Source organism: Xaviernesmea rhizosphaerae, from assembly GCF_001938945.1.
GTDB lineage: Bacteria > Pseudomonadota > Alphaproteobacteria > Rhizobiales > Rhizobiaceae > Xaviernesmea > Xaviernesmea rhizosphaerae.
This window is the reverse complement of the sequence record NZ_MKIO01000019.1, coordinates 111,868-166,818: the sequence shown is the minus strand read 5'-3', so window position 1 is coordinate 166,818 and position 54,951 is coordinate 111,868. Positions and strand designations below refer to the sequence as shown.

The 54,951-nt window shown below is 64.2% G+C and carries 51 protein-coding genes (1 of these 51 only partly in view); 25 read left to right on the top strand and 26 right to left on the bottom strand.

The window, feature by feature from the left end; genetic code table 11:
• Positions 1-300 precede the first annotated feature (300 nt).
• From BJF92_RS24910 to mnmC2, 3 genes are all read right to left on the bottom strand, one after another.
• Positions 301-876, bottom strand: coding sequence for a hypothetical protein (locus BJF92_RS24910; protein ID WP_143523867.1), 576 nt, complete (start codon positions 874-876; stop codon positions 301-303).
• Positions 877-1,178: 302 nt separating this feature from the next.
• Positions 1,179-2,714: a DEAD/DEAH box helicase gene (locus BJF92_RS03010; protein WP_075633290.1), complete on the bottom strand. Its 1,536-nt coding sequence runs from the start codon at positions 2,712-2,714 to the stop codon at positions 1,179-1,181.
• A 328-nt stretch (positions 2,715-3,042) separates the two neighbouring features.
• Positions 3,043-3,762, bottom strand: coding sequence for a tRNA (5-methylaminomethyl-2-thiouridine)(34)-methyltransferase MnmC2 (gene mnmC2, locus BJF92_RS03005; protein WP_075633306.1), 720 nt, complete (start codon positions 3,760-3,762; stop codon positions 3,043-3,045).
• A 297-nt stretch (positions 3,763-4,059) separates the two neighbouring features.
• Between mnmC2 and BJF92_RS03000 the strand changes: the two genes are divergently transcribed.
• A complete protein-coding gene (locus tag BJF92_RS03000) occupies positions 4,060-5,211 on the top strand; it encodes an NAD(P)/FAD-dependent oxidoreductase (RefSeq protein ID WP_075633289.1) in 1,152 nt (383 codons plus the stop codon).
• A gap of 102 nt (positions 5,212-5,313) precedes the next feature.
• Here BJF92_RS03000 and BJF92_RS02995 read toward each other — a convergent pair whose 3' ends face one another.
• Positions 5,314-5,763, bottom strand: a complete 450-nt coding sequence (locus BJF92_RS02995) for a PRC-barrel domain-containing protein (RefSeq protein ID WP_078057811.1) — start codon at positions 5,761-5,763, stop codon at positions 5,314-5,316.
• A gap of 160 nt (positions 5,764-5,923) precedes the next feature.
• Between BJF92_RS02995 and BJF92_RS02990 the strand changes: the two genes are divergently transcribed.
• The 8 genes from BJF92_RS02990 (at position 5,924) to BJF92_RS02955 (ending at position 10,931) form a co-directional block, all read left to right on the top strand.
• Positions 5,924-6,727, top strand: a complete 804-nt coding sequence (locus tag BJF92_RS02990; RefSeq protein WP_075633288.1) for a DUF1045 domain-containing protein — start codon at positions 5,924-5,926, stop codon at positions 6,725-6,727.
• Positions 6,728-6,868: 141 nt separating this feature from the next.
• On the top strand, positions 6,869-7,789 hold the full coding sequence (gene puuE / locus BJF92_RS02985) for an allantoinase PuuE (protein ID WP_075633287.1): 921 nt from the start codon (positions 6,869-6,871) through the stop codon (positions 7,787-7,789).
• A 125-nt stretch (positions 7,790-7,914) separates the two neighbouring features.
• Positions 7,915-8,400 carry a 2-oxo-4-hydroxy-4-carboxy-5-ureidoimidazoline decarboxylase gene (uraD, locus tag BJF92_RS02980; RefSeq protein WP_075633286.1) on the top strand — a complete coding sequence of 162 codons (486 nt, stop codon included), beginning with the start codon at positions 7,915-7,917 and terminating at the stop codon, positions 8,398-8,400.
• Positions 8,401-8,410: 10 nt separating this feature from the next.
• Positions 8,411-9,445 (top strand): allantoicase, encoded by a 1,035-nt coding sequence (alc, locus tag BJF92_RS02975; protein ID WP_075633285.1) that lies wholly within the window; start codon positions 8,411-8,413, stop codon positions 9,443-9,445.
• Positions 9,445-9,954 (top strand): ureidoglycolate lyase, encoded by a 510-nt coding sequence (locus BJF92_RS02970; RefSeq protein WP_075633284.1) that lies wholly within the window; start codon positions 9,445-9,447, stop codon positions 9,952-9,954. The genes alc and BJF92_RS02970 overlap by 1 nt, the downstream gene beginning before the upstream one ends.
• Before the next feature lie 4 nt (positions 9,955-9,958).
• Positions 9,959-10,318, top strand: a complete 360-nt coding sequence (gene uraH / locus BJF92_RS02965) for a hydroxyisourate hydrolase (protein ID WP_075633283.1) — start codon at positions 9,959-9,961, stop codon at positions 10,316-10,318.
• An 81-nt stretch (positions 10,319-10,399) separates the two neighbouring features.
• Positions 10,400-10,660: a type II toxin-antitoxin system Phd/YefM family antitoxin gene (locus BJF92_RS02960; RefSeq protein WP_075633282.1), complete on the top strand. Its 261-nt coding sequence runs from the start codon at positions 10,400-10,402 to the stop codon at positions 10,658-10,660.
• A gap of 4 nt (positions 10,661-10,664) precedes the next feature.
• Entirely contained in the window at positions 10,665-10,931 is a 267-nt protein-coding gene (locus tag BJF92_RS02955) for a Txe/YoeB family addiction module toxin (protein ID WP_075633281.1), read from the top strand.
• Positions 10,932-10,959: 28 nt separating this feature from the next.
• On the opposite strand, the gene guaD is transcribed toward BJF92_RS02955, so the two are convergent.
• Complete coding sequence (gene guaD, locus BJF92_RS02950; protein ID WP_075633280.1) at positions 10,960-12,279, bottom strand: guanine deaminase; 1,320 nt, start codon at positions 12,277-12,279, stop codon at positions 10,960-10,962.
• Positions 12,280-12,281: 2 nt separating this feature from the next.
• Positions 12,282-13,514: a urate hydroxylase PuuD gene (locus tag BJF92_RS02945; RefSeq protein ID WP_075633279.1), complete on the bottom strand. Its 1,233-nt coding sequence runs from the start codon at positions 13,512-13,514 to the stop codon at positions 12,282-12,284.
• A 339-nt stretch (positions 13,515-13,853) separates the two neighbouring features.
• On the opposite strand from BJF92_RS02945, the gene BJF92_RS02940 reads away from it, so the two are divergent.
• A complete protein-coding gene (locus tag BJF92_RS02940) occupies positions 13,854-14,483 on the top strand; it encodes a LysE family translocator (RefSeq protein ID WP_075633304.1) in 630 nt (209 codons plus the stop codon).
• Between the two features lie 60 nt (positions 14,484-14,543).
• Here BJF92_RS02940 and BJF92_RS02935 read toward each other — a convergent pair whose 3' ends face one another.
• Positions 14,544-15,449 carry a LysR substrate-binding domain-containing protein gene (locus tag BJF92_RS02935; protein ID WP_075633278.1) on the bottom strand — a complete coding sequence of 302 codons (906 nt, stop codon included), beginning with the start codon at positions 15,447-15,449 and terminating at the stop codon, positions 14,544-14,546.
• Between the two features lie 50 nt (positions 15,450-15,499).
• Between BJF92_RS02935 and BJF92_RS02930 the strand changes: the two genes are divergently transcribed.
• Positions 15,500-15,748 carry a hypothetical protein gene (locus tag BJF92_RS02930; RefSeq protein ID WP_075633277.1) on the top strand — a complete coding sequence of 83 codons (249 nt, stop codon included), beginning with the start codon at positions 15,500-15,502 and terminating at the stop codon, positions 15,746-15,748.
• A 31-nt stretch (positions 15,749-15,779) separates the two neighbouring features.
• Here the strand turns inward: BJF92_RS02930 and xdhC are convergent, their stop codons facing one another.
• From xdhC to xdhA, 3 genes are all read right to left on the bottom strand, one after another.
• Positions 15,780-16,604 carry a xanthine dehydrogenase accessory protein XdhC gene (xdhC, locus tag BJF92_RS02925; protein WP_075633276.1) on the bottom strand — a complete coding sequence of 275 codons (825 nt, stop codon included), beginning with the start codon at positions 16,602-16,604 and terminating at the stop codon, positions 15,780-15,782.
• A gap of 1 nt (position 16,605) precedes the next feature.
• A complete protein-coding gene (gene xdhB, locus BJF92_RS02920) occupies positions 16,606-18,948 on the bottom strand; it encodes a xanthine dehydrogenase molybdopterin binding subunit (protein ID WP_075633275.1) in 2,343 nt (780 codons plus the stop codon).
• 96 nt (positions 18,949-19,044) lie between these two features.
• On the bottom strand, positions 19,045-20,517 hold the full coding sequence (gene xdhA, locus BJF92_RS02915; protein WP_075633274.1) for a xanthine dehydrogenase small subunit: 1,473 nt from the start codon (positions 20,515-20,517) through the stop codon (positions 19,045-19,047).
• Between the two features lie 217 nt (positions 20,518-20,734).
• Between xdhA and BJF92_RS02910 the strand changes: the two genes are divergently transcribed.
• The 4 genes from BJF92_RS02910 to sbmA all read left to right on the top strand — a co-directional run bounded on the left by BJF92_RS02910 (position 20,735) and on the right by sbmA (position 25,332).
• On the top strand, positions 20,735-21,784 hold the full coding sequence (locus BJF92_RS02910; RefSeq protein WP_075633273.1) for an LLM class flavin-dependent oxidoreductase: 1,050 nt from the start codon (positions 20,735-20,737) through the stop codon (positions 21,782-21,784).
• Between the two features lie 118 nt (positions 21,785-21,902).
• Positions 21,903-22,661 carry a type I methionyl aminopeptidase gene (gene map / locus BJF92_RS02905; RefSeq protein WP_075633272.1) on the top strand — a complete coding sequence of 253 codons (759 nt, stop codon included), beginning with the start codon at positions 21,903-21,905 and terminating at the stop codon, positions 22,659-22,661.
• A gap of 22 nt (positions 22,662-22,683) precedes the next feature.
• Positions 22,684-23,901 carry a YbfB/YjiJ family MFS transporter gene (locus BJF92_RS02900; protein ID WP_075633271.1) on the top strand — a complete coding sequence of 406 codons (1,218 nt, stop codon included), beginning with the start codon at positions 22,684-22,686 and terminating at the stop codon, positions 23,899-23,901.
• 159 nt (positions 23,902-24,060) lie between these two features.
• Positions 24,061-25,332: a peptide antibiotic transporter SbmA gene (gene sbmA, locus BJF92_RS02895; RefSeq protein ID WP_075633303.1), complete on the top strand. Its 1,272-nt coding sequence runs from the start codon at positions 24,061-24,063 to the stop codon at positions 25,330-25,332.
• 72 nt (positions 25,333-25,404) lie between these two features.
• Here the strand turns inward: sbmA and BJF92_RS02890 are convergent, their stop codons facing one another.
• Complete coding sequence (locus BJF92_RS02890; protein WP_425356443.1) at positions 25,405-26,409, bottom strand: polysaccharide deacetylase family protein; 1,005 nt, start codon at positions 26,407-26,409, stop codon at positions 25,405-25,407.
• A 411-nt stretch (positions 26,410-26,820) separates the two neighbouring features.
• Between BJF92_RS02890 and BJF92_RS02885 the strand changes: the two genes are divergently transcribed.
• The 3 genes from BJF92_RS02885 to der all read left to right on the top strand — a co-directional run bounded on the left by BJF92_RS02885 (position 26,821) and on the right by der (position 29,666).
• Positions 26,821-27,408: an NnrU family protein gene (locus BJF92_RS02885; protein ID WP_075633270.1), complete on the top strand. Its 588-nt coding sequence runs from the start codon at positions 26,821-26,823 to the stop codon at positions 27,406-27,408.
• A gap of 140 nt (positions 27,409-27,548) precedes the next feature.
• The gene (locus BJF92_RS02880; RefSeq protein ID WP_075633269.1) at positions 27,549-28,229 is read left to right on the top strand and encodes a tetratricopeptide repeat protein; all 681 of its coding nucleotides are present in this window, start codon (positions 27,549-27,551) and stop codon (positions 28,227-28,229) included.
• 15 nt (positions 28,230-28,244) lie between these two features.
• Positions 28,245-29,666, top strand: a complete 1,422-nt coding sequence (der, locus tag BJF92_RS02875) for a ribosome biogenesis GTPase Der (RefSeq protein WP_075633268.1) — start codon at positions 28,245-28,247, stop codon at positions 29,664-29,666.
• A gap of 350 nt (positions 29,667-30,016) precedes the next feature.
• On the opposite strand, the gene BJF92_RS02870 is transcribed toward der, so the two are convergent.
• Positions 30,017-31,687 carry an FAD-dependent oxidoreductase gene (locus tag BJF92_RS02870; protein ID WP_075633267.1) on the bottom strand — a complete coding sequence of 557 codons (1,671 nt, stop codon included), beginning with the start codon at positions 31,685-31,687 and terminating at the stop codon, positions 30,017-30,019.
• Between the two features lie 56 nt (positions 31,688-31,743).
• Positions 31,744-32,655 (bottom strand): sugar kinase, encoded by a 912-nt coding sequence (locus BJF92_RS02865; protein ID WP_075633266.1) that lies wholly within the window; start codon positions 32,653-32,655, stop codon positions 31,744-31,746.
• Between the two features lie 235 nt (positions 32,656-32,890).
• On the opposite strand from BJF92_RS02865, the gene aac(6') reads away from it, so the two are divergent.
• Positions 32,891-33,358 (top strand): aminoglycoside 6'-N-acetyltransferase, encoded by a 468-nt coding sequence (aac(6'), locus tag BJF92_RS02860; RefSeq protein ID WP_245294647.1) that lies wholly within the window; start codon positions 32,891-32,893, stop codon positions 33,356-33,358.
• A gap of 132 nt (positions 33,359-33,490) precedes the next feature.
• Here aac(6') and ade read toward each other — a convergent pair whose 3' ends face one another.
• Positions 33,491-35,191 carry an adenine deaminase gene (gene ade, locus BJF92_RS02855; protein WP_075633265.1) on the bottom strand — a complete coding sequence of 567 codons (1,701 nt, stop codon included), beginning with the start codon at positions 35,189-35,191 and terminating at the stop codon, positions 33,491-33,493.
• A 190-nt stretch (positions 35,192-35,381) separates the two neighbouring features.
• Complete coding sequence (locus tag BJF92_RS02850; protein ID WP_075633264.1) at positions 35,382-36,383, bottom strand: AraC family transcriptional regulator; 1,002 nt, start codon at positions 36,381-36,383, stop codon at positions 35,382-35,384.
• A gap of 214 nt (positions 36,384-36,597) precedes the next feature.
• On the opposite strand from BJF92_RS02850, the gene acmB reads away from it, so the two are divergent.
• On the top strand, positions 36,598-37,794 hold the full coding sequence (gene acmB / locus BJF92_RS02845; protein ID WP_075633263.1) for a methyl acetate hydrolase AcmB: 1,197 nt from the start codon (positions 36,598-36,600) through the stop codon (positions 37,792-37,794).
• A 217-nt stretch (positions 37,795-38,011) separates the two neighbouring features.
• Here the strand turns inward: acmB and BJF92_RS24905 are convergent, their stop codons facing one another.
• The 3 genes from BJF92_RS24905 to BJF92_RS02835 are packed head-to-tail and all read right to left on the bottom strand — an operon-like array spanning position 38,012 to position 39,968.
• Positions 38,012-38,287 carry a hypothetical protein gene (locus tag BJF92_RS24905; protein ID WP_143523866.1) on the bottom strand — a complete coding sequence of 92 codons (276 nt, stop codon included), beginning with the start codon at positions 38,285-38,287 and terminating at the stop codon, positions 38,012-38,014.
• Positions 38,284-39,009 (bottom strand): esterase family protein, encoded by a 726-nt coding sequence (locus tag BJF92_RS02840; RefSeq protein ID WP_075633262.1) that lies wholly within the window; start codon positions 39,007-39,009, stop codon positions 38,284-38,286. The genes BJF92_RS24905 and BJF92_RS02840 overlap by 4 nt, the downstream gene beginning before the upstream one ends.
• The gene (locus tag BJF92_RS02835) at positions 39,006-39,968 is read right to left on the bottom strand and encodes an acetylxylan esterase (RefSeq protein ID WP_075633261.1); all 963 of its coding nucleotides are present in this window, start codon (positions 39,966-39,968) and stop codon (positions 39,006-39,008) included. Before BJF92_RS02835 ends, BJF92_RS02840 begins: the two co-directional genes overlap by 4 nt.
• A gap of 360 nt (positions 39,969-40,328) precedes the next feature.
• Between BJF92_RS02835 and corA the strand changes: the two genes are divergently transcribed.
• Entirely contained in the window at positions 40,329-41,351 is a 1,023-nt protein-coding gene (corA, locus tag BJF92_RS02830) for a magnesium/cobalt transporter CorA (protein WP_075633260.1), read from the top strand.
• Positions 41,352-41,496: 145 nt separating this feature from the next.
• Here the strand turns inward: corA and rpsU are convergent, their stop codons facing one another.
• Both rpsU and BJF92_RS02820 read right to left on the bottom strand, forming a co-directional pair.
• Positions 41,497-41,727 carry a 30S ribosomal protein S21 gene (gene rpsU / locus BJF92_RS02825; RefSeq protein ID WP_075633259.1) on the bottom strand — a complete coding sequence of 77 codons (231 nt, stop codon included), beginning with the start codon at positions 41,725-41,727 and terminating at the stop codon, positions 41,497-41,499.
• Positions 41,728-42,179: 452 nt separating this feature from the next.
• Positions 42,180-42,389 carry a cold-shock protein gene (locus BJF92_RS02820; protein WP_075633258.1) on the bottom strand — a complete coding sequence of 70 codons (210 nt, stop codon included), beginning with the start codon at positions 42,387-42,389 and terminating at the stop codon, positions 42,180-42,182.
• Positions 42,390-42,773: 384 nt separating this feature from the next.
• Here BJF92_RS02820 and BJF92_RS02815 point away from each other — a divergent pair, with 384 nt between their 5' ends.
• Together BJF92_RS02815 and BJF92_RS02810 are read left to right on the top strand one after the other, a co-directional pair.
• Entirely contained in the window at positions 42,774-45,035 is a 2,262-nt protein-coding gene (locus BJF92_RS02815) for a glycoside hydrolase family 9 protein (protein ID WP_075633257.1), read from the top strand.
• 12 nt (positions 45,036-45,047) lie between these two features.
• Positions 45,048-46,205 carry a Gfo/Idh/MocA family protein gene (locus BJF92_RS02810; RefSeq protein WP_075633256.1) on the top strand — a complete coding sequence of 386 codons (1,158 nt, stop codon included), beginning with the start codon at positions 45,048-45,050 and terminating at the stop codon, positions 46,203-46,205.
• 89 nt (positions 46,206-46,294) lie between these two features.
• On the opposite strand, the gene BJF92_RS02805 is transcribed toward BJF92_RS02810, so the two are convergent.
• The 6 genes from BJF92_RS02805 to choX all read right to left on the bottom strand — a co-directional run bounded on the left by BJF92_RS02805 (position 46,295) and on the right by choX (position 52,788).
• A complete protein-coding gene (locus tag BJF92_RS02805) occupies positions 46,295-47,359 on the bottom strand; it encodes a Gfo/Idh/MocA family protein (protein WP_075633255.1) in 1,065 nt (354 codons plus the stop codon).
• Between the two features lie 794 nt (positions 47,360-48,153).
• Complete coding sequence (locus BJF92_RS02800; protein WP_075633254.1) at positions 48,154-48,501, bottom strand: ArsR/SmtB family transcription factor; 348 nt, start codon at positions 48,499-48,501, stop codon at positions 48,154-48,156.
• Positions 48,502-48,886: 385 nt separating this feature from the next.
• The gene (locus BJF92_RS02795) at positions 48,887-49,399 is read right to left on the bottom strand and encodes a HugZ family pyridoxamine 5'-phosphate oxidase (protein WP_075633253.1); all 513 of its coding nucleotides are present in this window, start codon (positions 49,397-49,399) and stop codon (positions 48,887-48,889) included.
• Entirely contained in the window at positions 49,396-50,451 is a 1,056-nt protein-coding gene (gene choV, locus BJF92_RS02790) for a choline ABC transporter ATP-binding protein (protein ID WP_075633252.1), read from the bottom strand. Before choV ends, BJF92_RS02795 begins: the two co-directional genes overlap by 4 nt.
• Positions 50,451-51,293: a choline ABC transporter permease subunit gene (gene choW / locus BJF92_RS02785; protein WP_075633251.1), complete on the bottom strand. Its 843-nt coding sequence runs from the start codon at positions 51,291-51,293 to the stop codon at positions 50,451-50,453. Before choW ends, choV begins: the two co-directional genes overlap by 1 nt.
• A 538-nt stretch (positions 51,294-51,831) precedes the next feature.
• Entirely contained in the window at positions 51,832-52,788 is a 957-nt protein-coding gene (choX, locus tag BJF92_RS02780; protein ID WP_075633250.1) for a choline ABC transporter substrate-binding protein, read from the bottom strand.
• 262 nt (positions 52,789-53,050) lie between these two features.
• Between choX and BJF92_RS02775 the strand changes: the two genes are divergently transcribed.
• Together BJF92_RS02775 and BJF92_RS02770 are read left to right on the top strand one after the other, a co-directional pair.
• Positions 53,051-54,424, top strand: a complete 1,374-nt coding sequence (locus tag BJF92_RS02775; protein WP_075633249.1) for an APC family permease — start codon at positions 53,051-53,053, stop codon at positions 54,422-54,424.
• Between the two features lie 333 nt (positions 54,425-54,757).
• On the top strand, positions 54,758-54,951 hold the start of the coding sequence (locus BJF92_RS02770; RefSeq protein ID WP_075633248.1) for an anthranilate synthase. The gene runs 1,996 nt beyond the window's last position; only the first 194 of its 2,190 coding nucleotides appear in the window; the start codon lies at positions 54,758-54,760; its stop codon lies off the right edge, out of view.

Here is a 54,951-nt window from a genome sequence, read left to right as displayed (position 1 = left end):
CAAGACGGACGTCAGCTTCATGGCCTGGATCTTCCTGCGCGCGGCACACCTTCGGCTCAAATGAATGTCAACGCGCCTTAGTGGATCATTTTACGTCAGTGGGCATCTTGCAATCAAAATTGCAGTTTTATGTTTGTGTATGAAAAAAAATCAGAATTAACACACCTTGTAAAATTCGCGATTTTTGAATCACTGAGAATTCAGTAATTATTTTATGTATTTAATTGTAAATCCAGCGTTTTGAGTAGAATTTATTGGTTCTTGTGTAAGATTTTATTAAATCATTTCTCAAGCAAGAATTTATTTTTGATAATCTATCAATTCTAGTATTGCCTCAATAAGATCGATTATGAATATAGATATTCTCCATACCGTTTTTCCTTGTTCCCCCTCAAGTTCCAAGGTGCCGTCCATTCCCCATCTAGCCTTGGGGTCATCTCTATCATCGTCGGTGTCATAAACGGGCCGAACGTCATCTGCGTGTATTATCTTATTACAGCATTCTCGTATTGTATTAGTTTGGCCATCTTTGCCTTCAAATGTGACGCCAAAACCGTTATTGCGTTCTTCTATCTCCTTCTTGTATGACGAATATTCATCCGCCACATCTGATCTAAGTAACGTATCGTCGAATGTCCTCACTAGAAGCGCCAGCCGTAAGAGCTTTTTTGATAGTTCAGCTTCTGCCATTTCATACATCAAACGCTCAATAAATGAAAAGCCGGGCTTCTCCTCGCCTTCTTCCAGCACCTCACCGCTGCCCTGCTGGCTTGCGCTCGCTGTAACGATATTATTTATATCGAAGCATAAGATTTTTAACTCTGCCTTATCGACAAGATGAGGCTTATAATCTTCGTGCCAATATGGGTTTTCCATGATGAAACTTCACAATTTTGCGTTGAACGGCGGCTAAGGTTTCAAGGTTTTTACATAAAATTGGACAGAATGGTTTGTACTTGTTTAAAAATCAAGATTTCTGATCCGAAGACATAAGCTCGCCAAAGCAAGCGCTTATGCTAACATAAGTCATTAGAAAAATAGGCGTCGCAGACGGCTGCGTCTCACGCTGTTTTCAACAGAGCCGTCTGAACTGATCCCCAAACGCCAAACGGCCGAGCTCTCGCCCGGCCGTCCGAATGTCATTCAACCCACAGCCTGTAGCGGTGCGCCGCTAAGCCTTACGCTTCCTCGCGACGCGCGCCACCGTCGCGGCGCTGGCCCTGGGGAGCGCCGTTGGACGGTGCGCCGCCCATGGAGGGGCGGGCGCGGCGGCGGCTGCCGTTGTTGTTGCGCTTGGCCTGCTGGGCCTGATGGGCGGCCTGGGCGGCCGGGCCCTGGCCCTTGCGGTGTTCCTTCTTGCGCGGGGCTTCATCGAGAAGCTCGTCGCCGGCAAAGGGGCTCGGGGCGCGGGCGGCCTGGGGGCGGCCTGCGCCGCCCTGGCTGCGGCGTTCGCCGCCATTGGCGTGATCGCCCCGATCACCATGACCCCGACCGCCTTCACCACGACCTTGACCGCCACGGCCCTGGCCGCCACGCGGCTGGCCACGGCCACCACGGGCAGGAGCTGCCGGCAGCGCGCCGACATGCGGCTGGCCGCTGGCAACCGTGATGGAAATGCCCATCAGCTTCTCGATGTCGCGCAGCAGGCGGGCTTCATCCGGGGCGCAGAAGGCGATGGCGATGCCGTCGCGGCCAGCGCGGGCCGTGCGGCCGATGCGGTGGACATAGGCGTCGGGCACTTCCGGCAGGTCGTAATTATAGACATGGGTGACGGCCGGAATGTCGATGCCGCGCGCGGCCACGTCGGTAGCGACCAGCACCTTGATCTCGCCGTCGCGGAAGCCCTTGAGAGCGCGTTCGCGCTGGCCTTGGCTCTTGTTGCCATGGATCGAGGCGACCGAATAGCCGACGGCTTCCAGATGCTTGGCGAGCTTTTCTGCGCCATGCTTGGTGCGCGAGAAGACGATGGCGCGGCCATCTGGGTTCTCGTTAAGCGTCTGCTTGAGGATCGTCGTCTTCTGGTCCTTGCCGGGAACGAAGTGGACATACTGTTCCACCTTGTCGGCGGCCTTGCCCGGAGGCGTCACTTCGACCTTCTTCGGATCGGTCAGATAATCGCCGGCCAGTTCCGCGATCGACTTCGGCATGGTGGCCGAGAAGAGAAGGGTCTGGCGGTTCTTCGGCACCAGCTTGGAGATCCGGCGCAGGTCGTGAATGAAGCCGAGGTCCAGCATCTGGTCGGCTTCGTCGAGCACGAGGTAGCGCGCCTGGGTCAGCGTTACGGCCTTGCGGTTGATCAGGTCGAGCAGACGGCCCGGCGTGGCGACGAGGATTTCGACGCCGCGCTCCAGCTGCTGCGCCTGACGGTTGACCGAGGCGCCGCCGACGACGACGCCGATGCGCAGCGGCTGCTTCTTGACGAAGAGCTTCAGATTGGCGGCGATCTGGTTCACCAGCTCGCGGGTGGGGGCAAGGATCAGGGCGCGGATGTTGCGCGGATCGGCGCGCTTGCCGTCGGCGGCCATGCGCTCGATCATCGGCAGACCAAAAGCGGCGGTCTTGCCGGTGCCGGTCTGGGCGAGACCGATCAGGTCATGGCCGGCCAGAACCAGCGGGATTGCTTCGGCCTGGATCGGGGTGGGGGTCGCGAAACCCTGGGCGCTCAGGTGAGCAACCATATCCTGGGAGAGGCCGAGATCGGAAAACGTGGTCAAAGGAATACCTTTCGGGGGCGCCAGGGATCAGCGTCGCCCCGCCTCCTCGAATCGAGGAGCAGCGGCGATCGGATCCGGCGTCAAGAACCCCGCGTGACATGGGAACTTGTGGGTTGATGATGTCTGCGTCTTGCGCTGGCGGAGGCCGGGAGACAGCCCCTTCAAAAGGTTATGAACAGCGCCTGCCCCCTCATGCAGATCTTTCCTGGCTGCAAGGCACGCTCACGCGGACGGCCGAGGGGAACACAGCGCTCATGTCGGCCTTTTCCGGGCGAAAGTCAAGAGCGTGCTGAAATTCCCTCAAGCCGGCGGCCGCTCCCCGGCGCTGTCAGCGCCGCTCCCCGCAGAGCATTTCGCGCTTGCCGGCAAAGCCCGGCCGCCGCTCGACATGAAAGCCGGCCGCCGCCAGATTGCGCCGCACGAAGCCGGCCGCGGCATAGGTGGCGAAGCGCCCGCCGGGCTGTGTGTGGCCATGGACAGCGGCCATCAGCTCCGCCGACCACATGTCCGGATTGCGCGACGGGGCGAAGCCGTCGAGATACCAGGCATCGAACAGGGTCTCCTGCGCCGCGAGACTGTCGAGCGCTGCGCCGCAGATGACGGTGAGCTGGACATCGGGGGCGAGATCGCGCGTCACGATGCCTTCCGGCCGCTCGGGCCAGGCGGCCACAAGGGCCTGGCGCTCGGCGTCGAGTTCGCTCCAGCGCGCCAGTGCCCGGTCGATGGCGGCAGCCGGCATGGGGAAGCGCTCGAAGGAGGTGAAAGTGAGGCGGGCGCCGGCAGGCGCTGTCGCCTTCCACTGCCGCCAGGTCTCCATCGCGTTCAACCCGGTGCCGAAGCCCAGCTCGGCAATGGCGAAGCTCTCGCCCGGGCGCAGCGCCGTCCAGCGCTCCGGCAGGCCGTTGCCGGCCAGGAAGACATGGCCACATTCCAGCCGGCCATCGTCGCGGCAATAGAAGTGATCGCCGAATTCGCGGGAATAGGGCATGTCGCCATCGAACCAGTCGAGTGTCTGGCTGTCGGGCGTCTGGCTGTCGGGCGCGGGCATCTGGGAAGGCGCTTCGGCGTCGGTCGGGTGGGGCGCGCGGGTCGTCATCGTCAAATGCTCTCTGAAACGGGAAGGGAAGGGGCCTGCCGGGCCGCAATCGGCCGAATCGTCTTCATCACTGTCGAAATTTCCTTGTCCCGGTCACGACTTGTCGCCGGTTCTGCCGAAAATGAGTCCGCTTTCGCGGCAAAAGGCCTGTTTGCGCGTCGACGGGGCAGAGGCTGCCGGTTAAAGCCGCATGTGAAGCGCTTCGCAAGATGATTCAAGAACAGCGGCCAAGTCCGCGGAAAGGCTGTCATGGCGCCGCATTCCTCGTCCCCCGGTCCTTCGGCTGACCTGCTGGTGGTCGGCGGCGGCGTCATGGGGCTTTGGGCCGCCGTCATGGCGCTCCGGGCCGGCCTCAGCGTCTGCCTGGTCGAAGCGGCGCGGATCGGCGCGGGGGCAAGCGGCGGCCTGCTCGGGGCGCTGATGCCGCATATGCCGGACCGGTGGAACGAGAAGAAGGCGCTGCAGCGCGATGCGCTGATCAGCCTTGAAGCGGGGGTGGCGCGGCTGGAGGCGGAAACCGGCCTTTCCTGCGGCTATCGGCGTTGCGGCCGGGTGATGCCGCTGATACGGCCGGCGCTGGTGGAGCGGGCGCTGAAGCATCAGGCCGATGCCGCGCAACATTGGCCGGCCGCCTATTCCTGGCGCCATCTGCCGCAAGCAGCCCATCCCGGCTGGCCAGCGCCGAGCCAAGCGCCGGATGGTGTGGCCGTGGAGACGCTCGCCGCGCGCATCGCCCCACGCGCGCTGCTGGCTGCCCTCGCGGCGCGTCTGCGCGCCGATCCGCGCTGCAGCGTGATAGAGGCGGACGGGGTGGCGGCACTCGATCCGGCCGGAGGAAAGGCGGTGACGGCCTCCGGCTTGCGCATTGGCTTTTCGGCCTGTGTTCTGGCTGCGGGCGTGGAAAGCTTTCCTCTGCTCGCACCCTTCCTGCCGGTGCCGGCCGCAGCTCTCGGCCAGGCGGTGAAGGGGCAGGCGGCGCTGCTCGATGCCCATATCAATCCCGAGCGGCCGATCCTGTTTGCCGACGGGCTCTACATCGTGCCGCATGAGAGCGGGCAGGTGGCCATCGGCAGCACCAGCGAGGACCGGTTTGACGATCCGCTCTCGACAGACGGACAGCTGGATGCGCTGCTGACAAGGGCCGCCCTTCTGGCGCCGGAGCTCGCCGATGCACCTGTCCTGGAGCGCTGGGCGGGTCTGAGGCCCAAGGCAGTGGGGCGTGAGCCGATGGTTGGCCGGCACCCCGACTTTCCGCGGCTCTTCGCGCTGAGCGGCGGCTTCAAGATCTCCTTCGGCATCGCCCATCATCTGGCGAGCCGACTGATCGACGAAATCAGAGGCGAGGCTCTCGATCTGCCGGCATCCTTCCACCTGTCCACCCATCTCCGGCTCGTGACCTGATTCGGCCCAACAATGCGAAAAGCCCCGCGGCGGGCGCGGGGCTTTGAACATGGGTTTCTTTCGCGACGACCATCAGCCATCCGGATGCGGCTGCGAAGGCCGTCACATCCAGTAGGGCGGAACGCCGTAATAGTCATAGACCTGACGGCCGTTTTCCTCGTTCCACTTATATTCTTCGTCGCTGTGGTACTTCGGGGCGTTTTCCACCTGCTCCCGGGTCAGATCGGTGCGGTAGCCGCTAAGGTCCGGATCATAGGTCAGCTTTTCCCAGGGAAGCGGATAGTGGTCTCCGCCAATGCCGAGAAAGCCGCCGAAGCTCAACACCGCATAGGCCACACGGCCGCTGCGCTTTTCCAGGATCAGACGCTCAATCGTGCCGATATGCTCGCCGCCCAGACCGTAGACCGCCGTGCCTTCGACCTTGTCGCTGGCAATCAGATCATGGGTCTCGGTGATCGATGCATCCTGACGATCGCTGCCCTCAAGTGCTGCATCCCGGCTGGTGGCGCTGGCGAAGGGCGTGGTGCGCTCTCTGCTGTCTTCAAGGATCATGACAACCTCCATGGCAAGCGCCGCGCAAGGCACAGCGCTGTCAATCTAATGGACTTCGCGATGGTTTGGTTCCGTTGTCGCACCAACTCCACGCAGCGTTCGCGCGCCTGTCATGCAAATCGCGTAGCGCAGTGTCGACCACCGGAGATTTCAACCAGCAATGCGCTATGCTATCGGATTCACGCCATCTGTCTGCGATCCGCTGACCTATGCCGCCGCAGACTGGTTGGGGCGCAACCCCTATTCGGACGCGCTGTGCGAGCAGCCGCATGTCGCCGGTTTCTCGACCGCCGAGTTTGCCTTTCTCACCGCCGTTCCGCGCCGCTTCGGCTTTCACGGCGTGCTGCGCCCGCTGTTTCGCCTGGCTGAGGGCATGACCGAGGCCGATCTTCTTTATGCGCTAATGCGCTTCACCAGCGAGCTTTCGCCCTTCAGCATCGGCCGCCTGTCGGTGCAGCTGAAAGACAGCTGTTTCATGCTCGCACCTGCCGGGGCGAGCGCGGAGGTCAATGCGCTGGCCGCCACGATCCTGCAGCGCTTCGAGCCCTTCCGGGCGATGCTGTCGGATGCCGAGATCGAGCGGCGCGACCCCGACCGGCTGAGCGCCGCGCAGTTTGCCAATCTCCTGCGCTGGGGCGATCCCTTCGTGCTGGACGACTACCGCTTTCATATGATGGTAACCGGCCCGGTCCCTGCGCCCTCGCAGCTGCGCATGGCAACGGCGCTGCAGAGCTTCTTCGAGCCCTTCTGTCTCGCGCCGCTGGAGATCAATAGCCTGGCGCTGTTCGTGGAAGCCGGCGCCGGCGCGCCGATGCGCGTCCATTCCCAGCATCCGCTCGGCAAGCTGCCGGCCCATCGCGTGCGTCCGCGCACTGCCGCGCCCATCGAGGACGGTCACCTGCCGGCCCCGGTCGGCGAAACCCGGGTGGCGCTGGCCATGCGTGCGCTGGTGCCGGCGCGCTGAGCCTTTACGCTCAGCCTTGCAGAAAAAGCATGGCTTTCCGGTTGCGTCGCCGGGCCCGCGCAATGCGGCATTTTCCGCCTCGACTTTCCCCGGGACGCTGCTTAACCTCACGGTAAAAAAGCAGGAAGGGGCAGCAGTTCCATGATCGACAAGACCTATCCACGCGACCTCGTCGGCTATGGGCGCAACAGTCCCGATGCGCGCTGGCCCGGCGGCGCCAAGGTGGCGGTGCAATTCGTGCTGAACTACGAAGAGGGTGGCGAGAGCTGCATTCTCGACGGCGATCCGGCGTCCGAAAACCTGCTCTCCGAGATCGTCGGCGCCGCTGCCTGGCCGGGTCAACGCAATCTTAATATGGAATCGATTTACGAATATGGCTCGCGTGCCGGCTTCTGGCGCCTGCACCGTCTGTTCACCGGCCTCAATCTGCCCGTGACCGTCTATGGTGTGACGCTGGCCATGGCCCGCAACCCGGAGGCCGTGGCGGCCATGAAGGAGGCGGGATGGGAGATCGCCTCGCATGGCTACCGCTGGCACGAATACAAGGATTATCCGGAGGATTTGGAGCGCCAGCACATTCTCGATGCCGTGCGCATCCACACCGAGCTGACCGGCGAGCGGCCCTATGGCATGTATCAGGGCAAGCCCTCGACCAACACGCTGAAGCTGGTGATGGAAGAGGGCGGCTTCCTCTATTCATCCGACAATTATTCCGATGACCTGCCTTTCTGGGTGCCGGATCTGCAGGGCAAGCCCTTCCTGATCATTCCCTATACGCTCGACACCAACGACATGCGTTTCGCCACGCCGCAGGGCTTCAACTCGGGCGACCAGTTCTTCACCTATCTCAAGGATGCCTTCGATGAGCTCTATCGCGAGGGCGAGGAAGGTTCGCCCAAGATGATGTCGGTCGGCCTTCATTGCCGCCTGGTCGGGCGTCCGGCCCGTGTCGCCGCGCTACGCCGCTTCCTCGAGTACATCCTTTCCTACCGCGATGTCTGGATTCCGCGCCGGATCGAGATCGCGCGGCACTGGCATGCGCATCACAAGCCCAGCTGGTAGGGCCGGCGGCGGAGGCCGATGGCGGAGATGCTTATAACCGGATCTCAAGACCTGTCCATGGATCGCAGGCCGGCGTGCGGACCGCAGGCCTTGACGCGCCGCTTGCAAGCGGATGAAAGACAAGCATGAACAAGACCGATTTCATCGCCCGCTTCGGCGGGATCTTCGAACACTCGCCCTTCATCGCTGAGCGCGCGATTACCGCCGAGCCGGACCTGGCGCTGACGGCTGACAGCGTGCATGCCGCCATGGTCACGGCTTTCCGCGCCGCCTCGCGGGAAGAGAAGCTCGGCGTGCTGCGCGCCCATCCCGATCTCGCCGGCCGGCTTGCGGTCGCAGGCGCGCTGACTGAGGACAGCAAGGCCGAGCAGGCCTCCGCCGGGCTGGATCGCCTGACTGTCGAGGAGCATGGCCGCTTCACGGCCCTTAACGACGCCTATACCAGCCGCTTCGGCTTTCCCTTCATCATCGCGGTCAAGGGGCTTGGCAAGGACGATATCCTGGCCGCCTTCGAGGCCCGCATCGGCAATGATGCCGAGACCGAATTTCAGACGGCGCTGGCCCAGGTGGAAAAGATCGCCGGCCTGCGGCTTGCTGCCCTATTGCCGTGAGGAGACGCACATGTTCGACACCACCCCGACCTCTCTGCCCGACTTCACCATCGGCGCCGTCAACCTCGCCTCCGCCCGCCTCGGCGCGACAGCGCTCTATGCGACCGATGAATTTTTCGCGCCGCTTTCGCGCATGCTGGCCGACGAGCCGGCCAAGTTTCTTCCCGATGTCTATGATGACAATGGCAAGTGGATGGACGGCTGGGAAAGCCGGCGCAAGCGCGTGGAAGGCCATGACTGGGGCGTGATCAAGCTGGCCATGCCCGGCATCATCCATGGCTTCGACGTGGATACCAGCCATTTCACCGGCAATTTCCCGCCGCACTGCGCGATCGAGGCGCTCGCGCTCGAGGCGGGCGAGCCGACCGACGACAGCTCCTGGGAAGAGATTCTGCCGAAGTCGCCGCTCGGGCCCGGCATCGGCGCGGCCGCGCATCACTTCTTTCCCGTCGATACCGGCGGCAAGGTCTATACGCATCTGCGCCTGCACATCTTCCCCGATGGCGGCATTGCCCGCCTGAGGGTCTACGGCACAGCCCATTTCGACTGGTCGAAGGTGGGCGCGGAGGAAGAGGTCGATCTCGCCTATATCTATAATGGCGCCAAGTCGCTCGCCTGGTCCAACGCCCATTACGGCGTGCCGGACCAGATGCTCGGGCCGGGGCGTGGCATCAATATGGGCGATGGCTGGGAAACCGCCCGCCGCCGCGGACCGGGCCATGACTGGGCGATCATCCGCCTCGGCCATCCCGGCCTGATCCGCCGCGTCGTGGTCGATACGGCGCATTTCAAGGGCAATTTCCCTGACACATGCCACCTGCTCGGCGCCTATCTTCCCGGCCATGGCGATACCTTCAGCGAGGAGGAAATCGCGGCCTCGGAAAACTGGACGCCGATCCTGCCGCGCCAGAAGCTGTCCATGGATCACATCCATGACTATGGCGCGGATATCGTCGCAGACATCGGCCCGGTGACCCATGTGCGCTACGCCATGTTCCCCGATGGCGGCACCAGCCGGCTGCGGCTGTTCGGGGTCAAGGCCTGATGGCCGACCCCTTGGCGCTCGAACGGCTGACCCTTGAGCCTTTGACGGCCGAGGCCTTTGCCCCCTTCGGTTCGGTGATCCAGGCCGATCCGGCGGCGATGCGGCTGATCAATGGCGGCACGACCGAGCGGTATCACGCGCTGGCGGAAGCGGAGGCCTATGGCGAGGATGCGCGCGTCATCCTCAATATCTTCCGAGGTGCTCCGCGCGCTTTTCCCTATGCCCTGACCATGATGGAGCGTCACCCGCTGGGCTCGCAGAGCTTTTCGCCGCTGACCCCGCGCGACTGGCTCGTTGTGGTGGCGCCGGACGAAGACGGGCGGCCCGGGCGGCCGCGCGTCTTTCGCGCGTGCGGCGATCAGGGCGTAAGTTATCGCGCCAATGTCTGGCATCATCCGCTGATGGCGGTGGGTGCGGCCACGGATTTCCTGGTGGTCGATCGGACGGGCGCCGGCAACAATCTCGAAGAGTTCTTCTACGACACGCCCTTCCTCATCGCGGAGCCCTGACAAGATGACCGGCCTGACCACCCATGTCCTCGACACCGCGCGCGGCACACCGGCCGAGGGCCTCGCCATCGACCTCTACCGCATCGAGGGCGAGGACCGCACGCTCCTCAAGCGCGTCGTCACCAACCATGACGGCCGCATCGACGGCGGCGCCATCCTCGTGCCCGGCGCCGATTTTCTGGCCGGCACCTATGAGCTGGTGTTCCACGCCGGCGCCTATCTGCGCGGCCTCGGCGCCTCCCTGCCGGAGCCGGCCTTCCTCGACGTGATCCCCTTGCGCTTCGGCATTGCCGATGAGACGGCGCATTACCACGTGCCGCTCCTGATCTCGCCCTATGGCTATTCGACCTATCGGGGGAGTTGAGATTGCTTGACGCCAGCCGGCCTCGATCGCATCTTTGGCTGAGCGACCCGTCTGCGTTGCTGGATGACGAAGGAAGACGCCATGCGCAGTGTTAGCGCTGTTTCCGCTCAAAGCGATCTCGATGATCTCCTCGACACCGTGGCTGATGGCGGTGAGCCCGTTGAGATTGTTGGCGGGAGACATTCTGCGGTTCTCGTGGACAAGCGGGATTATGACAGCCTGATTGAGACGCTGCATCTCCTGTCCTCGCCTGTTAATGCAGAGCGCCTGCTGTCGGCCGCTGCCGATGTGTCTCACGGGCGCAATCTGATCCAGGCAGCACCGCGACCGACCGAGGAATAACGCAGTGCTTCTTGTCTGGCATCGAAATGCCTGGGAAGACTATCTTTATTGGCAGGAACATGACCAAACGCTCCAGGGGCGGGTCAACGAACTCATAAAGGATATCCTTCGACATCCTTTCCAAGGCATAGGCAAACCGGAGCCACTTCGGCAAAACCTGAAAGGCTATTGGTCCCGCCGTATCTCAGGCGAACACAGGCTGATCTACACGGTCTCCGGCGCCGGAGATCAGCAGGCCGTGACGATTATCCAATGCCGCTTTCATTATTGATCCAGAGGATCGGGCTGAAGTTCCTGCCTCACGCCGCGGCCAATCCCGCCTTGGCCGGCTTGCCGGCCACATAGGTCTCCGCGATGGCCCGGTCGTCGCCCATGGTCTGCAGCAGGAACAGTTCGTCGGCGAGCGAGCGGATGACCTCGGCCTTCAGCGCCATGGCCGGCGTCGCGGCAACGTCGAGCACCACGAGATCGGCATCGCTGCCGGGTGCAAGCGTGCCGATCCGGTCTTCCAGGCTCAGCGCCTCGGCATTGCCGAGCGTCATCCGGTAGAAGCTTTCGAAGGGGTTCAGCCGTTCGCTGAGGAGCTGCTGGATCTTGTAGGCCTCGTCCATGGTGCGCAGCATGGAATAGCTGGAGCCGCCGCCGATATCGGTGGCCACGGAGACGCGCACCGGCCGCTCGCGGCCCGTCAGTCGTTTCAGCGGGAAGAGGCCGGAGCCCAAAAACAGGTTCGAGGTCGGGCAATGCACCGCCACCGAGCCGGTCTCGCTCATCGCGTCCATCTCGCGCTCGGAGAGGTGGATGCAATGGCCGAAGAGCGTCTTGGGCCCCAGCAGGCCATAACGGGCATAGACGTCGGTATAATCCACCGCGTCAGGATAGAGCGAGGCGGTGAAGCTGATCTCGTCGCGGTTTTCCGACAGATGCGTCTGGATGTGCAAGTCGGGAAATTCGCGCGCAAGCGCTTGCGCCGCCGACATCTGCTCCGGCGTGGAGGTGATGGCGAAGCGCGGGGTGATGGCCACATGGTTGCGGCCCTTGCCGTGCCATTGCTCGATCACCGCGCGGGTCTCGTCATAGCCCATTTCGGGCGTATCGATGAGACCCTGCGGCGCGTTGCGGTCCATCATCACCTTGCCGGCGATCATGCGCATGTCGCGCTTCAGCGCTTCGGCAAAGAAGGCGTCTGCCGAGGCCTTGTGCACCGAGCAATAGGCCACCGCGGTCGTCGTGCCATGGCGCACCATCTCGTCGAAGAAATGCGTGGCGATGCGCTCGGCATGCGCGCTTTCCACGAAGCGGCATTCCTCGGGAAAGGTATAGGTGTTCAACCACTCCAGCAGATTGGCCGCATAGGAGCCGATCACCTGCATCTGCGGGAAGTGCAGATGCGTGTCGATGAAGCCCGGCAGGATCAGATGCGGGCGATGGTCGATCTCGACCGCCTCGCGTGCACCGAGATCGGCGCGGACGCGCTCATAGGCGCCACTTGCGACGATCAGCCCGTTTTCGACCAGCACCGCCCCGTCGCTCTCATAGGCGAAGGCGCCGGTGTCGGTCAGGTCTTGGGGCAGGCGGGTGAAGGAGAGCGTGCGGCCGCGCAGGAGGGTGAGGGTCATGGTCAGCGGGTCTTCACGGCGCTTTCGAACCAGGCGGTCAGCAGCGCGCGTTCCTTTTCGGTCATGTCGGTGAGGTTGCCGGGCGGCATGGCATGGGCGCGGCCTGCCTGGAGATAGATTTCGCGCGCATGGGCGGCGATCTCGGCATCGGTGTCGAAGCGGACATTCTTCGGCGGCCGGGCAAGGCCTTCATAGACGGGTTCGGCCGCGTGGCACATGGAGCAGCGGGTCGAGATCGTCTCCTTCACCGCCGGGAAATGGGCGTTGTCGGCAAAGCGCTGGAAGGCGGGCGCCACGGTTTCGGCGGCCTCACCCGGCGCGGTGGCGCGCGGCACGGTGGAGAGCCACATGATCAGGATGAACAGGATCAGCGTGACGAGCCAGGTCCAGGTCGGCCGGCCCTTGCGGGCGTGCGTCGTGTTGAACCAGTGGCGGATCGTCACGCCCATCAGGAACACGAGTGCTGCGATCACCCAGTTATAGGCCGTGGCGAAGGCCAGCGGATAATGGTTCGACAGCATGAAGAAGATGACGGGCAGCGTCAGATAGTTGTTATGCAGCGAGCGCTGCTTGGCGATCTGCCCGTATTTCGGATCCGGCGTGCGCCCTGCAATCAGGTCCGCCACGACGATGCGCTGGTTCGGCATGATGATGAAGAACACGTTGGCCGACATGATCGTCGCCGTGAAGGCGCCCAGATGCAGGAAGGCGGCACGGCCGGTGAAGAGCTGCGTATAGCCCCAGGCCATGGCCACCAGCACGACATAGAGCAGGCCCATCAGCGCCCAGGTGTTCTTGCCGAGCGGCGACTTGCACAGGAGATCGTAGCAGATCCAGCCGATTGAAAGCGAGGCAAGCGAGATGAGGATGGCGACCGGGGCGGAGATGTCCAGCACGTGCCGGTCGATCAGGAAGAGATCGGCCCCGCCATAATAGACGAGACAGAGCATGGCGAAGCCGGACAGCCAAGTGGCGTAGCTCTCCCATTTGAACCAGGTCAGATGCTCGGGCATGGAGGCCGGGGCCACCAGATATTTCTGGATGTGATAGAAACCGCCGCCATGCACCTGCCATTCCTCGCCATAGGCGCCGGGCGGCAGATGCGGGCGCTTCACAAGGCCTAGGTCGAGCGCGATGAAATAGAAGGACGAGCCGATCCAGGCGATCGCGGTTACCACGTGCAGCCAGCGCACGGCGAAGGTCAACCATTCCCATGCGATCGCGAATTCGTACATCGAGCACCCCTGCTAGAGCATGTCCATCCCAAGCGCGATCGCTTCGGCGTCGGACAATGCGGCGAAAAATGCATAGGTCATTGACGGTGATCCCGGGATCACCAGAGATGCCCTATCATCAGCCCCCTTGACCATCTTGCAGAAAAGCAACGGATGGGGGAAGGGCCAGCAGTCACTTAAATGTGGACGTTTTCTTTGAGGGCGACAGAAAGGCTGCGGCGGCTGTTTCCTTCCACCGACACTTGGTATTCCCGCTGCTTGCGCTTGTTCATCCGCGCGCGCATGCTGCGGCTCGTCCTTGACACCTGTTCCATCCTTCTGCTTCGAGCGCCGCCGCCCATGCCCTCCTTTAATCTCATCGCCGCCTTCGTGGTCACCACCGCGCTCTTCGCCTTCCTTCCCGGTCCGGCCATGCTCTATGCCGCCGCGCGCACGGTGGCCGGCGGGCGACGCGCCGGTCTTATGGCGGTTCTGGGCATTCATATCGGCGCCTATTTTCATGTCGTGGCGGCGGCGGCTGGGCTGTCGGCGCTGCTGCAGGCCGTGCCCATGGCCTATGCGCTGGTGAAGCTCGCCGGCGCCGCCTATCTGGTCTGGCTCGGCATCGCCCTGTTTCGCAGCCGGACGGAGAATGAGGCGGATCGTCCCGTGCCGGCGGCCGCGCCGCGACGGGCGTTCCTGCAGAGCGTCACGGTCGAGCTGCTCAATCCTAAGACCGCGATCTTCTTCCTCGCCTTCCTGCCGCAATTCGTCGATGCCGGCGCCGGCCTGCCGGTCTGGCTGCAGTTCCTGCTCCTTGGCGTCATCGTCAATGTGATCTTCACGCTGGCCGATCTCGTCGGCGTGTTCCTGGCCGGCATGGTGCTGAAGGCGTTCCAGCGTTCCGCCCGCGCCCGCGGCTGGATGCAGAAGGCCGGCGGCACAATCCTGGTCGGCCTCGGCCTGCATCTGGCTTTCCAGCGGGCGTGATCCGAGCCGGTCGGGTTGGGGGGCAGGACACGGCCCGACGCGTCGGCCTCCGTCTTCACCCTAAGACGCTGCGGCCTGTTCGGCGGCCATCTCGGCCAGGATCCAGTCGCGGAAGGCCTTGATCTTCGGCTGGTTGCTCCGCCGCTCCGGGTAGACCAGCCAGTAATCCCGCCCGTCATTGCAGGTCAGCGCGAAAGGCTGGATCAAGAGGCCGGCGGCCATCTCGTTGTGGTAATGTCCGGGGTTGATGATGGCCACGCCCTGGCCGGCCATGGCCGCGCCGGCATCGAGCGACTGGATGCCGAAATCATTCTTGGGCCGTTGCGCGAGCTCGGAGGAATCGACGCCGGCGGCGGCAAACCACAGACGCCACCAGGGATCCGTCGGGCTGATGATCGGCAGCTTCAGCAGATCGGCCGGTGTCGTCACGCCGCCTATGCTCTCGGCCAGCGCGGGGCTCAGCACCGGGGAAAAATCCAAACACATGAGGAAGTGCGCTGAGAGCCCCGGCCAGTCGCCTCGGCCCCAGCGAATGGCGATATCGCCGGGCGTGCGGTCGAAATCGATCGTTTCGCCGGCTGCCTTCAGCCGCACGGCGATCGAGGGCTGCAGCATGTGGAAGCGGCCGAGATTGTAGGTCAGCCATTGCTGGGCGAAGGTCGGCGGCGAATGGATCAGCAGCACCTCCTCGGCCGGCGCGCGGGCGGACGCCAGCGCATCGGCCAGCAGATCCAGCCCCTGCACGATCTTAGGCAGCATGCGCTCGCCCGCCTCGGTCAGCACGATCTGGCGCGGGCGGCGCAGGAAGACCGGCTCGCCCAGATGATCCTCCAACAGCTTGATCTGATAGCTCACCGCCGTCTGCGTCAGCGCCAGCTCCTCGCCGGCGCGGGTGAAACTCTGCAGCCGCGCGACGGCCTCGAACACCCTCAGAGCATGCAGCGGAACCTGACGGGAGATTTTCATGGATCAGTCCACCTGATGGCAGGGTCAAGAGATTGCATTGGCGTTTCACCATGTCCGCGCGCAAGCTGCAAGCAGTTTTTCTGATGGCGGATGGGAAGATGACCTGGCTCGCAACGCAAACACATTGCCCTGACAAGGCGTCCGGCGCGCCGAGCTTTGTGGGCTTCCTCGCGCAAATCCTGCGCTGGCGCGGCCGCCGCGGCGCGCGGCTGGATCTGGAGGTGATGCAGGATCATCTCAAGCGCGATATCGGGCTGATGGACGGGCGTGATCCGCCGCCGGACGATCAGCGTTTCTGATGCCGATGCTCGCGCCTGGATCTGGGGCCGCTCAGCCCCTCGCTACGATTTCGACGGGATTTTTCGCCCTTGATTGGACGGTGAGGAGTTCCGCCGCCGTCAGCGCGGCGATGACGGCCGGGCGCTTGTCGCGCACCGCGCTGCCGCCGATCGGCAGGGTCAATCGGGCGATCTCCTGCGGCGACAGGCCCTCGCCGGCGGCATAGCGGCGGAAGGTGGCCTTCTTGGTCGCCGAGCCGATCATGCCGACATAGGCGAGATCGCCGCGCTGCAATGCGCGGGTGGCGATCAGAAAGTCCAACGCATGGTCGTGGGTAAGGATAACGATCGCCGCTCCGGGCGCGGCCCGATCGACTTCCGCTTCGGGCAGGGCGGTCAGGCGGGCGTCGATCCCCTGTGGCAAGCCACGCAGTTCCTCCGCGCGGGTCTCGACCACGCGGGTGAGAAAGGGCAGGGGCGCGAGCGCCGAGGCCAGCGCCTTGCCGACATGGCCCGCGCCGAACAGCCAGACCTCGGGCAGGGTTCGTGCCTCCGCCGCGATCCGCGCCATCAGGGGTACACGGTCGGTCTCCTCCAGCCGGGAGAGCCGGAGGCTGACGCGACCGCCGCAGCACTGTCCGATCGCCGGCCCGAGCGCGACATCGCGCAGCCGTTCCGTCCCATCGCCGTCGAGCAGGCGCCGCGCTTCGTCAATGGCCAGATATTCGAGCTGCCCGCCGCCGATCGTGCCGAACAGCGTGTCGCGTCCGACCAGCATGAAGGCGTCGGTCTCGCGCGGGGCCGAACCCTTGACCGCGAGGATCTCCACGAGAGCGAGATCGCGGTTGGCGGCGAGGAAGGCGGCGAGCCCGTCCATCTCAGCCTCGCTTCAGCCGCTCCACCGCCATCAGCACCCGCTCGGGCGTCGCCGGCGCATCGAGCTTCGGGCACTGCCGGTAGCCATCGACGGAGGCGACGGCCATCGACAGGGCTTCCAGCACCGAGATCGGCAGCATGAAGGGCGGCTCGCCCACGGCCTTGGAGCGGCCGATGGTCGGCTGGCGGTTTTCCGACCAGTCGGCCAGCTTGACGTTGAAGATCTTCGGGCGGTCGGAGGCCAGCGGGATCTTGTAGGTGGAGGGCGCATGGGTGCGCAGCCGCCCCTTGTCGTCCCACCACAGCTCTTCCGTGGTCAGCCAGCCCATGCCCTGGACGAATGCGCCCTCGACCTGGCCGATATCGATGGCCGGATTGAGCGAGCGGCCGACATCGTGCAGCACGTCCACCCGATCCACCATATATTCGCCCGTCAGCGTGTCGATCGACACTTCGGAGCACGAAGCGCCATAGGCAAAATAGTAGAAGGGCATGCCGCGCCCGGTCTCGCGGTTCCAGTGGATCTTCGGCGTCTTGTAGAAGCCGGCGGCGGAGAGATGCACACGGGCGAAATAGGCGAGCTTGACCAGTTCGGGGAAGGGGATGCGCTCCGTTCCGATCTCCACATGGTTGGGCACGAAGCGGATGGCGTCGGGCGTCGTCTGCCAGCGCTCGGCGGCAAAGGCGATCAGCCGCTCCTTGATCTGGCGCGCTGCATCGAAGGCGGCCATGCCGTTCAGGTCCGAGCCGGAGGAGGCGGCCGTGGCCGAGGTGTTCGGCACCTTGCCCGTGGTGGTGGCGGTGATCTTCACCCGCTCCAGATCGACCTGGAAGCAATCGGCGATCACCTGCGCCACCTTGGTATAGAGCCCCTGGCCCATTTCCGTGCCGCCATGGTTCAGGTGGATCGAGCCATCCTGATAGACATGGACCAGGGCGCCGGCCTGGTTGAAGGCGGTCATGGTGAAGGAGATGCCGAACTTGACCGGGGTCAGGGCGATGCCCTTCCTGATCACCCGGCTGGTCTCGTTGAAGGCGAGGATGGCCTTGCGGCGGGCCTGGTAATCGGCATCGCGCTCCAGCTCGTCCACCAGCCTGGCGATGATGTTGTCCTCCACCTCCTGGTGATAGGGGGTGAGGTCGCGGCCCGAGCCCGGCTCGCCATAGAAATTGCGCTTGCGCACCTCCAGCGGATCGAGGCCCAGCGCATAGGCGACCTCCTCGATCATCCGCTCGCCGCCGACCATGCCCTGCGGACCGCCAAAGCCGCGATAGGCGGTGTTGGAGACGGTGTTTGTCTTCAGCGGCTGCGAGGTGAGCAGCACATGCGGATAAAAATAGGCGTTATCGGCATGAAATAGCGCGCGGTCGGTTACCGGACCCGAGAGATCGGAGGAGAAGCCGCAGCGGGCTGCATAATTCGCCTTCACCGCCAGGATATGGCCGTCCGCGTCGAAGCCGACCTCGTAGTCCACCACGAAGTCATGGCGCTTGCCCGTCGCGGTCATGTCCTCGTCGCGGTCGGGCCGGAACTTCACCGGGCGGTTCAGCTTCTTGGCGGCGACGGCGGCGAGCGCGGCGAACTGGTTGCCCTGCGTCTCCTTGCCGCCGAAGCCGCCGCCCATGCGCCGGACCTGAACGGTAACGGCATGGGACGGCACGCCCAGCACATGCGAGACCATGTGCTGAACTTCGCTCGGATGCTGGGTGGAGGACCAGACGGTGACATCGTCATCCTCGCCGGGAATGGCAAAGGCGATGTGGCTTTCGAGATAGAAATGCTCCTGCCCGCCGATGCGCATGCGCCCCTTGAGTGTGCGGGGGGACTGATCCAGTGCCGCTTCGGCCTCGCCGCGCTTCAGCGTCAGCGGCTTGGTGACGAGCGGGGCGCCCTGTTCGATCGCCTCGGCCGGGTCGATCACATGCGGCAGGTCGCGATAGACGATCTTCGCCAGCCGGGCGGCGCGGCGGGCCTGTTCGCGCGTCTCGGCGATGACGGCGAAAGCCGGCTGCCCGTGGAACTGCACCAGACCATCGGCCAGAACCGGCTCGTCATCGAGATGGCTGGGGCTGATGTCGTTGGAATGCGGCATGTCGCGCGCGGTGAGCACGCAGACCACGCCCGGCGTCTTCTCGACATCGGTGAAATCCATCGACAGGATTTGCGCATGGGCCCGGTCGGTCATGCCGAGCGCGGCATGCAGCGTTCCGGCGGGTTCGGGCATGTCGTCGATATAGTCGGCCGAGCCGGCCACATGCTTGTGGGCGGAATCATGCCGGCGGGCGGCGTGCATCGGGGCCGAGAGCGGGGCGGTGGTCTTGTCTTCGAAAGCGGTGGCATCCATAACGATGTCCTCCTCTTGAGGCCGCAGGGCTGCGGCATGGTCCGGGGCGCGGCATGGGGCGCTGCGGCCTTAGGGCCGGCGCCGGGTGCCGCCGGTTCAGGCGGCGCCGGTGAAGCGCGTGAGTTCGGCCGCTTGCCCTGTTGTTTCCAGGAGGAAGCGGGTCAGGAGATTGGCGGCCGTCAGGCTGCGATAGGCCGCACTCGCCCGCCAGTCCGTCAGCGGCTGATAGTCGCCGGCAAGCGCGGCCTGTCCGAGCGCCACCGTCTCTTCGTTCCACATCCGGCCGATCATGGCGGCTTCCGCCTGCGCCGCGCGCTTGGGCGTGCCCGCCATGCCGCCGAAGGCGATGCGCAGGGTCGCGACTTTGCCCTGCGCGTCGAGCGTCAGATGGAAGGCGCCACAGAGCGCGGAAATATCCTCGTCCCGGCGCTTGGAGATCTTGTAGACGGCGAAGTGATCCTCTTGCTTCGCGGCCGGGATGAACAGGCTCTCGACGAATTCGCCCGGCTGCCGGTCCTGCCGGCCATATTGGATGAAGAACTCCTCCAGCGGCAGCACGCGCGTGCCCTTGGCTGAGCGCAGCGTCAGCCGGGCGCCGAGCGCGATCAGGGCCGGCGGCGTATCGCCGATCGGCGAGCCATTGGCGACATTGCCGCCGATCGTGCCCATATTTCGCACCTGATCCCCGCCGATCCGGTCGATCAGCCGGCCGAAGGCGGGATAGAGTCGCGCAAGCGTGGGATAGGCGGCGGAGTAGGTGACGCCCGCGCCCAGCGTCAGGCCATCGGGCGTTTCCGTGATTTCCTGCAGCGCGTCCAGCCCATTGATGAAGACGACGGGGGAAAGCTGGCGCATCTGCTTGGTCACCCAGAGGCCCACATCGGTGGAGCCGGCGACGATGGTCGCCTGCGGATGGTTTTCGAGCACCTTGGCAAGCGCGGCGACGCTGCCGGGAACGACGAGCCGCTGTCCTTCGCCGATGACGATGGTCTCGCCTGTCTTGATCGCCTTGAGCTCGGTCCTCACCCGGTCGCGCATGGAGAGGATCGGGTCGAAGACGGCATCGGGACGGGCCGCGCCCACGGCTTCCGCCGCGCGCACGATCGGCTCGTAGCCGGTGCATCGACAGAGATTGCCCTGCAGCGCCTTCTCGATATCGGCCCGGCCGGGCCTGTCCTTGGACAGCCACAGACCATAGAGCGACATGACGAAGCCCGGCGTGCAGAAGCCGCATTGCGAGCCATGATAATCGACCAGCGCCTGCTGCACCGGGTGCAGCGCGCCGTCTTTCGCCGCCAGATGCTCGACGGTGACCACATGGGTGGCATGGAGCGAGCCGACGAAGCGGATGCAGGCATTGACGCCTTCATAGACCAGCTCTTCGCCCGCCAGGCGGCCGACCAGAACCGTGCAGGCCCCGCAATCGCCCTCCGCACAGCCTTCCTTGGTGCCCGTCAGGCGGCGCGACAGGCGCAGATAGTCGAGCAGCGTCGTGGTCGGGCCGACATCGTCCAGCGTGACGGTTCGGTCGTTGAGAATGAAGCGGATGGCGCGGCTCTCGTCAGTCATGCTGTCCCGTCTGGTCTTGTTTTTGCCTGTCTGGTCTTGTTTTTGTCAGACTATGCCCAAAGCGCTACGGGTGACAATTGCCTTTTCGCAGGGCGCACGCCTGGATTATGCTGGCATCGCCGCGACGTGCATTGTTGTCGCAGGCACTGGCGCCTTGCTGCGCAGGCGCTTATGTGTGCTCCATTCATTGAAGACTTTTGATCTAAGGGGGGCGAGGATGGAACTGGGGCTCTATACCTTCGCGGACGTGGATCCGCAGGCGCCGCGCGGGCGCGGAGCCGAAGGCGAAGAGCGCATCCGCCATCTGCTGGAGGAGATCGCGCTGGCCGATGAGGTCGGCCTTGATGTCTTCGGCGTGGGCGAGCATCACCGGCCGGATTATGCCGTGTCGGCGCCGGCTGTGGTCCTGGCCGCCGCCGCCGCTCGCACCAAGCGCATCCGACTCACCAGCGCCGTCAGCGTGCTTTCCTCCGACGATCCCGTGCGCGTCTTCCAGCAATTCGCCACGCTCGATCTCGTGTCCGGCGGCCGGGCCGAGATCATGGCCGGGCGCGGCTCCTTCATCGAATCCTTCCCGCTGTTCGGCTACAAGCTCGAGGATTATGACGAGCTGTTCGAGGAGCGGCTGAAGCTCCTGGTCGTGCTCGGCGAAAAGGAGACCGTCGACTGGTCGGGCGGCGGCAAGCGCAAGGCCATCCATGGGCGCGGCGTCTACCCGCGTCCGCTGCAGAACCCGCTGCCGATCTGGGTCGCGGTGGGCGGAACGCCGCAATCGGTGGTGCGCGCGGCGGCCCTTGGCCTGCCCTTCGCGCTTGCCATCATCGGCGGCGAACCGGCGCGCTATGCGCCCTTGTTCGAGCTCTATCGCGAGGCGGCGCGCCGCTCCGGCCGCGATCCTTCCCGGCTGAAGACCAGCGTCAACGTTCACGGCTTCATTGCCGACACCACCGAGGCCGCCGCCGACCAGTTCTACGGACCGCAGGCGGCCGTGATGAACCGCATCGGCCGCGAACGCGGCTGGGGCGCGACCACGCGCGCGCAGTTCGATCATGCCTGCGGGCCGAATGGCAATCTGTTCCTCGGCGATCCCGATCTGGTGGCCGAGAAGATCATCCGTCATGCCCGCATCTTCCGCAACGACCGCTTCCTCCTGCAGATGGCGATCGGCCTGATGCCGCACGACCAGATCATGCGCGGCATCGAACTCTATGGCACCAAGGTGGCGCCTCAGGTGCGCGCGGCGCTTGCCAAGGATGCGGCGGCGTGAAAAACGGGCGGCCTGAGCCGGCAACCCGCAGCTTGCGGGCCGCCGCCCTTTCAACCGGCATAGTCCCTTCGGACCGCGCCGCAGGGGCCGAAGAGGCCCGAGCAGAGACGAGACCAGCATGACCCTCGACAATGACGACGACCTTCAGAAGCTGAAAGAGATCGGCCGCATCTGTGCCGACGCGCTGCAGACGATGACGGCCGCGCTGGAGCCCGGCATGACCACGGCCGAGCTGGACGCCATCGGCCGCGCGGTGCTGGAGCGCGAAGGCGCGCGCTCGGCACCGGAGCTGTCCTACAAGTTTCCCGGTGCCACCTGCATCAGCGTCAACGAGGAAGTGGCCCATGGCATTCCCGGCCGCCGCGCGCTGCGTCCGGGCGATCTCGTCAATATCGATGTCTCCGCCGAGAAGGACGGATTCTTTGCCGATACCGGCGCCTCCACCTTCCTGCCGCCGGTGAAATCCTCGATCGAGCGGCTGTGCCGCGACGGGCGTCGGGCTCTGTTCATCGGCCTTGGCGAGGTGCGCACCGGCAAGCCGCTTTCGGCCATCGGCAATGCGATCGGCGGTTTCGCGCGCAAGAACCGCTATACGCTGATCACCAATCTGGCGAGCCATGGCGTCGGCCGCTCGCTGCATGAGGAGCCCACCGAGATCGCCACCTGGCCGGACAAGCGGGAAAAGCGGGTGATCACCGACGGGCTGGTCTTCACCGTGGAGCCCTTCCTCTCGCTCGGCGGCCAATGGGCGGAGGGCGGGGAGGACGACTGGACGCTCTATAGCGAGCCGCGCGCGCCGACCGTGCAGTTTGAGCACACCGTGGTGGCCACCCGCAATGGCGGGGTGATCGTCACCATGCCGAGCGTGGCGGCATGACAGGCGGAAAGGGCGCGGCGTGATGAGGGGCGGCCTTGGCAGGGCTTCGTTGCGCCTGGCGCTGACCGCCTGCGCCGGGGCGATTGCCATGGCGGTGGCCATGGGCTTCGGCCGCTTTTCCTTCACGCCGATCCTGCCCGGCATGATGAGCGGGACAGGCCTATCCGCTGCCGATGCCGGCCTGATCGCCTCGGCCAATTTCGTCGGCTATCTTCTCGGTGCCGTTCTCGCGGGCTTTGGCTGGGGCGAGGGGCGGGAAAAGACCATCGGCCTCGGGGCACTGCTTGCCACCAGCCTGCTGCTCGGCGGCATGAGTCTCGCCGCATCGCTGCCGCTCTTTGCGCTTTTGCGCTTTCTTGCGGGCATGGCCAGCGCCTTTGCCATGATCTTCCTGTCGCAGATCGTGCTGACCCGCGCGGTGGAAGCCGGCACTCCGCATGTCCAGTCCGTGCATTTTTCCGGCGTCGGGCTCGGCATCGCGCTTTCGGCGCTGCTGGTCTATCTGGTGACCGAGCGGCCCAATGCCAGCTGGCCCTCCTGGCGCGAGGCCTGGGCCGGCTGCGCCCTGGTGGCAATCACGGGCACGGCGCTGGTCGGACTGTTTCTGCCGGATGGCGTCCAGCGCGGCAGCCATGACGGGTCGGCGCGCGAGCGGCCGCTGGTCTGGTCGCGCGCCTTCGGCCTTGTGGCGCTAAGCTATGGCCTGTTCGGCTTCGGCTATGTCGTCACCGCCACCTTCCTCGTCGTCATGGTGCGCGGGCAAGCCGACGCTGGCGGCAATGCGCAGCTCGTGGAATTCGTCTGCTGGCTGGTGACGGGCCTCAGCGCTGCCGTCTCGCTCTTCGCCTGGCGGCCCCTGCTCGTGCGGCTGGGCGCGGTCACGACCTATCTCGTGGCGCTGCTGGTGGAGGCGGCGGGCCTGATCCTCACCATCGCCCTGCCATTTCCGCTGGCGCCGATCCTGGGCGGCCTGCTGCTCGGCATTACGTTCATGGTGATCACCGCTTTCGGCCTGCAGATCGGCCGGGCGCTCTCGCCCGGCTCCGAGCGCAAGGCGCTGTCGGTGATGACGGCGGCTTTCGGCATCGGCCAGATCATCGGCCCGCTCATGGCCGGCTGGATGGTGGAGCACACGGGAAGCTACACGCCGGCAACGCTGGCCGCTGCCGCGGCGCTCGGGCTGGCCGCCCTCCTGCTCGTTCTCGGTGGGGGCTCGGTGCGCGCCGGCCTGAAGGGGTGAGCAAGCGCCGTCTCTCGCCCGCGCCGCCGCCGTTCATGCGAGGCTTTCTTAAATCGGGGTAAGGTCCCGTCCGCGCGATTGTTTCGCGCCTCTTTCTGGCCTAGTTTGACGCACCTGCGAAGCACGCAAGAGACCGTGCGCATCAAAGCGAGTGCCGCCTTGTTTCATTCCTTCTTCCCCAAGCCGAAGCTGTTCTTCACCTCCCTCATCCTGTGGACGCTGGTCTGCATCGCGCTCTGGTATGGCTTCGCGGCCGATTGGGGCGCATCGCTCGGCTATGTGCCGCCGCCGGAAGGCCAGATGCCGATCGGCCTCGGCTTCTTCGTGACGCCCGATAACAGGTGGTTCTACGCCTATTTCATTGTCGCCGCTGTGCTCTTCTGCAGCGTCTGGACCGTGCTTGCGCGCAATCACCGGTGGATCAACTGGTCGATCTGGGGCTCGGCGCTGATCATCTTTTCCACCTATTTCGGCGTGCAGGTCTATGTGGCGATCAACAACTGGCGCCGCCCCTTCGGGGACCTGCTGCAGAACGCGCTGACGGGCAAGCCGGGCATCACTGTCGGCGATTTCTACTCGCTGATGCTCGTCTTCTGCCAGATCGCCTTTCTCAGCATGTTCGTCTCGATCATCACCGACTTCTTCGTCAGCCACTATGTCTTCCGCTGGCGCAATGCGATGAACGACTACTATATCTCGCGATGGGAGAAGGTCCGCCACATCGAAGGCGCCTCGCAGCGTATCCAGGAGGATACGATGCGCTTCGCCAATATTCTCGAGGGTCTGGGCGTCAGCCTGATCAATTCGGTGATGACGCTGATCGCCTTCCTGCCGATCCTCTTCGCGCTCTCGACCTATGTGACGACGCTGCCGATCATCGGCGAGATTCCGCACACGCTGTTCTGGCTGGCCATCGGCTGGTCGATCTTCGGCACCGCGCTGCTGGCAATCGCCGGCATCAAGCTGCCGGGCCTGCATTTCCGCAACCAGCGCGTCGAGGCCGCCTATCGTAAGGAGCTGGTCTATGGCGAAGACCATGCCGACCGCGCCCAGCCACCGACAGTGGCGGAACTCTTCTCCAATGTGCGGCGCAACTACTTCCGCATGTATTTCCACTATCTCTATTTCAACGTCGCCCGCTATTTCTATCTGCAGGCCGACGGGCTCTTCGTCACCTTCATGCTGGTGCCGACCATCGTTGCCGGCAAGATCACCTATGGCATCTACCAGCAGATCGCCACGGCCTTCGGCCAAGTGTCGAACTCGTTCCAGTATCTGGTCAATTCCTGGACCACGATCATCGAGCTCCTGTCGATCCACAAGCGCCTGAAGGCTTTCGAGGCGGCGATCGACAATCAGCCGCTGCCCTCGATCGACGAGCGCTATCTGAAGGGCGAGAGCGGGGAACAGCAGGCGCCGGCCGCGCCCTGATCTTCCCAGACAAGAAAGCCCCGGCGTCACCGCCGGAGCTTTCTTATGGGCGTCTCGAAATCCGTGCGGGCTTCAAAGGGAGCCGACCGCCGGTCGCTGACCCGTTTCGCCCTTCAGCCGCTCCAGTGCTTCCTTATAGCTGACGCAGGCAACCTCCTGCCTGCCGCAGGTCTCGGTCAGGAAGCGGTCGAGCGCGCGCCAATAGGCCCCGCCATTCATCTCCACGAAGTGGAAGCCGAGCTGCAGCGGCAGACGGTCGCCCTGAACCTGCGCCTCGAAGGCGGCGCGATAGGCTGAAAGCGCCCGCTCCTCGAATTGCGCGCTCTCCTTCTTGTTCTCCACGCCCATGGAATGGCGGACGAACAAATTATAGTCCATGGCGATGACGGGGCGGGACGAGGGACCCTCGGCGATGGTCGGCAGGCCGAAGCGCGGCAGGCCGTCTTCCGTCACCGGAAGAGCCGGTCCCTTGGTTACCAGACTGGCATCATAGCGAAAGCCCGCCTTGCGCTCGGCCGGCAGCAGGCCGGGGCTGGTGGAGAGATAGGGCGCGCGAAAGCCGCTGATGTCCTCGCGCACGAAGCGTCGCCAGTCCTCGGGCTCCTCCGCCTTGATGCCGCCGGCCTCCCAGGCCCCGTTCAGCGCCGTCTCGAAGGCTGAGAATTCGCGCGTCCAGTCGGCCGCCGTCCAGTCCTTGCCGTCGAAATGGCCGCAGGCATGGCTGCCAATGTCATGGCCCCCCTGATGCGCCTGCCAGATGTGGCGCACCCGCTCGGCGATCTCCTCGCGGCTCTGCGCGAAGCCGACATTGGAGCGGGCCGGCCCATGGCCGGGTGCGACATAGGCCTGCCCGCCTTCCTTGCGGGTCATCAGGAAGGTGCAGGAGAGGAAATAGGTGAAATGCGCGTGCGTCCTCTCCGCCAGCGCCAGGCTGCGCGCCCATAGCGCATTGTCATGCGCCCCGTCGAAGGAGACGATCACCAGCTGGGGCCCGCGCGGCGCCTCGGCGCTTGTGCCGATTGCCGGGGCAAGCAGCAGGGCGGAGAAGAGAGCGGGCAGGACAGACAGGCGGTGCATCAAGATCGGGCAAACCACGGCAGGAACTGAGGGAGGGCGACGGCGGAAAGGGACGGGGGCGGGCCCGCGCGGACTGAATGTCCGGACTGGGCGTCCAGACCTGGCCTCTTCGGCCAGCAATACGGCAAAGCTTTGATCGCGCTGAGCACGCCCTTGCCGGGGCTGACGCCGTCCTTCCCGCCTTGTCTTGCCACATCGTTGCTGCGCGAAGCTGGTGACGCGCAAAGGCCGGCCGCCTCCGGCGAACCTCGCGTTAGCGAAAGCCTGTGAAATCTTGCCGCCGCAGCGATTTCGGTTCGCCGCGTTATGCAGTATCACTTTGGCCTGACGGTCGCGGGGGCCCGAAAGCTGCCGGCTTCCCGTCCGCCGCTGACTGCTTCCGCTCTCCCTTTCCCCTGAAGGCGCGCCCTCATGACCCTGCTCATCCTCGGCCTCCTGATCTTCTTCGGATCGCATCTCGTGCATGTCCTGGCGCCGGGCGTCCGGGCGACGGCGATTGCCCGGCTCGGCCTCGGGCCCTGGCGCGGGCTCTATTCGTTGATCAGCCTCGCCGGCTTCGTGCTGATGATCTACGGCTTTGGCCAGGCGCGGGCGGTGACGGGCCTTCTCTACAATCCGCCGGTGGCGATGAAGCATGTCACCCTGCTTCTGATGGTGCCGGCGATGATCTGTCTGGTCGCCGGCTTCCTGCCGGCAGGCCGCATCGCCGTGGCGGTCAAGCATCCGCAGGTTCTGGCGGTGAAGATCTGGGCGCTGGCCCATCTGCTCGCCAATGGCGAGACATCTTCGGTCATCCTGTTCCTTGCTTTCCTCGCCTGGGGCGTGGTGCTGCGCATTTCGCTCAAGCGGCGCGAGCGCCGGGGCGAGCCGGTGCTGCCGGTGTTCAAGTCCTCGCGCTATGACACCATGGCCATCGTTCTCGGCCTGTTGCTCTATGGGCTGATGGTCTGGCGCCTGCATGAATGGCTGATCGGCGTTTCGCCTCTGCCGATGGCGTGATCGTGACCCTGATGTCACGCGGATTTTCAGGGCGCGTGGCGGCTTGGGCGCCCGCGCCCCCTTACATTCCGCGCAAAATAGGCTAGAAGCCCGCATTCGGCAGTGTGACGACGAAGAAGGCCGGGAAAACCGGAGACAGAATGGCGAACCAGAACGACAGCTTCATTCGTGAGGTCAACGAGGAGCTGCGCTCCGAGCAGGTGCGTGCCGTCTGGCTGCGCTTCGGCGGCGTGATCATCATTCTGGCCGTGCTGGTCGTGCTCGGCACCATCGGCAAGGTTGCCTATGATTATTGGCGCGACACTTCCGCTTCCGCCTCCGGCGACGAATTCCTGGCAGCACTGACGCTGGCCAAGCAGAACCGCACGGACGAGGCCATCGGCGCGCTGAACAAGCTGGAAGCGGACGGGCATGGCAGCTATCCGGTGCTGGCGCGCATGCGGGCCGCCACGCTGCAGGCGCAGAAGGGCGACACCGCCGCTGCCATCGCCGCCTTCAAGGCCGTGGCCGACGACAAGAATGTCGAGGCGCCGGTGCGCGATGCCGCCCGTCTGCGCGCGGCCTATCTGATGATTGATGGCGGCAATTATGCCGAGGTTGCGGCCCAGGTCGAGCCGATGGCCGTTGCCGGCAATCCCATGCGCCACTCCGCCCGCGAGGTTCTCGGGCTTGCCGCCTACAAGGCCGGCGATCTCGCCAAGGCGAAATCCTGGTTCGAGGCGATCGTTGGCGATGATCAGAGCCCGCGCAACGTGGCTGGCCGCGCGCAAATGCTTCTGGACGTGATGGCCGCCGGCGACGCCAACACGCCCGCAGGGTAAAGAAAGACAAGACTTATGAGCTTCACCGTTGCCATCGTTGGCCGGCCGAATGTCGGAAAATCCACGCTTTTCAATCGCTTGGTGGGCAAGAAGCTCGCGCTGGTGGATGACACGCCGGGCGTGACCCGCGACCGGCGCCCGGGCGAGGCCCGGCTGGTGGATCTGCGCTTCACCATCATCGACACCGCCGGGCTGGAGCAATCCGGCCCGGAGACGCTTCAGGGCCGCATGTGGGCCCAGACGGAAGCGGCGATCGACGAGGCGGATCTGACGCTGTTCGTGGTCGATGCCAAGAACGGGCTGACGCCCGCCGACGAGACGCTGGCGGAGATGCTGCGTCGGCGCGGCCGCCCCGTGGTGCTGGTGGCCAACAAGTCGGAAGCGCGGGGCTCGGATGCCGGCTTCTACGATTCCTTCACGCTGGGCCTTGGCGAACCGTGCCCGATCTCCGCCGAGCACGGCCAGGGCATGCTGGACCTGCGCGACGCCATCGTCGAGGCAATCGGCGAGGACCGCGCCTACCCGCAAGCCTCGGAAGAGGCCGAGACCGACATCGATCTACAGCCTTTGCCCGAGGGCGAGGAGGATGAGGCAGAGCCGGTCTATGACGAGACCAAGCCGCTGCGCGTCGCCATCATCGGCCGCCCCAATGCCGGCAAGTCGACGCTGATCAACCGGTTTCTCGGCGAGGACCGGCTGCTGACCGGCCCGGAGGCCGGCATCACCCGCGATTCCATCTCGGTGGAATGGGACTGGCGCGGCCGCACCATCAAGATGTTCGACACGGCCGGCATGCGCCGCAAGGCCAAGGTGCAGGAGAAGCTGGAAAAGCTTTCGGTCGCCGATAGCCTGCGCTCGATCCGCTTTGCCGAAAGCGTGGTCATCGTCTTCGATTCGACCATTCCCTTCGAGAAGCAGGACCTGCAACTGGTCGATCTCGTGCTGCGCGAGGGGCGCGCCGCCGTGCTCGCCTTCAACAAGTGGGATCTGGTCGACGAGCCGCAGGCCGTTCTGGCCGATCTGCGCGAGAAGACCGAGCGCCTCCTGCCGCAGGCGCGCGGCATCCGCGCCGTGCCGATCTCGGGTCAGACCGGCTATGGCCTCGACAAGCTGATGCAGTCGATCATCGACACCGACAAGGTCTGGAACCGGCGCATCTCCACCGCCCGGCTCAACCGCTGGCTGGAAAGCCAGCAGATCCAGCATCCGCCACCGGCCGTCTCCGGCCGCCGGCTGAAGCTGAAATACATGACCCAGGTCAAGGCCCGCCCGCCCGGCTTCATGATCTCCTGCACCCGGCCGGACTCGGTTCCGGAAAGCTATATGCGCTATCTCACCAACGGACTGCGCAACGATTTCGACATGCCGGGCGTGCCGATCCGCCTGCATCTGCGCGCGTCCGAGAACCCCTTCGAGAACCGGAAGAAGCAGCGATAGGCCAGCTGGCTCGTCGCCACCCTTGGTTCCCAGTCGTCTTGTCCTGTGGGACTAGGGGTGCTGCCGGGAATTCCCTACTTTGCTGGCAGCCGCCCAACCGCGTCTGCCTGCCGAAAGATGCCTCCGGAGCTGTTTCAGGGCACGGGGGTGGAGGGAAAGCCTCTGCCCGGTTTCACAGCGCACGACGCATCTGAATCGCTGGCCTTGTGAAGCGCCCCGAGCTTGACGACTGCGGGGTTTTGCCCGCTATAGCGGACCTGCTTGCGCCAACCAAACGGAAATCGTGCTAAACGTGCGGGCCCCATGAAGCGGTTGCGTCATGTGCTGTGCACGCTTGCCGGTCCGGTTCTTCAGTTCCAGTTCATCACCTGGCCAGCCTTGGCCAGCTGGCTCTTGAGCTGGACGATGTTGACATTGCTGACATTTCCGCCGGGCGCGAGTGCGGCGGCCGCGCCTGCCGCCTGGCCGAGAACCATATAGGTCGGCTCGACCCGCACGGAGGTATAGGCCACATGGCTGGTCGACAACGCGACCGGCACCAGGAGGTTGGTCACCTCGTTGCGCTTTGGCAGCATCGAGCGATAGGGGATCTGGTAGGGGCCGACGGAGATGCTCTGGCGAATATCCTCGCCGATGAAGCCATTCAGCACGGTGCGGATCATGCCATGCTGGTCCATCGGATAGTAGCCAAGGCCGATCGCATCGTTAAAGACGGTCTTTTTCTCCAGGTCGTTCTCGGTGAGCACATATTGGCCGAGAAGCCGGCGCGCCTGGCGGACATACATCTGATAGGGGAAATTGCCATTGTCGACGAATTCGTCGGCGCAATAGCCGTATTTGGCCGTAAAGGCTCTGACTTTGGCGGGAACGCGTGGATCGCTGACTGCAAACCACAGCAAGCCCTGAATATAGCTGCGAACCGACTGGCGGATCTGAACGCGCTGGACCTCCGTGCCCACGGCATAGCCGTAGCTGATATTCCAGACATTGGTGCTGAAATAGGGGTTCGAATTGACGTCGAGCTTCCCTTTGACCGTGTCCCCATCGCCGACGAAATAGCCAGGTCCGATGGGCGTTCCCTTCGCCTTCAACGCAGCGATAAACCGCGCGAGAGCTTCGTAACGCATCGGGTCATAATCGGCCGGTTGGGTAAAGGGCGTTATATTTCCGGGACTCTGGGTAACGCAGAGCCGGTAGTTGAAAGCCATCAGGCTCTTGTCGGCCGCGCCGATCGGCTGCTGCCCGATCGGCGAGATGCCCGGCAGCAGGCCGCTCTTCGGGTTTCCCGGGACGATATAGGGATCGATTTTCACATAGTCAGGATTGTTCTTGTCGCCGACATTGGGAAAGTTGAGCTTTTGCACGCCGGCGGCGTCTTCCCGATATTTAGCGCGCGACTCGCGCCCGACGACCGTGCTCGCGCCCGAAAGTTTCATCAGGTCGCCTTCGTAGCTCGCGTCGATGTAGGTGCTGCCGCAAAAGCTGCGCCCGGCAACGGTCGTCAGCGAGGCGATGGTCTTGCCGCTGCGCTTGACCGAGGTGATCAACTGCCCGCGCACCAGCTTGACGCCGTCTTCGCGCAGCATGGCCGCGAAGGTGCGCTCCGCCCATTTGGACTCGAAATAGACGCGCACCGTGTCGCCAAGCCCGTAGGCCGCACTGGCGCGATTGAAAAACTCCTTGACGATGCCGCCATAGACGCCGCGCCTCGGCGAGGCATCGGTCTTGTTGAGACCGCTCGTCATCATACCGCCAATATGCTGGGTCGGTTCAAGGAGCAGGACCTTCTTCTTCATCCGTGCGGCCTGGAGCGCTGCGGCGATGCCCCCCGGCGTTCCGCCATAGACGACGATATCAGCGCGGGTGCATGCGCCAGCGGCATCCTCAGCCTGCGGCGCAGGCCCGTCCACTGGCGTGATCAGCTGCTGCGCGGTGGCCGTCTGTGCGGCCAAAGGCGCTAGCGCCAGCGCCATGCCGCAGGCAAGGGCCGCGCATCCGCGCAGCCAGTCTTCGATCCGCATGATGTCTCAGCCCCTTTGCCCTTGTTGCGCCGCTGCCCGGCGGCTGCGCCAGCCTGTCAAATGCCCAAGGCCTCGCGCGGAATCAAGGCGCCAGGATGGCCGATCACGCTTGCCGCAATCTTGGCGGCGAAGGCGGCGGCTTCGTCCAGTGTGGCGCCTCCGGCGAGCCTGGCGAGAAAGGCGCCGTTGAAGCTGTCGCCCGCCGAGGTGGTGTCCACCACCTGCCCTACCGGCGTGGCCGGCACATGCCGGGGCAGATGGCCTGCCTCGGCCAGGGTAACGCCCGCTCCGCCATCCTTGACCACAATCGTCGCGACGCCCAGCGCCTGATAGCGCGCGATCGTGGCGGCAATGTCGGCATCGCCGAAATGGCTGGCCTCGTCGTAGAAGCTCGGCAGCAGCAGCGTGGCGGCGCGGGCGCCGGCGGTGATCGTCTCGCGCATGCGCGCGGCCTCATCCCACAGGCGCGGGCGGATGTTCGGGTCGAAGGCCACGATCTTGCCCATGGCCTTGGCGCGGCGCAGCTCGCTCAACAGCGTTTCGACATCCTCGGGCGGCAGGATCGCGAGCGTGATGCCGGAGAAGGCGAGGATATCCGCCGCCTCAATCGCCCGGCGCAGACGGTCCCCGTCCTGCGCCAGCAGCCGGGCGGCAGAGGCGTTGCGCCAATAGGAGAAGCTGCGCTCGCCCTTGTCGAGATGGATCATGTAAAGACCCGGCATACGCCCGTCGATGCGCGCGATCGCTTCCGTGCCGATGCCTTGCGCGGCGATGAAGGCGATCATCTCGTCGGAAAGCCGGTCGGTGCCGACCGCCGTGCAATAGCAAACCGCGAGCCTGTCGCCGCCGCACAGGCGCGCATAATAAGCCAGGTTGAACGTATCACCGGCGAAACCCTTGCGCAGAAGACCTTCGCCGGCCTGGCCGAGCTCCACCATGCATTCGCCGATCGACAGAAGACGCGTCATGACTGAAAACCTTTCCTCCCGCGTGCCGCACCGGCCCGCTCCCAGGCCTCTTCTGTCCGATTCGCTGAGGCGCGCGAAGGCGTGATCGGCTTGTTGACCGTCGCGCGGCCGCAAGCAGCCGTTTCCCAGAGCGGTCCGATCGCGTCGAGGCGACGGATTGCCGAGCGCCCAACCACAGGCTATTCGGGGCCTGAGACTGTGATTGCTGGCCTTCAGACGACAAGGAGACCGCATCGTGACGGGTAGCGACGAGGTGGTCATTCGCGAGGCGTCTAAGGAGGACGCATCGCTCTGGTGCCATTTACGGCTTGGCCTCTGGTCGGGAGACGGGCGCGATGCGCATGGCGAGGCGATCGCGCGTATGCTTGCCGACAGGGAGAAGGGCGCCGGCAGAACGGCCTTTCTCGCCTTTGTGGAGGGGGCGGCCTGCGCCTTCATCGAGCTGTCGCTCCGGCAGGATTATGTAAATGGTTGCGACACCTCGCCTGTTGCCTTCATCGAAGGCATATCTGTCGCCGAAGATTTTCGTCGGAGGGGCTTGGCAAAAGCCCTGATCGAGGCGGCGTGTGATTGGGCGCGATCACGGGGCTGCACCGAAATCGCCTCCGATGCCGCGCTGTCCAACCACACCAGCCATAGAATGCATCTCGCCTCGGGCTTCGAGGAGACCGAGCGTGTCGTTTACTTTCGCCGGTGGGTATAGGCCGGGTTCTCTGTCTCAGGGGGACTGCAGAGTCGTTGCGGTGAAAACGAGCCTGAAACGCTCTTTCTGTTTTCACGCAAGCTGGGGCTCTGATAATACCCTTCGCCGTCCCGACCTCATCCTTTCCAAGGCCTACCCGATCAGCGCGAAGCGGTCGACATCGACCATGCCCTTGTCGGAGATCTTCAGGTGCGGGATGACGGGCAATGGCAGGAAGGCCAGTTGCAGGAAGGGTTCGCGCAGTGTGGCGCCGAGCGCGAAGGCGGCCTGGCGCAGGCCCTTCAGCGTGTCGCGCACCTCCTCGAAAGGGGTCAGGCTCATCAGCCCGGCGATCGGCAGGGCGATTTCGGCCGTGACCTGGCCGTTCTCCACCACCACGAAGCCGCCGCCGATCTCGCCCAGGCGGTTTGCGGCCAGCGCCATATCGTCCTCGCTGACGCCGACCACGCAGATATTGTGGCTGTCATGGCCGACGGTGGAGGCGATGGCGCCGCGCTTCAGCCCGAAGCCCTGGACGAAGCCGTTGGCGTGGTTGCCGTTCTTGCCATGGCGCTCGATCACCGCCACCTTGATGATGTCGCGGTCGAGATCGACGCCGGTCTGGTTTCCGATGGCGGGCAGGTGGTAGCGGCGGTGCTCGGTGATGATCTTGCCCGGCAGCACGCCGATCACCGGCACCTCCTCCGTGCGCATCGGCACGGCGAAGGCGGCGGCCTGGATGCGCGCCGCCTTGACGCTGTCCAGCCCGACCGGCGCGACCGGGGGGCGCTTGGCGAACAGCGCCTCCTCGACGAGCCTGCCGCCGGCGAATACCGTCCGGGGCCGGCAGCTTTCCAGGCTGTCGATCACCACGAGGTCCGCCCGCCAGCCCGGGGCCACCAGGCCGCGATCCATCAGCCGGAAGGCGCGCGCGGCCGAGATGGAGGCGGCACGATACACGGCCAAGGGCTCGGCCCCGCAGGCGATCGCCTCGCGGATCATGTGGTCGAGATGGCCCTCCTCGGCAATGTCGAGCGGATTTCGGTCGTCGGTGCACAGCGCCAGGAAGGGCGAGAGCCGCTCGGTCAGAAGCGGCAGCAGCGCGTGCAGATCCTTGGAGACCGAGCCTTCGCGCACGAGGATGTGCATGCCCTTGCGGATCTTTTCCAGCGCTTCCTCCGCGCTGGTGCATTCGTGATCGGTGCGGATTCCGGCTGCGAGATAGGCGTTCAGCTCCAGCCCGCGCAGGAGCGGCGCGTGGCCGTCGATATGTCCGCCCTGGAAGGCATCGAGCTTGGCAAGGCAGACGGGATCCTTGTGGACCACGCCGGGGAAGTTCATGAATTCGGCGAGGCCGATCACCTTGGGATGGTGGCGGAAGGGCAGGAGCCGCTCGATCGGCAGATCGGCGCCCGAGGTTTCCAGATGCGCGGCGGCCGGCACGCAGGAGGAAAGCTGGACGCGGATGTCCATGATCGTCGCTTCGGCGGAATCGAGGAAATACTGGATCCCCTCCGTGCCCAGCACATTGGCGATCTCGTGCGGATCGCAGATCGCCGTGGTCACGCCATGCGGCAGCACGCAGCGGTCGAACTCGTGCGGGGTGACGAGCGAGCTTTCGATGTGCAGATGGGTGTCGATGAAACCGGGCACGACGATGTGGCCCGAAATGTCGATTTCCTGGATGCCCTCATAGCTGCCGCAGGTGCCGACGATCCTTTCGCCTGATATCGCGATGTCGGAGGCGACGAGTTCGCCGGTGACCAGATCGAAGAACTGTCCGCCCTTCAGCACGAGATCGGCGGGTTCGCGGCCGCATCCCTGGTCGATCAGGCGTTCGAGCATGGCTGTCATGAAGGATCTCCGTTCCGGCTGGCTTTGCCGCAAGTCTAGAGCATCACGCGGAAAAGTGGGAACCGGTTTTCGGCGAGAATCCGATGCAAAAACAGAAATCTAGAGCACCGAGCCCAACATTGTTTTGGGCCCGACGCTGCAGGGGATCGGCCTTCCGGAGTTCAATGCTGTGTGCAGGTCGGCAGAACGCCTATCCGCGCAATGTCCTGGATGGCAGCTCTCCGAAACGGTCTTTGTATAGTCGGGCGAATTCCCCGAGATGGATGAAGCCCCAGTCATTGGCGATCTGCGATACGGTGCCGGCGCCCTCCGTCGCCGTCAGCGCCTTGCGCACGCCTTGCAGGCGCTGCTCGCGCAGGAACTGGCTGGGCGGATAACCCCGGAACTGCTTGAACGCCAATGTCAGGCTTCGCAGGCTGGTGCCGGCCGCCTGGGCCACCTCGACCATGGAGGGGGTGTTTGCGGCATGGTCGCGCATGAACTCTTCCGCCAGGCGCACATGGCGCGGCGCCAGGCCATTGCGCGGGTTTTCAAGGTCGAATCCGGCGCGCGCGGCCCATTCGTTGAGAAGGTGAATGCAGATCGTCTGTTCGAGATGGCGGCCGGTCCGGTCGCGCGCCAGCCGGTCGGGCGCCTCGGCGATGCAGCGCGCCATATAGTCCATCAGGGCGAGCCAGCTGGAATTTTTCCCGCCGATCAGGGTCTTGCACTGCCACAGCGCATCATCGGGCACGAAGCCGAACCAATCGCGGCAGATCTCCTCCAGCACTCTGTGTGGAATGGTCAGATTGAGCTGGAGATGATCGGGATCGAAATCGACATGATAGTCGGTCCGGCTGCAATCCACGACGAAGCTTTCGCCGATGCCGGTATCGGCGGCCTGCGCCCCGTCTATCCTGTGCCGGGCATTGCCGCCGATCGTCGTCAGAACCACCGCATTGCCCGCATCCTGCGACCAGTCCTTGATGTCGACCGGGATGCCATAGCCGAAACGTGTGACGATGATGCGGCCGATCTGGGCGGAGTGCATCGTTGAATTCGGCTTGGCCGCCTTCCCCGTCGGAGCGACGTGATAGGGCATATAGACCTCGTTGGACCAAGCCCGGATCTCGTCCCAATCCTCTGACAGGACCTTGTGGTGCTGCTTGATGGGCCTGCCGGCTGCATCGTACAGCAGCGCATCTCTCAGCATTCGTCTCCTCCTACGAAGCGGCAACGGTAGGGAGGATAAGCGCGGAATGCTGCCAGCGATAGCTCGCACACGACGGTCGCTGCAAAATCCTTGCCTGTTTTAGATATTGGTTACCTGTTTGAGACAGAGCCCGGCGGAGCGGGGCAGTAGTGTCGCGATCCGACATGGCCGGGGAGGAGCCGGTTGGTCGCAATCGACAAGAGGGAGGTTCCGCATGTCGTACGAAGCGCTGAAATCCGCCGCCGATGCCTTGCTGGCACAATGCGTATCGGCAACGCCTGCCGTGCCCGGCGTGGTCGCCGTGGCGACCGATCGAAACGGCAACATCTATGAGGGCGCGGCAGGGCTGCGCAGCCTGGACGGCGAACAGGCGATGACCGCTGACAGCGTTTTTGCCATTTTTTCAACCACCAAAGCCATAACCGGCACGGCTTGCCTTCAGCTCGTCGAAGACGGGCTTCTCGACCTCGATGCGCCGGCTCGCGACTATGCGCCGGAGATCGGGGCGCTGCAGGTGATCGAGGGTTTCGATGAGCGCGGCGCACCGCGCCTGCGTCCGCCCAAGCGCGACGTCACGACACGCATGCTGCTCCTGCATACGGCCGGCTTCGGCTATGATTTTTTCAATGAGACCTATAATCGCCTTGCCGAGCATCATGGGCAGCCCAGCATCATCACCGCGTCGCATGCCTCGCTTCGCACGCCGCTTCTGTTCGATCCCGGCGATGCCTGGGAATATGGCTCCAATATCGACTGGGCGGGCCAGGTGGTGGAGGGCATCACCGGCAAGCGCCTGGGAACGGTGATGCAGGAGCGCATCTTCGCGCCGCTGGAGATGCACGACACCGCCTTCGTGATGACGGCTTCCATGGAGCAGCGCCTCGCCACGCTGCATCAGCGCAGCAAGGGTGGCCATCTGACGGCGGTGCCTGATTTTCGCCTGCCCGACGAGCCGGAGGTTCATATGGGCGGTCATGGGCTCTATTCGACGGCGCTGGACTACGCCAAGTTCATCCGGATGTGGCTCAATGACGGCCAGGGTCCCGGCGGTGCGGTTCTGAAGCCGGAGACCGTGCGCGCGGCCGAAAAGAACGGCCTTGGCGACATGAAGATCAAAGGTCTCCCCGGCGTCATTCCCAGCCTTTCCAACGATGCCGAATTCTTCCCCGGCATGCCGAAATCCTGGGGGCTGACCTTCATGATCAATGACGAGCTGGCGCCGACGGGCCGGCCCGCCGGGTCCCTGGCCTGGGCGGGTCTTGCCAATCTCTATTACTGGATCGACCGGCAAAACGGGATCGGCGGATACTGGGCAACGCAGATCTTCCCCTTCGCCGATCCTTCCTCAGTCGGCGGCTATCTCGATTTCGAGACGATTGTCTACCGCAACACCGTCCGCGCCGCGGAATAGTGCGCAGGAGCGAAAAATGAGAATCGGTTTTCAGAGGAATACGATGCAGAAACGAAAACCTGGCGCACCTGACCGAGCCCGGTTTTTCAGTCCGATGCTCTCAGTGGCGCTTGCGACCGAAGTCCCATGTTTGGATTGGGATGAAGGACCAGAACCCATGCCGACATATTGCTCCAGGGATAGGGAGATTTCAGAAGAAATTTAGCGGCAGGGCAATTTAACCGCGTTGGTTGGAGAGTGTCGGGCCGATGATTTGCGCCGGTTCGATGCTCTCATTTTTGTTTATATGGACGAGGAAGCCGTCTTGGTTTTCCGGTTCGATGGACCGCAGGGTTGCTTGTTGATGGACTTCGTCGAAAAGCCGGTGTCGCTGGTCGCTTGAAAGCATCGAACCGAAAGGTGGTTTCAGGTGTTCGGAAACATCCGATCCGGGACCAAGTCCCTCGAGCATGGGCCTGCATACGATCTTCAGCCCGATGCTCTGGTTCTTCAAATGTAGATCGCCGCCATTCGCCGCCAGGCGCCGGCGCGGTGGGCGCGCCCATCCCACAGGTGCAGCTGGTGCGCAATGCCCTTGCGCGACAGAAGCTGGCTGAAGTGCAGATTGTTCTCCAGAAAGGGATCTTCGTTGCCGATCGTCAGCACGATGTCGCGCTGGCGCAGGAGATCGAGCTGCCAGCCTTCCAGGTTGGGCAGGAAATGCGGTGGCGTGTGGAAATAGATTTCCTCGTCGTAATAGCCTGAGAACAGATTGGAGAAGTGCTCCACCTCGATCGTCAGGTCATAGCGGCCGGAAAAGGCGGCGAGCTTGCGGAAGTGCTGCGGGTGGCGGAAGAACAGACTGGCGGCCTGGAAGGCGCCGAGGCTGCAGCCATGGGCGATCACGCAGTCATGCGGATTGAGCGTGGCCATCAGCGGCAGCACTTCGTTGATCAGATAGGCCTCGAAGGCGGCGTGGCGGCGGATGCGCTCGGCCGGGTGGCGCTGCAGGTCGTAGAAGCTTTCGCGTGCCAGGCTGTCGACGCAATAGAGCTGGAGCTGACCAGCTTCCACCTTGTCGGCCAGCGCGCGCACGATGCCGAGATCCTCATATTCGTAGAAGCGGCCGTCGCGGGTGGGAATCATCAGCACCTTGGCCCCCGCATGGCCGAAAACCAGAAGCTCCATCTCGCGGTGAAGGCTGGGGCTGTACCAACGTCGATAATCCCTGTTCATGATGCCCTGAAATGGTCCCTGACCCTGTCCCTCAGGGCCTTATGCTGCGCTGCGTTATCAGGATAGTCGAAATGGCCGGCGTCAAGGATGAAGATTTGATTATAATCGTTTTTAGGCAGGGCATTGGCGACTGAGAACTGGCAGGCGGGAGCGACGGCCGGGTCGAACAGGGCGACGGCGGCGATCATGGGCACGCGGATGCGCGTGGCGGCGATTGCGGCATCGTACATGCGCAGCGTCTCCACCACCTCGGGATGGCGCCGGGCATAGAGCTGGACCGAGCGGGCGCTGCCGATGCAGGGCAGTTTCAGCCAGAGCGGCCGGTTGCCAAAGGTCGGCACTTCCAGCATGCCGCGGTCGATGCGCGAATCGAAGGGAATGCCGAGCGCGCCGAGCCCGCCGCCGAAGCTGATGCCGCTATAGCCCACCTTGTCATGCACCTGCGGAAACAGGGCGATGAGTGCGGAGACGGCCAGCCACAGATCTTCCACGCAGCCGCCGATGATGTAGCGCTTCGGCTTGTCGATATCGTGCAGGACATGCCACGCGGAGTTCGGCGAAATCGGCGGGGAGGCGCTGCGCGACAGCCCGCGAAAGCAGGGGAAGAGAATGGCCGTGTTTTCGACCGGCACGTCGAATTCCGGCGCCTCGCGCCCGCCATAGCCATGGCCGATGACCATGCCGCGCGTCACGACGCCGTGGCGCGGCACGAGCAGCCAGCCGTGGATCGTGATGTTGTCGGTCGAGCTGTAGGCGATGTCATGCACCGTCCAGTCGGGATGGCTCTCCTGCGAGGGCTTGAGCACCGGGCGCGGATCGAGCGTCAAGGCCTTGGCATAGCGCGCGCTCCAGGCGGCGTCGAAGCCCGGCGGCGCTTCCGGCGGTCGGATGGCCTTCAGCGCTTCGGGCGAATAGCCATGGGTCGGATCGAAATCGAAAGTGTGGTGCAACTGGGTCATGCGCGCTTGTTCCGCGAAAGGGGCGGGGAAGGCAAGAGGTCTCGGTGTCCTGCCGGCGCGCCTGTCCCTCCTCGGCCACGCCCGTTCGCTGCCCAGCATAAAGCGGGGAGATGAAGGAAGAGCACCGCGGCGCGAGCGCGGTGCCGAGCGTTGAGAGGGAATTTGTTCGGATCATTCGCGCGGTCAAAAACCGCTTGACGCTGCCGGTCTTTCGTCGCAAGCCCCGGGCCGGCTCTTCAGCCGGTTTTCAAGGAACACCCCATCATGGACCCCGACAGTCGACGGTCGATCCCGATCCTTCCTGTCCGGTAGCGGCCCGGCTGCTCCGGCGGACACCAACGGTTCCAAAGGAGCACGACGATGCTGCGCATGTATGTTCGCGAGGCGGAACGCCTGACGCTGAGCCCGCTCGACCCCGCCGCTCCGGCCCAGCATGCAGGCGAGGAGGCGGCCGCTCCGGCGGCGCAGACCGCCGTTCTCTGGTATGATCTGATCAATCCCGCCTTGCAGGAGGTCAGACATGTGGAGCGCGACCTCGGCATCACCGTGCCGACGCGCGACGAGATGGAGGAGATCGAGCTTTCGGCCCGACTCTACCAGGAGGACGGGGCGGAATTCATGACCGTCACCGCGCTCAGCAAGCTCGACGGCGACGTGCCGATGAAGACGCCGGTGACCTTCATTCTCAAGGGCGCCACGCTGGTCACCGTGCGGTATGCCGATCCGAAGCCCTTCGCGCTGTTTGCCGCCCGCGCGCTGCGCGCCAATGGCCACAGCTATGCGGCAGGCGAGGAGGTGATGCTCGGCATTCTCGAAAGCGTCGTCGACCGGATGGCGGATGTTCTGGAGCGCATCGGCAACGAGATCGACATGATCTCGCACGAGGTGTTCCGCTCGAAGACCGGCTCCTCCACCAAGAAGACCAAGAATCTGCAACTCCTGATCGAACAGCTCGGCCAGAAGGGTGATTTCCTCTCCAGCGTGCGCGAAAGCCTGGTCTCGATCTCGCGCATGGTCGCCTATCATGCGGCGGTGGAAACCTCCGGGCGTAAGGTGGCCAAGGAGGTGCGGCAGATGGTCAAGCTCCTGCAGCGCGACACGGTCTCGCTGGGCGATCACGCCACCTTCCTCTCGGGCAAGATCAATTTCCTGCTGGATGCCACGCTCGGCCTGATCAATCTCGAGCAGAACCAGATCATCAAGATCTTCACCGTCGCCTCGGTCGTCTTCCTGCCGCCGACGATGATCGCCTCGATCTACGGCATGAACTTTCAGATGATGCCGGAGCTGAACTGGTCGTTCGGCTACCCTTGGGCGATCATGGTGATGCTCTTGTCGGCCGTTGGCCCGTTCTATTATTTCAAGCGGCGCGGCTGGCTATAGCCAGAGCATGCAGCGTAAGCGTGCGAAGCGGCTTCGCGCGACACGCTTCGGCGAGCCGCGCTCACGCGACCGATGATCCAGACACAAAAACACCCGGATTCGGCGGCCGAATCCGGGTGTTTTTCTCATCGATACTTGAAGCCGATCAGCGCGGGGCTTTCTTCGGTGCCGGCAGAAGGCCTTCGCGCTGAGCCTTCTTGCGGGCTAGCTTGCGGACGCGGCGAACCGCCTCGGCCTTCTCGCGCACCCGGCGCTCGGACGGCTTTTCGTAGAAGCTGCGCGCCTTCATCTCACGGAAGATGCCCTCGCGCTGCATGCGGCGCTTCAGGACGCGCAGCGCCTGGTCGACATTGTTGTCTCGAACAAGAACCTGCAAGATCTCTCCTTCCGCAGCCTGAGGCTGCCATGGTTTTGACGGGGGGTGGACAGGGATCGTGGCGTTCGATGCCGGAGCGTCCGGCCGATCCTCGCGATCGATCGACCCTCCGGATTTCTGTTTGTCATCCGACTTCGGCGCAAAGCGCACACTGGTGTTCGGCCGGATGGTGAAGCAGCACGGCCTAACCTGCGTAAAAAGCGCGCGTGTCAGGCCGAAGCGATCCTGCGCCCATGGGTCGGTTCTCCATGGGGCAATGCCTACGATCGTGCCGGAAACAGGTGACGCAAAGGCAAACCGGCATGCAAGCATGGTGTAAAAGGAAAGGCCGGGTCGAGCCCGGCCAGTCCGTGGCATCCTGGACGACGGCGTGCAAGGCACGCAGTTTCATCCTCTCGTCTTGATCCGGATCCTTCGACCCGGAGCGGCGCGAAGGCCTGGGGGAAGACGGATCAGGCTGCCTGCAGGTTCTCGGCGGCGCTGCGGCCGGAGCGCTTGTCGCGCACGATTTCAAAATTGACCTTCTGGCCGTCGCTCAACGTGCCCAGGCCGGAACGCTCGACAGCGGAAATGTGGACGAAAATGTCCGCGCCGCCATTGTCCGGAGCGATGAAGCCGAAGCCCTTGGTGCTGTTGAACCACTTAACGGTGCCACTGTTCATGATAACGATTCCTTTCAACCGTTGATGGGGCCGGCCAAGAGAGCCGGCTTAAAATCGACAATGAGAGGAAATCAGACAGGGCCCGGGGGCAACAGACGAAGACGCTAGCAAAGTTCGATCCCGCAAAGATAGGCGCTCTGTCAGGCCATTGCAAGGCAGGCGGGCGAAAAGCCCGGAAGCACGGCTCCGCCACGACAGATCCGTGTGCCTTGCATCGTTAACGACATTCTCTGGATTGTCGCATGGCCGCTACATCCGTGCGGCTTGCTGTGCCATATAGGTTTGGCTTGTGGCGGTATGATCTGCCGATACAGTGGCCCCGAGGTCTCGCCCAGCCATGGCCGCGATGACAGGGAATGACGATCCGAAGAGGGACCCTACGCCGTGCTCAAGCGTCCGATCCTTGCCGCGCTGCTTCTCGCAGGTGCTGCCGGCACCGCCAAGACCGCAGGGCCTGCGCCTGTGCTCGACATATCCTTCCAGAACGGTCAGCCTGTTCCCCAGGTCTGGGGTTCGGAGGGACTCAACCCCAAGACCACCGCGCAGGCGATCTGCGTCGACGTGCCCGCCGGCGGCTCGCCCTGGGATCGGATGATCGGCATCAACGGCCTCCAGCTGCGCGGCGGACAGACCTACCGGCTCTCGATCGGGCTGGAGAGCAGCACAGCGGTGACGGTGCCCGTGCTGGTTCAGGTGGATGCGCCGCCCTATCAGGCCCATGGCCGGCTCGATGCCCATGTGGAGGCCAATAAGCCGGGCAGTTTCTCGACAAACTTCGTCGCGCAGGACAGCCGGCCGACGCAGTTCGTGCTGCATCTCGGCGGCGCGGCGGCCGATTACAGCCTCTGCCTGACACAGGCGAGCATCGTTTCCGTGGTTCCGAAAAGCGGGCGCAAGGTCGTGTCGACGGTTGTCGTCAATCAGAGCGGTTATGGCCGGGGCGCGCCCAAGCGTGCCACCTTCATCGGCGGGGACGAGACCCCGGTCGATTTCAGCCTGATCGATGCCGCGGGCAAGACGCTGCTGACGGCCAGGAGCAAGCCGCTCGGCTATGATGCGAGCGCCGGTGCGCCGGTGCATGTGCTTGATTTTTCTTCGGTCGAGAACACGGGCCAGGATTTCCGCCTGAAGGTGGGCACCACCGAGAGCGATCCGTTTCCCATGGGACAGGACGTCTTTGCCGCCCTGCGCATCGATGCGCTTTCCTGGTTCTATCCGCAGCGCAGCGGCATCGCCATCAATGGGCGCATCGCCGGCGCCGGCTATGCCCGGGCCGCCGGCCATATCGGCGTTGCCCCCAATCGGGGCGATACCGATGTGGCCTGCCTCAAGGGCAAGGTGGCGCAGACGCTCTATCCCGGCTGGTCCTGCAGCTATCGGCTGGATGTTTCCGGTGGGTGGTATGATGCCGGCGACCAGGGCAAATATGCCGTGACCGGGGCGATCTCCGCCGCCCAGCTGATGGCCGCCTTCGAGCGCGGGGCGCATTTTGCCGGCGGCAGCTCGCCGGTCTTCAGCGACAGCCTCTCGCGCAGTCCCGAGAACGGCAATGGCGTGCCCGACCTCTTGGACGAGGCCCGCTGGGAGCTGGAATTCCTGCTGAAGATGATGGTGCCCGACGGGCAGCCTCTGGCCGGCATGGTCCATCACAAGGTGCATGACACCCGCTGGACCGCAGTGCCGATGCTGCCGGCGGCGGATCCGATGGAGCGGGCGCTGCACCGGCCCTCGACGGCTGCCACACTTGCCGTGGCCGCCGCCGCGGCGCAAGGCGCGCGCCTGTTCGGCGCCTATGATGCCGCCTTCGCCGCGCGCCTGTCTCAGGCCGCGCAGAAGGCCTGGAAGGCGGCCGGCGCCAATCCCGTGCTCTACGCCCCCGTTTCCGACGGCCAGCAGGGCGGCGGCGATTATGATGACGACGATATCGAGGACGAAACCTACTGGGCCGCCGCCGAGCTTTATCTGACGACGGGCACGCCGGCGTTTCTCGACCGTCTCAAGCGCTCGCCCCACTGGAATGACGATGTGTTCTTCCGAAGCAATACCGCCTTCGACTGGCGCAGCACCGCCGGGCTCGGCCGGGTCCAGCTCGCGCTTTTCGGCAAGAACCTTCCGGCCGCAGACCAGGCCCAGGTGCAGGCCTCGGTGGTCGCTGCGGCCGATCGTTTCCTGGCGCTGCAGGCCGAAGAGGGCTTCGGCCAGATCTATCGTCCCGGCGACGGCAAATATGACTGGGGCTCCAATCAGATGATGCTCCAGAACATGGTGGTGGTGGCCGCCGCCTATGACGTGACCGGGCGGCAGAGCTATCGTGACGCCGCGCGCGAAGGCATGGACTATCTGCTCGGCCGCAATGCCATGAACCTTTCCTATATCACCGGCTATGGCACGCGCTTTTCACGCAACCAGCACAGCCGCTGGTATGCCAATCAGGTCGATCCGTCCCTGCCGCATCCGCCGGCCGGCACGCTGGCGGGCGGCCCGAACTCCACCCTGGTCGACGAGCTGGCGCGGGCGAAGCTCAAGAATTGCGCGCCGCAGCTCTGTTATCTCGATGACATCAATGCCTGGGGTTCGAACGAAATGGCGATCAACTGGAATGCGCCGCTGGTCTATATGGCCTCCTTCCTCGCCGATGCGCGCTGATCGGAGCCTTTGATGACCGGGATCGCCCTGATCGGCTGCGGCTTCGTCGCCGACTACTACGCGCTGACGCTGAAGAATCATCCCGAGCTGCGTCTTTGCGGCGTGTTCGACATCCTGCCGGAGCGGCAGGCCGCCTTCGCGCGGTTCTGGTCCGCCCGCGCCTATGACAGTCTGGAGGCGCTGCTCGCCGATCCCTCTGTCGAGATCGTCGTCAATCTGACGCCGCCCGAAACCCATGCCGAGATCAATCGCGCGGCGCTTCAGGCCGGCAAGCATGTCTATTGCGAGAAGCCGCTGGCCATGACGATGGACGATGCGCAGGCGGTGGTGGAACTGGCCGAGACGAGGGGTCTGGTGATTGCGGGGGCGCCAGCCAATGCGCTGTCGTCGGCGCGCGCCCATTGCGCCGCGCTGATCCGCAGCGGGGCGATCGGTGCGCCGCGCCTGGCCTATGCCGAGATGGAGGACGGGCCGGTTTTCCGCGGCAACTGGCGCAGCTGGAAGAGCCGCTCCGGCGCGCCCTGGCCCGGCGTTCACGAATTTTCCATCGGCTGCACGCTGGAACATGCCGGCTATGCCGCGAGCTGGCTGGTGTCGCTGTTCGGCGCGGTGGATCGCGTCACCGCCTTTTCCGCCCTGGCGTTTCCGAACAAGGGGCCGGGCACGGAGGGCCTGTCACTCGGCCATGATTTTTCCGTCGGCTGCATGGCCTTTCGCTCCGGCCTTTCGGCACGGCTGACCAGCGGTCTCGGCGCCCCGCGCGACCGCTCGCTGACCGTGGTCGGCGAGGAGGGCATTCTCGTGGTGCGCGATCTCTGGGACGAGTTTTCCGCCGTGCAGCTGGAGCCCTTCGGCCGCCGTCCCTTCTGGCCGCGTCTGGTGGACCGACTGGAGCATGAGCTGCAGCGCAAGCTCGGCTTCCGCCTCACGGCCGGGCGGACCATGCCCTATGCACGCCGCAAGCTGGCCTTGCCGGCCTATCCCTCCCGCATCGATTTCGCCCGCGGCGTTGCCGTGCAGGCCGCCGCCATCAGAGAGGGGCGGACGCCGTTCTTCTCCGGTCGCACGGCGCTGCATCTGACCGATATCGCCCTGTCTCTGCACAATGGGCTGAACGATCACGCGCCGCTGCCGCCGGCGCAGACCGCGCTTGTGGGCGACCAAGGGTAAATCCTTTTCGCAGCCATGAGAGCATGCGCATCAGCCTGACGTGACCCGTCACGGCCCGGCAGTTGCTGAGGCCTCCACGCCGTGCTCTGTCAGCGAAAGCGTTCGGGCGGCTGTGCCCTGATCCGGTCGAGCAGCGACAGGGCTTCGACACTGCGTTCGAGCGGCATGATCCCCGATCGTGTCTCGCCCGCGAGAATCGCCTGGCTCGCCGCGTCGATTTCAAAAGACAAGCCATTTCCGACATAGCGATGGTCGAGCCGGGTGAGGCCCGGCACGATCGGCAGGGCCGTCAGCTTGCACAGGATGCGGCCCGCAAGCCCATTGCCCTCGGCGCCGAGCTCACGCGTCAGTCCGGCGTATCGAGAGAGAAAAAGCCGTGGCGCGGCGATGAAGGGCTGGTCGATGATCAGCGCCCCGGTCTCGCCTTCGATCACATAGCGGTTGGTGTCCGTCCGGTCGAAACCGCAGGCAAGCTCCGCCTCGAAGCCGTCATAGGCGAGCCCCATCTGCGCGCAGAGATCGACACCTGTCGCTGCCGCCTGCCAGCGGCTCGTCATTGCCTTTGGCGTGCCGAAAAGATTGAGCGTCAGGGCGATGAGGTAGATGCCGAGGTCGAGCAGAGCGCCGCCGCCCAGCGTAGGCGAAAAGAAGCGGCTGTGTGGATCTTCTGGCTTGAAATAGGCCAGCTGCCCCCGCACGGCCTTGACGCGGCCGATCGTGCCCTGGCGCAAATGCGCGCGCAGAGCGGCAAGCGCGGGCAAAAACAGGGTCCAGAGCGCCTCCATGGCGAAGAGACCCGTTTGCCGCGCTCTGTCGAGAACGGCCTGCGCTTCGGCGGCGGAGACGGCCAGCGGCTTTTCCACCAACACCGGCTTGCCCGCCGACAGGGCGCGCAGCGTCTGCTCGGCATGCTGGCTGCTGGGCGTGGCGATATAGACGGCATCGACCGCCTCTTCTGCCAGAAGCGCGTCGAGATCCGGCAGGCAGGCCAGCCCACCGAACCGCTCGGCATAGAGCCTTGCCCGGTCCTCGCGCCGGCTCGTGATTGCGGTAACGACGGCATGCCGGGTCTGTGCGATGTCCTGGGCAAAGGCGATGCCGATCTCGCCCGCACCGATGACCCCCCAGCGGACCTGCTCTTTGCCAAGACCCATGGTTTCCCTTGTGCTCCCTGCGCGTGCTGCCGGCCTGCTTTGCCCAAGCTCCCGGGCCAGGCCGCAGCAATACGAGGAAAACCCTATAGCGGCTTAAGATGAGCTTCTCCTTAATCGCGACCGGCCGGTGCAACTGGCCTGCCTATGGGGCTCCTGCATCCGGCCCGTGCATGGTCCGTCCGACGCGCCTTATCCAATTCACGCAAAGGCTGGGATGGCGCTCTTATGGACGGTGTCCACGGCGCAAGATGCAAATGCCGGCCAGAGCCACTCTGACATGCGAACACGGCCCGGGTTACAGAAGCGGGGCAGGGTCTGAATGGGATGGGAGAAGAAAGGGCAGGGGGACGGTTGCGCACCGCCGAAGTCTGCTAGAGCATCGGACTGAAAATCGCACGCAGTTCGCTGCTCTAGGCTTTTGTTTCCGCATCGGATTTATCCGAAAACCGGCTCCCACTTTTCGGACCGATGCTCTAGCGCCAGCGCATGCGTTGACGCCGGCAGACGCCCGGGAAGGGCAAACGGACGAGGATCGTGAAAATCATCGCGGGCCTACAGCGGGCTATGCGCGAATCAAGACGTACAAAGTCGCTGCAACGTTTCAGATCACCTGCATGAAGCGATCCCTAAATCGGTCACGATCCAAGGATCATGCAGTCGTTTGCGGCATCCGAAGCCCTCTCGCCCCGGCGCCATCCCTCCCGGCGTCTTTCCTGCACGGCTGGCAGTTGCACATCGCTGAACAGAGACGGCGGGCATCCGCTCTGCAGGTCTGGCAACGCCCGAAACGACCGTCAGGCCGTCCGCTTCTTCATGTCTTCAGCCCTGCTCTCCGGCTTGTTCTCCTGGCCGTATATCTCGGTCAGCGTCCTGAGAACTTTCATCACGGCCTGCGACGAGCTGGAGTAATAGATCGTCTGCGCATCACGCCGCGTGCTGACCAGATTCTGCGCGCGAAGCTTGGAGAGATGCTGGGACAGAGCAGACTGGCTCAGTCCGACCTGGTTGGCGAGGGCACCAACGGCGATCTCTTCCTTTACCAGATAGTTCAGGATCATCAGCCGTTTTGGATTGGCCATGGCTGACAGGAACTCGGCAGCTACTTCTGCCTCGTCAAGATCATTGGGATTCGTCGCTGGCATATTTCGAACTCCATGCGCTGGCGCATTTGCAATACAAGGTTAGCCCAGACGATCATTAGCGCGTTCGCATGAAAGGACAACCATGTACTGCGAGATTTAGGGGTGTTTTTAACGATTTAAACCCGAGTTGGGCGTGACAAAGCCCAGGAAGTTCTGCGGAAAGCGGTCATAACACTGCGCGGTCAGGATCAGGGGTCAAGCTGAACCTTGCGTGAGGCTTTCGCAAACGTGTTTTAGGCTCTGTCGATCGTCAGTAACGGTTCACGACGGCGATAGTTCCGTGTCTCTTTAAAAAGAATCGGACATAAAGATCGCTGCGGTCCCTCACTATCTCAAACTCAGAGCTAAGGTGATAGCTGAATTTTAGGATTCGCTTTGTTGAACGCTAGGTTTCGTTCAAAACTGCGTGAGCTGTGAGCATAGCGGTGCTGCCGAACCCCGCCACGAGATGCCCTTTGATCGGCATCAGCCGGATGAAGAGAAAATCCTGAAAATCGATATAGAGCGCGGATTTCGGGTGGCGGTCGAGAAAGTATTGCCGCAGCCGGTCCCGCTCCGGTGCATCGCGCGCCACCGGCGCTGCCATCGCCTGGAGGGTCAGGCGCGGATGGGCGAGGGGATCGCCCTTTCCGGTTTCGGTGACCAGAAGCGAGCAGCGCCCATCACGGATGAGCGCTCTCGTATGATGCGAGAGGGCGGAGACGAACAGGAACGGCGTGCCGTCCCTGTCCGTGGCCACCAGAACACGGCTGACGAAGGGATGGCCGCTGTCGTCGAGGACGGCGAGCGCGGCATCCGGCGCATCGGCAAGCAGGCGGCGCGCCAGAGCGATATCCTCGGCCCGGGCGGCGGGAGAACCGTCCGCCCCCGCAGGTGGCGTCGGGTTCTTCTCGTTCATGCGCGCGCCTGTCGATGCCGGGTGAGGCCTTCGATCACGTTGCGCGATTCGATCGTGCCGATGATGCTGCCGTTTTCCACCACGCCGATTGTGCCCGGCTGGCGCGCCAGCGCGTCGAGAATGTCGATCAGCGGCGTCTCGGGCGCGGCCGTGGCGGTCACGCCCTGCGACTGCGGCGTGGTCACGATGCCGGCCGCCATGACGTCGCGTGCCGACAGCATGGTGATCGGGTTCATATGCTGCACGAAATCGGCGACATATTGATTGGCCGGATTCTTGACGATCTCCTGCGGCGTGCCGCACTGGATGATGTGTCCGCCTTCCATGATGGCAATGCGGTTGCCGATGCGAAAGGCCTCGTCGAGATCATGGCTGACGAAGAGAATGGTCTTCTTTAGCCGGCGCTGGAATTCGAGAAGCTCATCCTGAAGGCGGGTGCGGATCAGCGGATCGAGCGCGGAGAAGGGTTCGTCCATCAGCAGGATCGGCGCGCCGGTGGCGAAGGCGCGGGCGAGGCCCACGCGCTGTTGCATGCCGCCGGAGAGTTCCTGCACCTTGCGGTCGGCCCATTTCGTCAGATTGACGAGATCCAACTGCTCGCCCACCCGCTTGCGCCGTTCGCCATCCGGCACGCCGGCCAGTTCCAGCCCGAAGCCGACATTGTCCGCCACCGTGCGCCATGGCAGCAGCGCGAATTGCTGGAACACCATGGACACCGTGTGCATGCGGAAATCGCGCAGGGCCTTGGCGGAGGCGCGATAGGGATCGATCGCCGTTCCCTTGGCCGTGCGCACGCTGACATTGCCGCGCACGACCGGCGCCAGCCCGTTGACGGCGCGCAAAAGCGTGGATTTGCCCGAGCCCGACAGGCCCATCAGCACGAGAATCTCGCCCTCGTGCACGGTGAGCGAGGCGCCGGCGACGCCCAGCACCAGTCCGGTGGCGGCGCTCACCTCGTCGCGGGTCTTGCCCTGATCGACCATGGCCAGAGCACGCTCGGGCCGCTCGCCGAAGACGATGTCGACATTGCCGAAAATCACTGCATCGTTCATCACGCGTCTCCCGCGTCGGAGGATCTGAACAGCCGGTCGAGAATGATGGCCAGGATGACGATGCACAGGCCGGCCTCGAAGCCTTTGGCGACGTTCACCGTATTCAGCGCGCGCAGCACCGGCACGCCGAGACCGTCAGCCCCTACCAGGGCGGCGATGACCACCATCGACAGCGAGAGCATGATCGTCTGCGTCAGGCCGGCCATGATCTGCGGCATGGCGAAGGGCAGCTCGATCTTGCGCAGCACCTGGCCCTGGGTGGCGCCGAAGGAGACGGCGGCTTCCACCAGTGACGGCGGCGTGGAAATGATGCCCAACCGCGTCAGCCGGATCGGCGCGGGAATGGCGAAGATGACGGTGGCGATCAGGCCCGGCACCATGCCGAGCCCGAAGAGGATCAGGGCCGGGATCAGATAGACGAAGGTCGGGATCGTCTGCATGAGATCGAGCACCGGCCTCAGGAAGGCATAGAACCAGGCGCGGCGGGCGGCGGCAATGCCCAGCGGAATGCCGACGGCCATGGAGACGGCGCTGGCGGCGAGCACCAGCGCGAGCGTCTGTGTGGTTTCCTTCCAGTAGCCCTGGTTGATGATCAACAGCAGGCCGAACAGCGTGAACAGCGTGATGCCGACCGAGCGGCGCAGCCACCAGGACAGGCCCGTGACGGCCGCCACCACGATCAGCGGATGCGGCGTCTGCAGCACGAACAGCAGCGCATTGACGACGGCCAGCAGCAGATTGGAGAGCTGCTGAAAGAACAGCTCGAAATTGGTCGTCAGCCAATCGACGAACGCCTTGGCGGCGAGGCCGATCGGGACACGATGTTCCGTTAGAAAATCCACCGGCTTAAAGTCCATCTTTGTTGAAACTTTGGGTTGCAATTGATAGGCGCGCCGTCGATGGCGATGCCTGCCTGCGCCACGCGCGACCGTGATGTTCTGGCGCCTCCGGCTGACAAGCGAGAGCACCGGACTGAACCTCATAGGTAGACGCTGCTCTGGTTCTCTGTTCCTGCATCGGCTTATCCCGGAACGGGCCCCGCTTTCCGGTCCGATGCGTGCAGGCCGAATGGCCAGGACGGGCCGGATGGCATCTGCGGAGCGAAGCGCGGACCCAGAAAAGATGACGCTATGGCCGGTTGGCCATAGCACAGCCTGCCCGTCCTCTGGGCGGGTTTCGCCGTCTTTAATGTCAACAAACCCCGCGTACAGATGCTGCGGCGCAGGATGCTATCAGCTCGCTTCAAGCCCTGGTGCCCTGCCTCGGTCGATGGACCGAGACAGGCACCTGGGGCTGTTTTGCCCGGATGCGCGCGCATTGCGAGGCATGGACGGCTTCGAAAGAGGCCCGCCATCCCGGGTTTGCCTGCGCAAGGCGGCCTTAAAGGCCCAGTTCGCCCTTGACGGCCTTCATCGCGTCCCCGCCATCCTTGGTGGTCACGCCGACCAGCCAGGGCTCGACAGCTTTCGGATTGGCCTTCAGCCACTCCTTGGCGGCCTTGGCCGGTTCTTCGCTGTCGTTGAGGATCTTGCCCATGATCTGGTTTTCCATCCCCAGCGTGAACTTGAGGTTGGTCAGGAGCTTGCCGATATTCGGGCACTCGGTGACGTAGCCGGCACGGGTGTTCGTATAGACGGTGGCGCCGCCGAAATTCGGGCCGAAGGTGGCATCGCCGCCGGTCAGATAGGTCATCTTGAAGGTGGTGTTCATCGGGTGCGGTTCCCAGCCGAGGAAGACCACCGGCTTGCCGGCCTTGTCCGCGCGGGCGACCTGGGCCAGCATGCCCTGTTCGGAGCTTTCGACAAGCTCCATGCCGCCCATGCCCATTTCCTTCTTGTCGATCAGCGACATGACGAGGCGGTTGCCGTCATTGCCCGGCTCGATGCCATAGATCTTGCCGTCAAGCGCGTCCTTGTGCTTGCCGATGTCGGAAAAGTCCTTGATGCCGAGGGCGGCGCCCTTGGCATTGGTGGCGAGCGTATACTTCGCGCCTTCCAGATTGACGCCGAGCGAATCGACCGTCTTCTCCTTGAGGTAGGGGGTGACGTCCTTTTCCTGCGCCGGCATCCAGTTGCCGAGGAAGACGTCGATGTCCTTGTTCTTCATCGACTGATAGGTGACCGGAACCGAGAGCACCTTGATGTCGGCCTTGTAGCCGAGTGCCTCGACGATGGCGGCCACGGTGGCGGTCGTCGCCGTAATGTCCGTCCATCCGACATCGGAGAAACGGACGGTGCCACAGTTCTTCGGCTCGGCGGCCAAGGCCGGCGCGGCGCAGGCGGCGGCAAGCGAGAGGGCCAGGGCCCGGATCACGGTCTGTCTGCTAAGGATGCGCATGCTATTCCCCTTCTCATCTCTGGTTAGCCAATCATCAATTCTTCGCCAACTCAAGCGTGCTGATGTTGATGAGCAGTTTAGGGGGTCAGGTTTCCCATGCCGCCGCGTCCGCGACTCCTTATGTCGCATGTTCGCCGCCGCCGGCGAGTTTTGACCAGCATCTGTCTGTGCCGTTGCAATTTTGACCGGTGCTCTGCTCCCTTCCCATCCCGATCCCCCGCGCTAGCTGCAATTCCAGTGTTCATGTCGGGAGGGACGGGCGATGGGCGAGCGGCAGCTGCATCTGACTGGAGCGGGCGAGGAGGCGGGCGAGCTGAAGCGGGTGATGGGCCCCGGTCTCCTGCTGCTCTTCATCGTCGGCGACATTCTCGGAACCGGCATCTATGCGCTGACGGGGCAAGTGGCCCAGAAGGTCGGGGGTGTGGTCTGGCTGCCTTTCCTGATCGCTTTCCTCGTCGCCCTGCTGACGGCCTTCAGCTATCTCGAGCTGGTCACCAAATATCCCAAGGCCGCCGGCGCCGCGCTCTATACGCACAAGGCATTCGGCATCCATTTCCTCACCTTCATCGTCGCCTTTGCGGTCATGTCCTCCGGCATTACCTCGGCCTCGACCGCTTCGCGCGCCTTTGCCGCCAATTTCGCTGCCACCGTCGGCCTCGATGCGGGCACGATCGGCGTGACGCTTGTCGCCGCGCTGTTCCTGGCGCTGGTCGGCCTCGTCAATTTCCGCGGCGTCGGCGAGAGCGTGAAGATGAATGTGGTGCTGACCGTGGTCGAGCTCAGCGGGCTGCTGCTGATCATCGGCATCGGCGCCTATGCGATCTTCGGCGGGCAGGGCGACGTTTCGCGCGCCTTCGTCTTTGAAACACCCGGCGACACGAGCCTGTTCTTCTCCGTGGTGGCCGCCACCTCGCTCGCCTTCTTCGCCATGGTCGGCTTTGAGGATTCGGTCAACATGGCCGAGGAGTGCAAGGATCCGAGCCGCATCTTCCCGAAGGTGCTGCTGGCGGGCCTGATCCTGACGGGCATCATCTATGTTCTGGTGGCCGTCTCGGCGATCACACTGGTGCCGGCGGCAGAGCTCGGCGAGGGCGAGACGCCGCTGCTGAAGGTCGTGCAGGCCGGCGCGCCGGGCTTCCCGATCGGCATCTTCGCCATCATCACCATGTTCGCGGTGGCCAATTCGGCGCTGATCAACATGATGATGGCGAGCCGGCTGATCTATGGCATGGCGCGCGAGGCGGTTCTGCCCGCCGTTCTCGGCCGGGTGCATTCCGGCCGGCGCACGCCCTATGTCGCCATCCTCTTCACCAGCGCCATTGCGCTGGCGCTGATCGTCTTCGCGGGCAGCGTTCCGGCGCTGGGCGGCACGACCGCGCTGCTCTTGCTCTGCGTCTTCGCCATCGTCAACGTGGCCGTTCTCGTGCTCCGGCGCGATCCCGTGCGCCACAAGCATTTCCGCACGCCGACGATCCTCCCGGTTCTGGGTACGCTGAGCTGCGTCTTCTTCGCCGGCCCATGGACGGGGCGCGACCCGGTGCAATATGTCATTGCCGGTGCGCTCCTGGCGCTCGGCGTGGTGCTGTGGTTCGTCACTGTCAGCGTGATGCGCAGGCACGCGGCACCGGCGGAATAGGGCATTGCACCGGGTTGGCTTCAGGGGCTCGGCAATAAATTCAGTGCATCGGGCTTTGACGATCGTCCGTCCGATGCCTCTGTCCGCGGCGGCAAAACCGCGTTTGCCGGCGCAAGCGGCGATCTTGCGCCTGATCGCATCCCGGTGTAGAAGAACCGCCATGAGCAAGGTTTCTGAGAGCATGAACTGGTGGTGGGTCCGCTGAAAGCGGCCTCGACCCCTCATGCGTGTAAGATGCGTGATTGAGACGACAAGCCGCCCGAACATTCGAGGCGGCTTTTTTCATAGTCAAGCCGCAGCGCGAAACCGGGCCGAACGGAGCGAGTGAAGCACATGGCGACGACTATTCTGGCCGATGGTGGCGAGGCCTATCAGACCAAGGGCGGCATCGCCGTCACCCGCCGCCGGCGCGAGGCGGCCTATGGCACGTCGATCGCCCGTTATGTCGACCAGCTCGACGAGCGCCGCGGCGCGGTCTTTTCCTCCAATTACGAATATCCTGGGCGCTACACACGCTGGGACACGGC

Excerpts from the sequence above, each read along its gene's own strand:
- guaD (WP_075633280.1), bottom strand. The coding sequence starts at position 12,279 with ATGACCCTCACCCTCCTGCGCGGCCGCACGCTCTCCTTCACCCGCCTG.
- uraD (WP_075633286.1), top strand. The coding sequence starts at position 7,915 with ATGAACAAGACCGATTTCATCGCCCGCTTCGGCGGGATCTTCGAACAC.
- BJF92_RS02795 (WP_075633253.1), bottom strand. The coding sequence starts at position 49,399 with ATGAACGAGAAGAACCCGACGCCACCTGCGGGGGCGGACGGTTCTCCC.
- alc (WP_075633285.1), top strand. The coding sequence starts at position 8,411 with ATGTTCGACACCACCCCGACCTCTCTGCCCGACTTCACCATCGGCGCC.
- BJF92_RS02840 (WP_075633262.1), bottom strand. The coding sequence starts at position 39,009 with ATGAACAGGGATTATCGACGTTGGTACAGCCCCAGCCTTCACCGCGAG.
- BJF92_RS02820 (WP_075633258.1), bottom strand. The coding sequence starts at position 42,389 with ATGAACAGTGGCACCGTTAAGTGGTTCAACAGCACCAAGGGCTTCGGC.
- BJF92_RS02990 (WP_075633288.1), top strand. The coding sequence starts at position 5,924 with ATGCGCTATGCTATCGGATTCACGCCATCTGTCTGCGATCCGCTGACC.
- choV (WP_075633252.1), bottom strand. The coding sequence starts at position 50,451 with ATGAACGATGCAGTGATTTTCGGCAATGTCGACATCGTCTTCGGCGAG.
- puuE (WP_075633287.1), top strand. The coding sequence starts at position 6,869 with ATGATCGACAAGACCTATCCACGCGACCTCGTCGGCTATGGGCGCAAC.
- BJF92_RS02940 (WP_075633304.1), top strand. The coding sequence starts at position 13,854 with ATGCCCTCCTTTAATCTCATCGCCGCCTTCGTGGTCACCACCGCGCTC.
- BJF92_RS02995 (WP_078057811.1), bottom strand. The coding sequence starts at position 5,763 with ATGATCCTTGAAGACAGCAGAGAGCGCACCACGCCCTTCGCCAGCGCC.
- BJF92_RS02970 (WP_075633284.1), top strand. The coding sequence starts at position 9,445 with ATGGCCGACCCCTTGGCGCTCGAACGGCTGACCCTTGAGCCTTTGACG.
- xdhA (WP_075633274.1), bottom strand. The coding sequence starts at position 20,517 with ATGACTGACGAGAGCCGCGCCATCCGCTTCATTCTCAACGACCGAACC.
- BJF92_RS02910 (WP_075633273.1), top strand. The coding sequence starts at position 20,735 with ATGGAACTGGGGCTCTATACCTTCGCGGACGTGGATCCGCAGGCGCCG.
- xdhC (WP_075633276.1), bottom strand. The coding sequence starts at position 16,604 with ATGGACGGGCTCGCCGCCTTCCTCGCCGCCAACCGCGATCTCGCTCTC.
- BJF92_RS02800 (WP_075633254.1), bottom strand. The coding sequence starts at position 48,501 with ATGCCAGCGACGAATCCCAATGATCTTGACGAGGCAGAAGTAGCTGCC.
- BJF92_RS02935 (WP_075633278.1), bottom strand. The coding sequence starts at position 15,449 with ATGAAAATCTCCCGTCAGGTTCCGCTGCATGCTCTGAGGGTGTTCGAG.
- corA (WP_075633260.1), top strand. The coding sequence starts at position 40,329 with ATGCTGCGCATGTATGTTCGCGAGGCGGAACGCCTGACGCTGAGCCCG.
- BJF92_RS03000 (WP_075633289.1), top strand. The coding sequence starts at position 4,060 with ATGGCGCCGCATTCCTCGTCCCCCGGTCCTTCGGCTGACCTGCTGGTG.
- BJF92_RS24910 (WP_143523867.1), bottom strand. The coding sequence starts at position 876 with ATGGAAAACCCATATTGGCACGAAGATTATAAGCCTCATCTTGTCGAT.
- BJF92_RS02885 (WP_075633270.1), top strand. The coding sequence starts at position 26,821 with ATGACCCTGCTCATCCTCGGCCTCCTGATCTTCTTCGGATCGCATCTC.
- BJF92_RS02930 (WP_075633277.1), top strand. The coding sequence starts at position 15,500 with ATGTCCGCGCGCAAGCTGCAAGCAGTTTTTCTGATGGCGGATGGGAAG.
- BJF92_RS02865 (WP_075633266.1), bottom strand. The coding sequence starts at position 32,655 with ATGACGCGTCTTCTGTCGATCGGCGAATGCATGGTGGAGCTCGGCCAG.
- BJF92_RS02810 (WP_075633256.1), top strand. The coding sequence starts at position 45,048 with ATGACCGGGATCGCCCTGATCGGCTGCGGCTTCGTCGCCGACTACTAC.
- BJF92_RS02890 (WP_425356443.1), bottom strand. The coding sequence starts at position 26,409 with ATGCACCGCCTGTCTGTCCTGCCCGCTCTCTTCTCCGCCCTGCTGCTT.
- BJF92_RS02945 (WP_075633279.1), bottom strand. The coding sequence starts at position 13,514 with ATGTACGAATTCGCGATCGCATGGGAATGGTTGACCTTCGCCGTGCGC.
- BJF92_RS02805 (WP_075633255.1), bottom strand. The coding sequence starts at position 47,359 with ATGGGTCTTGGCAAAGAGCAGGTCCGCTGGGGGGTCATCGGTGCGGGC.
- ade (WP_075633265.1), bottom strand. The coding sequence starts at position 35,191 with ATGACAGCCATGCTCGAACGCCTGATCGACCAGGGATGCGGCCGCGAA.
- xdhB (WP_075633275.1), bottom strand. The coding sequence starts at position 18,948 with ATGGATGCCACCGCTTTCGAAGACAAGACCACCGCCCCGCTCTCGGCC.
- der (WP_075633268.1), top strand. The coding sequence starts at position 28,245 with ATGAGCTTCACCGTTGCCATCGTTGGCCGGCCGAATGTCGGAAAATCC.
- BJF92_RS02960 (WP_075633282.1), top strand. The coding sequence starts at position 10,400 with ATGCGCAGTGTTAGCGCTGTTTCCGCTCAAAGCGATCTCGATGATCTC.
- mnmC2 (WP_075633306.1), bottom strand. The coding sequence starts at position 3,762 with ATGCCCGCGCCCGACAGCCAGACGCCCGACAGCCAGACACTCGACTGG.
- BJF92_RS02880 (WP_075633269.1), top strand. The coding sequence starts at position 27,549 with ATGGCGAACCAGAACGACAGCTTCATTCGTGAGGTCAACGAGGAGCTG.
- map (WP_075633272.1), top strand. The coding sequence starts at position 21,903 with ATGACCCTCGACAATGACGACGACCTTCAGAAGCTGAAAGAGATCGGC.
- BJF92_RS02850 (WP_075633264.1), bottom strand. The coding sequence starts at position 36,383 with ATGCTGAGAGATGCGCTGCTGTACGATGCAGCCGGCAGGCCCATCAAG.
- acmB (WP_075633263.1), top strand. The coding sequence starts at position 36,598 with ATGTCGTACGAAGCGCTGAAATCCGCCGCCGATGCCTTGCTGGCACAA.
- choX (WP_075633250.1), bottom strand. The coding sequence starts at position 52,788 with ATGCGCATCCTTAGCAGACAGACCGTGATCCGGGCCCTGGCCCTCTCG.
- BJF92_RS02900 (WP_075633271.1), top strand. The coding sequence starts at position 22,684 with ATGAGGGGCGGCCTTGGCAGGGCTTCGTTGCGCCTGGCGCTGACCGCC.
- uraH (WP_075633283.1), top strand. The coding sequence starts at position 9,959 with ATGACCGGCCTGACCACCCATGTCCTCGACACCGCGCGCGGCACACCG.
- BJF92_RS02775 (WP_075633249.1), top strand. The coding sequence starts at position 53,051 with ATGGGCGAGCGGCAGCTGCATCTGACTGGAGCGGGCGAGGAGGCGGGC.
- BJF92_RS02835 (WP_075633261.1), bottom strand. The coding sequence starts at position 39,968 with ATGACCCAGTTGCACCACACTTTCGATTTCGATCCGACCCATGGCTAT.
- BJF92_RS02870 (WP_075633267.1), bottom strand. The coding sequence starts at position 31,687 with ATGCGGATCGAAGACTGGCTGCGCGGATGCGCGGCCCTTGCCTGCGGC.